Origin of the sequence: Rhodococcus sp. NPDC060176, assembly GCF_042728675.1 — a bacterium.
In the GTDB taxonomy this organism is placed as follows: Bacteria; Actinomycetota; Actinomycetes; order Mycobacteriales; family Mycobacteriaceae; genus Rhodococcus_F.
Window position 1 is genome coordinate 254,498 of sequence record NZ_JBHWYS010000006.1, and the last position, 57,671, is coordinate 312,168.

A 57,671-nucleotide genomic window follows, 5' to 3' on the forward strand; every position below is an offset into this window, starting at 1 on the left:
TGCTGCGGTGAGTTGGAAGGCTATGCGGCTTCTCGCGTTTGCGGCGAAGGCGGTGCGCATCGCTGGTGGCAGCTGGTCGATGAATTGGTGCGCGAGATGGAATGATCCGCCAAGCGACCTGGACATGGCGAGTGCATCCGAGAGGTCCGTGGGGAGTCTCAAGAATTCCTGTGCCTCATCGAGGAAGACGCTCACGGTGGTGCGGTCCTTCGGAGGAATCGCGCCGCGCTCCCGGAGCGCTTGCCAGAGTTCGGCGACAACGACCGCACCGAGGAGTTCGGCGGATTCTGGGCCGATGACACCCTTTTGCAGTGGAACGAGCAGTACCTTGTTCTCCTGAAGTACCTGCCGGATGTTGAAGCGCGGCTGCTGTTGTCCGAGCACACCTCGTAGGTGCGGCGACAGGAGTGGTCTGATCTTGTTGAGCAGCGGTGCACAGATTTGCGCGGCGCTCTCGGGGGAGAGCTGATCGAACCACTGCCAGAACGGCCCGGCCGCAATGGGATCGGCTTTCGAGATGTCGCGTGTGATTCTGCGGCGGAAGGCCGGGTTTGTCAGCAGTAGCGGGAGCATGACGAGGCTGGCGTCGTCACGGGTGGCGAGAGCTTGGAGGCTGTTCCGCAGGATGTCGGAAGACCTCGGGCCGAGACTGTCGCCGTGGATGGCAAGGAAAACGCTGAAGACATGGTCGGCGACGGCTTCCGGGGAGCGGCCGTATGACTGCAATGGATTGATGCCTACTGGTGCATCGTCGAGCGGGTCGAGTACGACGATATCGTCGCGTCGGTGTTTCGGGATTGTCGAGAGCAGTTCGTGGATGAGATCTTTCGGTTCGATGACGACAGCGGGGCGTCCAGCCTGCAGGTCTTGCACGATGAGGGACTGAAGCAGGCTGCTCTTGCCTGTTCCGGTCGGCCCGAGAATCCAAAGATGTTGCCGACTATCCTTTTCGCTGATGCCAAGTTGCCCGTCGGTGCCCGGCGCGGTGGTGTCTCCAATGATCCGATCATCCTCGCCGGCAACGGCTGTAGGGCGGAGCTGTTTTGGATGGGCTGGTGGTTGCCCGGGGTATGGAGTGGATGCGGCATCGGCGACAGGCCAGCCGGTGAGGATCGGTAGTTCCTCGATGGAAAGGCGTTGTCCACGAGTCCACATCGACCACTGGGGTGATGGCGAATTGAGACGCACTGCCTTTTCGGGTGAGAAAGTCGCACGGACGCCAGGCCCCGTGACTGTCGATATTGCCGATGTCGCGGCGAGCAGTAGGATTCGCCTGCGTTCGGGACTATCGGCGTGAACACCGATACGGAGGGTCGCGACGAAGCCGTGTTGCCCTAGCTTCCGCTTAACCTCTGTCGTTGCAGCAGTGCGTTTTTCAGGTAGGACACCTGTCAGCGCTCGAGAGGTGACGGATTGGTCAATCTTCGCGATTTCGCCAGTGGGAAAGCGTGGCGTGAGCCTCGGCCCGAGAACAATCTGAAGCGTGAGCTTCTCGGTTCGTCGAACGCTGGTGAAAGCAGACAGAATGGCGCGGGTCGACGCCTCGGGGTGCCCGGTGGCGAGGGCGACCTGATTGTGGAGCTGCAGGCGTCTTGCCGTCGTGATGGGGGCGCGGACATCCGGGTAGCTGGTGACGATGGTGCCGGGGACGAGCTGTTCGATGTCGCGGCGAAGCGCTTGATGATGACGGAGCTGGGAGCCGACAAGGTACTGAATGCCGTGGCGGTCGGCACGAGCTTCGACGATGATCTGAGGGGCATGGACTTGAGATGCCCAGCTGCGGAGCAGACCGAGAACGGGATCTCGACTCAGCGGCGCGGGCCAGAAGATCTCCTGCCACAACAACGCGCCGAGGGGCAATGCTGTTGAGGGGCTAGTCATCTCGGAGCTCCTTCGCTCGGGAATCGTCATTGGCGGCTTCGCGTTCGGCCTCAGCCAGCGCCAAAGCTATGACGGCGCGGCTGAGACGCTGCAGATCCGGGGTGTCGCGGTGAATGCCGCGCACTGAGATGTTGCGATCCTTTCGCGGTCGTCCGCCCTTTCGGTAGTCGGTCTTTCTCTTTTCTTTGTCATTGTGTCGATAGGTTCGTGACATAGCTGTGCCCTCCCGTGAATTAGAGTTTTTGATAGTGCGAATGAATTCTTTAGGTCGTTGAATTGATTGAACGCCCGGCGTCTTCTATTTAACGTTGAACGTATTCAACGAACAATAGAGTTTGTCGAAATTACAACACCGATTGGACGGGACTGATTCGAGACGTAGGGGTGACCAATTACCAGCGATTTTCGCGGCGTGCGCGGATGATCTGAATTGCTGCCACCACAACAGACGCGACCGCGACAGCAGCCACGAGATACGGCCAGACCGCCTCGATGAGCGCGACGGCGAAGTACAGAGCGATAGCTGCGACGAGGATACTTATGCACCCGCTGATGGCTCGGTCGAACCAGGACTTCGGGTTGGAGTCAGTCACGACGGGTTTCGCAGTTCGTGCAGAACCCCGCGTTCGAGACCCATGACGGCGCAGTTGATGCCGAACGATCGCTGATCCGCGGGAAATCGATTGGCGAGAGCGTTGATCTGTATTTGCCCGATGAGATCAGCGTGGAACAGCTTCCACGGCAGAGAATTTGGAGCGTAACCGCTGCGCTCCAACTGGTCCAAGTGCCAGATCGCCAGTTCTAGCTCGTCAACGAGGTCGAAGCTCAACCCGAGAAGACAGTGGTGAATATCGTGGACGAAGCGGTGGGCGATGTTCACCTCTGGCGAGGTGAACAGCACCGAGCCGCTGTTCTGGTTGGAAATGGGCAGCGGCTCCTTGGTCTGGATGCTGCGCTCGAATGCCGTGCACAGCGCGGAGTACGTGTTGGGAGCATCCCGCGTCGGGACGAAGCGGAACCCGATTGCCTCAGCCGTCTGCTCTGCGTGGAAATCGATGAACGAACTCAGAGTTTCGCGAGCCTCATCAATCTGGATGCGGAGAAGCGGAGGAATCACCTTTGGAATGGGCATACTTAATAGACCTTCCTGTGAGATGGCAAGGTTGAATGGTGAAGCGTTGAGTGGCGAAGAAAGTGTGCGCTGCTGTGGCGTCAGCGCGATGGGACGACGCTCCAACTGTGCGCTGGATTCTGGCGGCTTGGTGGTCCGCTAACGATCGTGGTCTTGATGAGTGGTGGACATAGCGCGGTTCGCCGTCATGGATTCGAAAATTGCGCGAGCTGTCGCGCCGGGCTCGGAATTCTGCGTGATCGTCGAGATGCTCACGTGAGGAGCATCTCTCAAGATCTGCGGTGGGTCTGCGTTCAATGCGACGGCATGAACGTGGCCCTTGAAGGAGATGAGTCGACCCACGACTCCGGGTGGATCGCGGTCCGTCAGAAGAAAGTCCGTCATGACGACGATCCCAATGTCGAAGGCTCGAAACTGTGTTGCCAGACGCTCAGCTTTGTCGAGTGCCGGTGTGAGATCACTCGATCCGCGCGACCCCGTCGAACGGAGCCCGGAGCGAAGTCGCAGCCGGCCGCGCCGGTGGAGCCGTTGGGGCGGCACATCGAGCGGGGAAGGCTGATCGAAGTGGATGATCGCCACGAACTCGTGGCGGCAGTTACACGACTTGCCGATGTGGTCTATGGCTCGCTTGGCCTCCGAATATCGCTGTGCGAGCGGGTCATGCCCGGACTGAGCGGTGATACTTGCCGAGTCGTCGACGATGATTATGGTCAGAGATGGACGGTCGGGGCATGAACCTGCCGCACCGAGTGCGAATGTAGCGGTGCGCTGGTTTCGGTCGGTTGTCGTGCTGATGGAGAGTTCGTGGCCAATGACGCGTGGGTCCAGAAGGCGGACGCGCTGGAGTTTGTGGTCGCTCACTGGTCTGCCTTCCGGACTCGGCGACCGATTGCAGGCGCGGCGGGACCGTGGCCGACGACATCGGGACTGCCGGTCAGCGATTCGTACGACAGCGCGGTGAGATGGGAACTGGCGGCATCCCCACGATGGTGCTGTTCCGCAGTAATTGACCGTGACCGTTCTTTGGCGCGCCCAGCGAACAGGAGCAACGGGCGGGCAGTTAGTCGGCGGTGTGCGCGAAGTTCCTTGCGATACTGACCGTGCGCTTCGTCGATGAGGTCGCTGACCGGGTCTGTGTGGCAATACGAGTTGATGAATGATGCGACTGTGACAGCGAGGGCGAGTGATCCAAACGCGACGCCAGCGGCACTCCCATCGAGAGCGGCCCGGAGGCTAAAAATCGCGCTGGCAACGAGCAACCCGACCGTCAAGCCGCTGGCCAGCGCAATTGTGGCGTACCGACGAGCCCTGAGACCGCTACCGTCGAACAAGTGTTGGTACGGCACCAAATCGCCCGAAACATCCTCGGGTTTCTCCCGCTTCCGTTCGGCTGACAAGTGGAGGTGTTTGAACTCGGCGCCGGTGAGCCCAGCCGTTATCGTTGCCGTACCGGCCGAAACTGCCTGAAGAATCGCGAGCGCTGGGATGTCGCCGAAGATGATCGCGGCGTTCGCCGGTCCCATTACTTCACCGACGAATAGTGCACATGCCCGCAATCTGTAGCCCCAACCGGACCCTTTCCGTCGACGCCATGGTGACAGCGCCGCCGCAGTCAGTACGAAGCGCTTGCGCGCCTCGGACACGACACTTCGGTTCTCAGCAATGAGATGGCCCGATTCGTTGGCATACGGTGAGAGAGCGCTGTGACGTGCTGAATCGACGCGGGATATCCGTTCGGCCTCTGATTTGAACAGATGCTCCTGTGCGACACTTTGGGCGTCCCATGCCAGTTCGCCGTACGTGTCGCCAATTGTCGGCGGGCGAGGTATGGCGGTCGCATTGTCGACCGGGATGAGCCGATTCGAACGGGCGTTTGCAAGATGGTTGAATCCCGCAGACTTTCGCAGATTCAGGTTCGCCATGCTGATCACTGCCCGTTCGCAGGATCAGTGACAACGATGCACTGGGTGGCGCCGGTGCGCTCGCAGACCCGAGTCCACGCGGCCTTGAGTGCATCGACATACGTGGTCTCTGTAATAGCGCCGTTGCTGGTCTTGCCGACGCCTATGAAGGTCACGGTCGCACCCGATAGATCCGGAACGGCCACTTCATCGGCCATTGCTACGGCCTGCTCGCGAGATAGGGCCGGGTCGCTGAAGTGCAACGTGGCGTTGTCTTCGCCGTCAGTGACGAGAAGGACGCTCAGGTTGCTCGTGTTGTCGACGGGATCGAGTTGTCTCTGGAATTCAGCAGATTGACTGAGCTGGCCGAGGATGTCGGTACCGCCTGTCGAGCCGTCGATTGGCTCAATCTGCAACTGGGTCAGGGTCGTTTCGACCGTCTCCATGACAGCGTCGGTGAGTTCGGGCTCACGACGTAGACGCACGTTGTCGGTGGCACCGTCGAGCTGCAGCTTGCCGGAATAGAGCGGCACAGTTGAGGCGACTGAGCCGAAGAATGCGGAGATCTCGACTACCCCACCGCAGATAACGGTGCGACGGACTGTGGCACGCAGCGTCTCGCTCTCAGGAGCCGAAAGGGGCTGTTGGATTCGGCTCGCTGACATGTCGAGCGACGCGCGAGAATCGACACTTCGCCCCGAGGGGCACTTCGCCAAGATTGCCTTAGCCCCGTCATCGCGGGTGGGTGTGTGGAGGGGTGAACAGCTACTGGTCATGAGTACTGCCGTCACAATCAGAGCCTTCGCCGTGCTATTTGAATTCATGTGCGATCTTCCTTCCTAGTCGAATGAGGGTGGGATGGGAGAACATGCGCAGCCAAGTTATCTTTGTGAAGCGGCTTCAAGTCAGTTACTTCCGCAATTCCGGAGAGCGTCTTTGCGATTGCGTACGCGGATGCATAGCTGGGTGCGACGCACTGTCCGCCGCCTATCTGTATTGAATCGCTGTCCGTCAGTGTGAATTTCCACCAGGTTGGCGCCAGTGTGGTCACGTGACTGTCTCCTCAGTTGTGAGCTGTGATGATTGCTGTTCGGATTGGTGACAATTGCGAAAGTAGTGATAGTTCTCGACGTGATAAATATCGGTTCAACGCGTCGATCCCGGATCCATCCCGAAAATCCCTAGACGTATCCTCCAGGACTACGATTCTCCAGGTCGTGGTCCCGAAAACGTCCCCAAAAAAAGTTGCCGCTCATGGGAGCGGCTAGGTGCGTGGCAGCGCGATTGAGGGTAAACGTGCAGATCAGCTACGCCAGAGTCGGTGCATCAGGATCTCGATCCTGGCACCGTCCAGTCGGGTGGCTTCTGCGGGCGTCTGAGCGTTTCGGACATGGGGCTCGATGAGTGGAAGATCCATGCGTGTGTGTGTTCGTGTGACGCTCCCTGGAGCTGGCTTCCAAGATTGGTATCTATGCGGGTAAGATCTATATTCCGAGCAGGCCATTATCAATACGAATGGAGCAAGCGTTGCGTGGTGGTAACTCCACGTAGGCGAAAGATCTAGGTCATTGTCAAGGTTGACTCTAAGATCACTTTCTATCCACGCGATGAAGTATTCATCAAAGTGGAGGAATTCAAAGCTGGTGTCGAATGTGTCGTCTTCGTCACCATTAAAATCGCGCATAAACGCAGAAAATCGATCGCGGAGTTCTATTACCTGCCGAGAAAGATCTCGATACAATAAAACCTGTGAAGTTGGTCCCATTTTCTTTCCTTAGTGGTTTGGGCTGCCACGCCCTGCGTAACATTATGATTGTTTGCAAACTAATTGCAAGCATAAGAATAATGCTGAAGTCAAATGGCGGTCGCTAAACTTATTGGCGACTTGCTAGAATGGCAACCCGGCAGAACTTCAGGAAGAGGACTCGAATTGTCTGACGAACAAGCAGTCGCCCAACTTTCGAGTGTCCTGAGTGCTACGCCGAAGGCGAGCGTTTTCGATGTGACGAAGGCTAAATCATGTTGGGCAGTGAGGACTGTGCTGGGCACTTCAATCGGCATGGACGGCGGCCTCGACCCAGCTGATTTCGTCAGTTTTGTACGACACGTTCGAAATCGCTTAGACAAGGCAAGCCGTTCAACACATCGGTACTCGGATGTCAGCTCCGCGCTCTCAGTGGATGAGTTAAAGGAAGCACATTCATTTAGTTTGGCACTACGTACAGAAGAGGATGACGACGAATCTATTGGTCGTCGGTTCGATTACGCGGCGTCAATCCTAGACCGCTCGCGCGACATATACCGACCAACTGCTGGTGGACGGCGTGAACGGTTGGCGACTACATATCTGCGGGCGCTGATCGTATTCTTTCCAAGTTGGTGGTTTGGGCGAAATTCTGATCCAGCACTGCAACGGCTGGCTGGGCTCGCGGAGAGTTATTGCCAGGAGATCATCTCGGCGGGGGCTCTTGGTAAAACTTCTTCGGAACTCACCAATTACGTTCGTAGAGATCGAGAAAATGGGATCATGCGCGCGTTGACTGTCGATTATGGAAAACCCGTTCTCATCTACGGGGAGGCTGGCTCTGGGAAGTCGTGTCTTGCAGCGTCGATCTACTCACAGCTTGCGCAGGGCGGTCAGTGCTTGCTGATTTCTGCGTCGTGGTTCCTTGGGCGAAATGGACATGGTTCGTTGACATCGGATGCAATAACGACCGTTGCATTGCATCCAGCGCAACTAACAATTCTGATCGACACGGCTGATGTACTGCTTCGGAGTGAGGAGGAATATGACATGCTGCAAGACATAGTCAGATCTTGGAGCGATTGTCACCGTGTTGCCGTCGTGTCACGACCGCGTGAGGCGCATGCATTGCCGTTGGACAAGTACCAGGGTTTTGAATTGACGGACTACTCCGATCGCGAAGTCGACGAGGCGGCTCGTGTGCTATGTAGGAAGTACGCGCCCGATTCGGATCCAAACCATGCGGCGGCGACGCTCCGAACAGCGATGGCGCGCGGGATGCTCGTACCGCCGATCTATCGTCGCCCGCTACTACTGCGAATGCTGTTCGAGCTTTCGGCACCGGACTTCCCCACGCTCGATGTTGATATCAATGACTTGTACGAGCGATTTTGGCAATGCAGGATTGTGAGAGATGCGCGTATTGTCACTTCCAGGCGAGCACATTTCGAGCCTGCAGAACGTGATCGCGATCTAGGCGACACCGCCAGTCGTGTCGCAATTCGTATGTTGGCTAACGGAGAACTCATTCTTCACGTAGGCGCGGTCGCTGCAAGTATCGGAGCCGTTGAGACAGATCGGACTTCGAGAGGCGTTACAGAGTCTGAGCGGGACATCTCTTCACTGATCATGCGCGACGTGTTGCAAGAGTTCGACAACTATCTGCGGTTCTTCCACCAAACGGTCTTTGAGTTCATCGCTGCTCGCGCCCTGCAAGGTCGGTCCGCGAGAGGTGAATTCATCCGTCTTTCCCATTACCTGAGCGAACACCCCAATGACCTTTTCGTGGGCGCTGTCTTCGAACAGCTTGCCACAATGATCGCACGTGACCCGGGGACTCATGTAGAAATCGGCCCAACCATCGCTGCGTTGTTCGGATCAGATGTGAATACGATTAAGGATATTGCTGTGCGAATTCTCGCCAGCAATCCAGACCTGATTGTGGCGAGTGGCATCGATATCCTGCGTGCAGACGCAGCCGCTCTGAAGACTTTCTGCCGCAACGTCATTGCTTATCGCCGACACGATCCAGTTGTCGCTATTCGGTCATTGGTCGCTTTAGTGCATATCAAACATCTTCACCAGCCGTCACTAAGCGCATTGACGCACATGGCGCGCAGGTTTCCAGAAGAAGTCGTTAGTGAGCTTGGAAACGAAGAAGCGATTCGGCGACTCCTGGCTGCGAACCCACACTTTGTCTCGTCCGATGACGGGATTTTGCCCTTGTTGATTCCTCTTGTATCGCACAATTCGGATTTCGTCCGGCGCGCGATCCTTGAGTGTCTCCGAACGATTACGCAAATCGGTTCAGGGAGGTCTGGGGTCCGGGCGTACCTACTTTTCGTGAGCGAGCGCTGGAGGCTGCTGGGTAGCTCGTGGTTCCTTGTCGAGATCGGAAAGATACTCGGTGGTGGGTCGGGCGTAGACGACGACTCTCGGAATGTTCGCCGATGGCTCGGTAACATCTACGCGGCGAACCTGGCTGTCGCATGTGAGGACGATTATCGTGCCTCCACCGTGCGTGCATTCGCAGAAGAAGCATGTCGGCTCCTGGAGATTCGAGACACGGATATTCTAGCAGGTGCTCAAATTTCGGCCGTGTGCGAATTGCTTGCGGCAGAGACTCTTTCATTGAACGACGAAGCTTGGGTAATCAGTCGACTTTTTGCACTTGAAGGTACCCGTTCGCCATATCAACTTGCCCGTGGACCTTTGGCGCTTGTCCTCAGTGCCGATTGCCGTGCTCGCTCGACAATCGTCGAGATCCTTGCCAGACGCCTGAGCAGCGTCGGAATAGGTGAGCGGAACGTACCGGACTGGGGTCATGTTGCGCGAGGTTGTCTGCAATCGGCTGAAATCCCTGCCTCTGTGTTCGTCAGTATCGTTCAGAAGGCGCGGATCAACGAACCGACGCGGTGGCTGAAGCGTGGGGCAGTTTTGATCTTGACGCCAAGGTCGGCTGCACTCCAAGTGCCAGCAGCGCGAGACGCACTCAACTTGATTCTTGACGATTCCGGATTACTCGAAGACGAAGACGCAGATATTTTCATCGATGGTGCAAAATCTGTGATTTCGCATTCTGAGATAGTGATGCGGGTGTTCTTGGTTCTGGCCAGTCGACGCCGACGCGTTGCGACTATATCGGAAGTTGTGGCAACGATGAGGAAAAATGGAACCGGTATAGAGATGCTTCATGTGCATCGAAAACTCTTGAACGACATCATTAAGCAGTCACTGGCAGAGGATCAATCTCAACAGGAGCGTGGAGCTCGGTTGTGGGGTCTTCTCACTGAGGTCGGGGTTACAACGCCGACACCAAACGAACTTATCGTTGCCATTAACAAAACTACGCGCTCGACAGCTCGGGCGCGGCTTGTCGACATTCTGGGAGATGTGGCGCGACACAACGCTGACGGGCGTGCCGCCGTCATCGGATTCTGTTCGGCTCGAATGCAAGTGACTTCACACCCACTGCCTGGATCGGTGGAGACAAAAGTGGTGAAGCCTGCGATGCTGCCTGACGAGGTAGACAGCATCCGACGTGCATGGCTCCTCCAACTCGCTTTTGGGGAGCCCGATCCATGCCTCGTGCCGACAATTGCCACGTTAACTCTAGCGCCATGGCATCGGAATAAGGCCGTCCCATTTACTCCCGAACGAGTTGGAGATGCGAACCGCGCAATTGCGGTGCTGGCTCAATCCGGGTATGTCGAGGAAGCTTGGGATCTTTTCCGAATTATTGCAATTTCCATTGTGGATCCAGTATATAAGCCGAAGCAACAGAAAGCGGCCGCTAACATGCTTGGACACGCGATGCATTCCATTTGTACTGCATCAACGCAGCGGCAGGTGGTGGAAAATTTGGCTATCCTGCCGCGTATTGCCGACGCGATAGCCGCTGAGTTTATTGAAAAATTGGCGAAGTCTCATTGGTCGTTGGTTGAATCGATGGATGAGAGCATCATAATTTCGTTGGGCCCACAAACCAGAGGCGCAATAAATTCCCAGCGACGGCAGAGGAACTTCCAATCGCCTGGCGGTCATCTGCAGTTCCTGCTCCGGGGGGTACATGACGAATGATCTGGTCAGATATATTGGGATCTCGGTCCGGTGTCGCGTTTGATAGTATCGCACCCGTTCGAAGTCGACTCTTTTGCGCTTTTTTCGTCGCGATTTCGGCTAAGTAGTGTTCGATAACTACGAGTGGCTTGTCAACACGAATGAATTGTCAGTGCACGTTTGCAGCCCCGATGATGAGGAGGTTTCAGAAGAAAAATCGAATTCCCGAGAACGCTGAGAGGCTTTGGGTTGAAAGACGATTCCCGGTATGGGTAAGTGGCGTCGTGATCGCGAGCGAGAAGATCAGTTGGGTTAGAGTTCAGGCTGTAAAATCAGTACCGCGATTATATCCGGCCTCGTCCTGGTCTAGTCGGTTAAATCATTTCTAGTTATCTGTGTCGGTCTAGTTACGGGCGCGTAAAATTCGGCAGCTTTTATGTGCATTCTCTCTGTTTTGGCAAATATCGCTTGTCTCTCGTGTCTGAATCATTCAATCAGGTCTAGTCTTTATGAAACTGAGGTGGCGGAATCGATTTTTCGGTCGAGAGTATCCAAACTGCGATTACCCCTGATTTTGGCATGACCCAGCCGTCGAAGCCGATTCCGACTGTTTTCTCGGGCACGGTAGTGGGCATCTGAAAACTCCGTACTTTCTTGCTACTGGAGATGAACGGTATGAGACGCATCTCTGCGATTCCGCAGTCTCCGTATTCGAGTTCGACATCGAGGCCCTTTGACGGTTGCTCAACATCGACGTGGAGCATGTGTCCGTGTTTTCGCAGTATTGTGCGGTAGGTGTAGGCGATGGTGACGAGTTCCCGGCTGTCGACGATGTCTTTGCCGATGCTGGCGGTGTAGGTCTGTCCGCTCGCACGGGAGTTGCGTCGGATGGGGCGATCTTCGCCGTCGACGCTGAACTGGACGAGTTCGAATGCGTCCCGTGTATGTCCGTCGAATCCGCTGGCGGGGTTGATGTACCAGACGGAGGTGTCGCCTGGCTCTTCCATGATTGCGCGATACTCGCGCATATTCGATACCGCTGTGAAGCGTCGATAGTTGGTTGCTGGTCGGACCTGGTATTCGTAGCGAGCGGTCAGCACGAAGGCTGGGGGAGTCTCGTTTCCACTTCCTTGCGGTAGGGGTGAGAGGTTCATGCTGATTTTGGTGTCGTACCACCGCTCGGTGGCGGCGATGGCCATATCTCGTACGTCTTCGTAGATGTCTTCGGCGAAGGTGCGGTCGCCGAGTCTGAGTGTCAACGCATTTCGTGCCAAGCGATCGAGGAACTCGTCGGTGGCGACGACGGTCAGATGATCGATGTTGTCGGCAAATGCTTGGATTACGGAATCGCGCAACGTGGGAGCGAGTTTGCCGAGTGCACGGACCATGACTTTTTCGACGAGCTTCTCGATCACGACGCCTCGGTCGCCGTCTATCCATAGATCCAGCCCGATGCCGACGAGGCCGGCGACGAGCAGCGTTCCTCCCACCTCGCTGATTGGGAGAACGCTGATGAACCCGGACATGCTTTGCGTGCCCAGGTATTTACCGAGAGCCATTAAAGCGATGCCGATGGTTGCGACTATGAAGGCGAAGAATGCCAGTTTGAGGTGTACGAGTCGTTGGTTGGGATCACGCATATTCTGCTTGCAGTATAGCAAGCGTGAGCGGTTTTGAGAAGACGAAAAGCGCAGGGTGCCAAGCATATTCGCACTCGCGTGCAATTCGCTGGAGACCCTGCGCCCATGGTTCTTCGGTCAGCTTCAGTTGCCGCCGCCACTGATGATGTTTCCTCCGCCGCTCATATGCCGCACCCCCTTTCCATGTTTGGTTGCCCACCTCCGCGTGGGTTCGACGTGAACGGATCGGCCAGAACCGTGTCCGTTCCGCATGTTCAATGTAAGGCATATACGCATGGGTGTAAAGCGCATGCGTACGTTTCGCTCTGGCCGTTTGCGCGTGTGCCGTATGAGGTTGGATTCGTGTCGGAACCAGCAAAGCCTCCCCTGAACGAAACAACCCGCGAATTTGGTGCACGTATCCGCGCCCGACGCGAGGAGTTGGGGCTGAGTCAGGAAGCTGCCGCCGTTCAGTGCCGCATTCACTGGACTCAGCTGGGGAAGGTGGAGCGCGGCCAACGCAGTCTGCGATTGGAGAACATCATCAAGATCGCCTTCGGTTTGAATACGACACCAGGCGCTCTGCTGGACGGGTTACCTCTGCCTGCGGGGGAGTAGGTCCAGCCTGGCCGAAGCGGGCTTGTCTGTCGAATCTGTAACAGGTCGAGAGCTTGTCGATTTCGGTTCTCGTCGAATATGACGGGCTCACCGGTCTGACTTCTTGGAACACGAAATCAGAGTGGTGTCCGCCCTCGGTCTCTCTTTACGGCGGTGTGGCACCGTGTCGAGAATCCGGGACGGAAACGATGGGCATCACAACTTGAGGGATGAGTGTCTGACGAAAACAGTAGACCTGATAGTAAAGGCGGATATGAGTATCGGAGCCACTGAAACCGCCCGCACCAATGAGAAGTGCATTCTTGCTGTGGCGTTGGTCTACGGCTACCCAACTGATCTGCGGGAGTTCGCTGCCTCGCAAGCCGTGGTTGCTCCGATGACGAGGGACCCAATTTCATGTCGAGAAGTCAGTCGCGTGTGATGGCACGCGGTGGTGTTCATGCGTACGGTCGGATTCGCGTTGTTCTGAAACACGAACACTAGGACAGTCCGGTGGTGCGGGAAGTGGAAAGCTCAACTTCGAGCTCTCTCACTGGCACCACCGGCGCATTACGCGTCCACGACACGCACCCGAGTGACGAGCGTCCATCGATCCCAAAGCGAAAGTCCCCAGTTTGCCGCCTCGAAGTAGTCTTCGAAGACCAATTGATTGCCTGCCCACCTTTCGGTCTCCCCGGCAGTCTGCACTTCGACGCGATACTTGGCCCGATCGAGCAGCAGAGCACGCAGATCTTGCGGGATGCTCTGAGTCTCGCCCTCGGAGTCAGGCTGCCCAACTATGACCGCGTTTCCGCAAATAACATCGCGATGTCGAAATGTCGGCGTGCTGAGCCACCACAGTAACGTCGCTCGGCGGTTTAAGGGCAACCCCAAGATCTTCGACTCATCGTTTGCGAAGACCGTTGCCGCAGGCATGTCCAGATCTATGGCCTCGATATGACCATCGACAGCTAGTTGGTAGTCACGGAGGCTGGTGAAACGACTTTCGTAGATTGGGGTTGACTGGTTACACGGTATGACGATTCCCGTTGCCATGGTTCGGTACCTTCGTTCGTGGGCGCTATCTCCAGCCGGTCGGCTGGAGAAGTACGACAGCGAACGATGAGGTGGTGACACTCTTCTGGATGGCAAGCCAGTTGCTCCTATGCTCCTACATTTACTCATGGTGGCAAGATTGTGTAAATAGCTGCGAGGCAATCCCTTTCGATCGCTGTGTTGGATCCCTGTTAGGGCGTGTTGCTAGTTACTTGATCAGCGATCGTCGGTGATGCTGGGGAGTCGTGTATGTGCTGTCGGACGGGCCTGGCTTTGCTCGGTCCGCTATTCCCTCCGGCGAGGCAGCGAAGCTTGCCACTGGTAGATCGCGGGCACTTGGTGGAAGCAGTGATCTGGCGGTTTCGAACGGGTGCATATGTAGCCGGTGACGAAATTCCGCTTCCGGATGGGCAGCGACGCCTGGCCAGATTCCAAACGGTGTCATTTAGAATCTGCAGTCCCGCATCTCCTCGATGCTCCTGCGCTTCATCCGGTACGAAAAGACCCAACCCGCGATTCGCGCGCTGGTTTTTCAAGAGAAACCGCATGTTCGACAACGAGCAGTTCTACGTCCGCGGTAGCTGACCTGTCACGAAGAAATCAGCTATTTGACGGCCCTCCGTTGCCACCAGCAGCGGAGGGCCGTCTCCGTAGTATCGACATATCGTCACTCTCTGCAACAGGCACAAAGGAGTACCTCGCTGTGCGTACCGAAGGAATCGCTGAAGAAGTTCCACCCTTTGAAGCCGCAATGAAAGCACTCCAACATGCTGCGATGACTTACGGACTGAACTACCGCGAGCTGCTTCGAGCTGCTCACTCCGACTTCTTCGAGGCAAAGCCCACGCCGACGCAATCACCCTAAGCCGATTTTCAGGTAGGGGCAGTCGCTTCGTGTGAATGGTGAACGATATGCCATACAGTAGCGCCGGATCATCGCTTGAGTGGACAACAGCAACGCCAAACCGCGGCTGGCAATGAATATGTGATCATACCCATCCTGAACTTTCCCCATACTCGGTAGACCGTAGAAGGAGGAGCTCAGCTGACCGTCGAGCGCCATCAATCAGTCATCGACACCGACTACCACCAGTTCATGATCGAGGCAGGCCCACTACGAGAACTGATCCACGGTCAAGATCCTGACTCCCCACTCGCGATGTTCGCAGGCGATCTGCTCCGTGTGAACGTAGGAATCAAAAGTGGGCCAGTGAACGTCATCGTAGAGATACACGAGTCGCCGCCTCCTTACGACGACAGCGCATGGCAAGACTCCGTCGAAGGTGACCTGACTCAAGATGCCGATCACCGCGTTAATATTGTTTCGTTTTGGGACAATTTGAACGCAGACGGGAAGGCCGCTGATATTCACGGCTTGACGCCTCCAGGAGAGCGCCGGTATCGAGTACGGATTTACGGTCGAGGAAAGAACATCAACTTTGATGACCACCACGACGGCGATCCCGTTGAGGACTATCTGATTCAAATGTGGCCCACTACGATGGACGAGCCTCCCAGGCAGATAGAACATGCGTCCGGAAGATAACTCGGCTTACCTATAGTTTGCGATCACAAGATCTCTGCGGGCGTTCGTCAATCGACGTCCTTAACTGGCGCTCAGCATCTTTGTATTTCGGTTTGTCGTACCTATTTACCGGAGGTGTATCCTTCTGCTCGCGGTAGAGCGCCCGTGTCAGCCAAGCACCGAAAACATCGTTGAATCCGGTGGGATGCCTTGGCGTCAGGAAGGGGGTCCACCACCACGCCACGAACACAGCAGCGAAACCGCACAAGAGGACAGGTCCGAGATTCGACCGCTGTGGGGCGGTGAGCCACGCGAAAACGATGGTAAGGACCGACGAACTCCAGTAGATCGCTCTCGCATGACTGCGGTACATCACGTAAGGCGTAGCTACGATCATCGCCACAGCCCCTGCAGTGATTGCACAAATTCCACAAACGGTGGTCATGATGTCGCTTGTAGGGAGATGTGTTGTCGGCATGCAGGACGATTCTGTTGGAACCAAAGACCGAGGAGCGCTACAGCGGGAAACTGTTGGCTCTGGCTGTGTCCAGGTTCTGAATCCCGAGCGGCCGTCGAACAGGATATGTTGCTCACGCTGCCCGACGTTGTTGTCGACGCCGTAGTTGGAAGAGGATCTGCACGCCGCGAGCGGCAATGAAGACAATGGCCGCGATTGACGCTCCGAAAACGAACGCGGACTCGGAGGAGACCATGAACAGCACTGCGGGAACTGCTATTGCGCCGAGTACGGCGAGCGCAATCATGTCCGGATTCTTCATGAGGCCGCTTTCTGCTCGGTGGTGTCTTCTGTGATCACGTGGTGCACGATTTCCTCCGGGAGTGCGCTCGTCTCACCCGTCCATCCTCCGCATTCGAGGCGTAGGTAGCCGTCTTGAAAGGGCGAGGCTTCGGTGATGATTCCCGGTCCTACCCGGTAGAGCGACGATCCGTGCGAGGTGTTCTCGACACGGACACCTGGCTTGAGCACGAGGTCGAGTGCATAGCGCCCGCGGGCGGAGGTTTCGATCTTGTCAATATCGGACCAACGCAGATATCCGCTGTAAGCGCGGCCGAGTTCCATGCGCATGCCATCGCCGTCAATATCGATACGAAACCGTCCGACGTACCTCAGGGGAGAGAGAATGCTGGCACCGATCGATAGAGCGCCGAGCACCAACCACCAATTCGAATTGAACGAGCTACCTCCGGACTTGGTCGCGTAGTTGAGCCCGACGCCGACGAAAGACAGAGCACAGGAGACCAACGCCGACCACAACCACAACGCCGATGCCCATCGGGTTGAGGCGGTCATGGTGAAAGTGCGGCCTTGACCTATTTCTTCTGAGGTCGTCGCGGGTTTAGGAGGAAGGGCCACGAACGTCACTAGCGAAATGCAGCACACAGCGCCGCAGGCCGCAGCAATTGCCCCCAATCCGAAAACCGCATTCGAGGAAGCCTCGTACATCACGATCGCACTGATTGCGAAGACAACGACACTGACAATGAACGCGAGGAAGCCCAGCTCGCCGCGTTTCTGGGTCCATTGAGCATGGAGGGTGCGTGTAAGTTCCGTCCTCGAAGTCATCGAACTACCTTTGCTTCTATCCGAGCTCGTCATCTAGTCCCAGAACTTCGATATCGCCCACGCCGCAGCATAGCCAGCTGCCACACCAACGGCGACCGCGACCACCACGGGGGCGGCACTGACAGCAAGCACTGCGCCACCGACAGCTGCCGCTGCGACGGTTCCTCCCACGTTGGTAGCGACCGATTCGGCGACACTAGGTCCGTTTTCTGATGTGAGATCGGAGGCTATCGCTGCTCCTGTGACGATCCACCCAAGCGCAGGGATCGGTTTCGCGAGGCCCTTCCCACCATTCACTGCCCCTTGCCACACGGCGCGTGTCGTCGACACGTTCGGCGCTCGCGTCGCAGTAGCTCGTTCTGCCATTTGCCCCGGGGTATCAACAATTCCACCGATCACGTTGATAGGACCGAATTGAGTAGTCCAATTCTCGTCGGTCGAGGGCTTGCCCTGCGGTGACGTTCGGGGAGTCATCGAATTCGGTGCCCCATCTCCGGTGGTGCCGGGTTTGATCGGGACATTGCCGGTGAAACCGTCCGGGACGTCGCCGTGCGCTGCAGCGAGTTGGTTGGCCGCTTGCTGCTCCGCGCTGACGGATGGCTTTTGAGGTGTCGTGCGCGCTGTCATCGAATTCGGTGCCGACGTATTCCCGCCAGTGGTGTCGCCCGAATTCGTGTTCCCACTGTTCTGCGGACTCGTGCGCGAAGTCATCGAGTTCGGCGCACCCGAAGTGTCTGTACCCGAAGGGACGTCGCCGTGCGCTGCAGCGAGTTGGTTGGTCGCTTGCTGCTCCGCGCTGACGGGCGGTTTCTTTGCGCTGGTGCGCTGGGTCATCGAATTCGGTGCCGACGTATTCCCGCCAGTGGTGTCGCCCGAATTCGTGTTTCCACTGTTTTGCGGTTTCTGCGCGCTCGTGCGGGAGGTCATCGAATTCGGCTTCGACGTGGTATTTGAGCCTTTGGGTATCTGTTTCGAGGCCACCGAGGTGGGTGCTTTCGCCTTCTTTTCCGGCGGATCAGCCAAAATCGGATAGGCGGTCGCTTCGTCGGCGTACACCTTCTGAATGAGACGGGCGTCGCGAACTTCGTAGTCAGTCGGAACAGGATTGCCGTCGGCGTCGTACGCCCACGGAGCTGCCACGACCGAGACGGGGTTTCCGTCCGCGTCGAAGACGGTGACTGAGCCGTCCGGATTAACGCTCATATGCCCGCCGGGCGGGACGTCGACGGGGATTTCCGCTTCGTGTGAGGACGTCGCGTCGTGGATGAGGAAGAACGTACGACGTCCTCCGCCGGGTTCGGTGACCGTGATCTTCGACTGGCCACCCTTCGCATACGCCATGAGCGGTGAGGCGAGGGTACCGACTGTCTGGGAGAGGATCGATTCCGGCGTACGCCCACGCAACGGTTTGCGTGGGCCGAACGGTGAACGACGCCCACGTACTCCGATCCCGCCGGCTGTGAATGCGGCGGCACCGACCAACACGAGTTCGAGATACCGGTCGCGCCCGTCGTTGTCGCTGAGTCCCGAGGGGGTGACCGTGGGATTTGATTCCGATTGCCCGGGAGCACTATTCGGCGTTCCAGAGGGAACAGGTCCGGGACCACGATCGGGGACCGCTGTGGGTGCGGTCGATCCAGCGGGTTGGGGTGTGGTAGGTCCGCTGGTGGTCGTCGGAACCGGGACTCCTGCAGGGTTGTCGATACTTGGCGCTGTCGGCGTATTCGGCTGTCCAGGCAGCGCGGCGCCGGGGACGGGGACGATGGGGGTGCCGTTGTAGGAAGGGAAGTTCGTCGGCGCGTTCGCGCCGACGTTCGGGCCACCGCCCGGAGCCTGTGCACCCGGTAGTCCGACGGTGGTTGTCGGGGCGACGGTCGCTGTCGTGGACGGCGCGGTCAGGCACGGGTTGATGTACTCAGGCGGGATCGGAGAACCCGGCGGTAGTGACGCGATCAGATTCAGGTAGATCTGATGATCACGTGCCCGCACCGCCGCACAGTCCTCCGCTGGTCCCGCGGTCGCGGGTGCGGCGATCAGTGCGATTCCCGCACCAATGGCTCCAGCTACTCCAGTCATGACTGCTCCGGCAGCGAGTACTCCCGCGATGGACCTGCGCAGCTTCAGCACGGACTTCACCGGCGATCACCGGTGTTCGACTTCTTCCGCGCCTCGGCGATGAGCTTGTCCGCGCCCCACCAGAACACCCGGCCCGCGATCGACATCCACAAAAAGAACGCCAGATACACCAGAATCGTCCCGTAATCAGCCGCCCAACCACCGAGTCGTCCGATCACCGCGAACGCCGCAATAAGTAGCGCTAGCCCGAATACAGTCGCGATCGCGCCCTTCGAGGTTTCGCTCAGTTCACTGTCCGGGTCCCAGTCGTCGACGTCCGCACCGCGGCCACTACGAGCTGTGGCCGGCGGCTCCGTCATCGGGCGGGACCGAGAGTGTTCGGCGTTGTGGATGGTCATGACGGGACTCCAAACGGTGGACGGGTGAAGTGGTGCAACGGATTCGGTGGTGGATCTACATCCCTGCGAGATCGGGAGGGCAGCGATGAACTGGTCTGAAATATGGTTGGAGCACCACGCGGACTACTGCAGTTCGTGATGGCCCTCAGAGTGCTCAGAGAGTGCCGTCACCGAAAATCGCAGGACGGACCGCAAAGCCGAGGTGTCAGTTCCAGTGCTGGTAGGTCTGCACGATGTAGCCCCCGGTGACGGGGTTGTTCGGGTCGGACACGTAGATGTTGACGTAGCCACCCGGATGCGCCGCAGCTTCGGCGATCACGACCCGATCGGGGGCGCTTGCCCTGCCATCGACGTTGGTGATGACCGAACCCGGAGCCCGGCCAACCCAACGTTGCGAGCCGGGAACAATGTTCGCGATTGCATCGGGGATCGGGCTCGCCGCCAGTGCTGCGGTTTCCGCATTCGAGAGCGAAAGCCCGATCCGACCCTGCTCCGGCTGCACGATCGGGGTAGCAGCCGATGCCACGCCCCCGCCGATAACACCGACGAGGGCGATACCTGCGGTAAGCGCTCCGGCTGTGACCAAGGTGCGAATCTTCATGAACTTCTCCTGTGATGCTGATTGATGGGCAAACCCGTGACTCGGGCCTCGTGTGACGGGGTGTGCGAGGGCATGGTGGCCTGCGCAGAGTGGGTTGAGAATGCAGCGCTGACGACGGCTGCTCCGGGTTAGAGCCAGGTCGGATCGGAATACACGAACAGGCTGTTGTCCGAGGTTGCAGTTGAGACGGCGAGTTGTGCGTAGGAGCGGATCGTGACCGGCCCCATGCAAGCGTCAACCTTGATGTGCACGTTCTCTGCCGTGATCGACCCTTTCGCCGCTTCGAGGTCCTTCTTGCCGAGTGGGATGGTGGTGATCGTTCCCGGTGCGATGGTGGTCTGGATGCTCGGGTTCACCGAGGCGTTGACGCCGATGTTCGCCGACGGGACGCCGGAGATGCTGACGCCGACAGACGGGCCGAGCGAAAAACCGAGCCCCAAGCCAAGTCCGGAGGAGACATCGATCTGGCAGCCGATCTGCAACCCCTGCTCCACATAACCGGTCTTCACTGCCGAATCACCCTGACCGCCGATCGTGCCGGTCACCTTCGCCGACACGAACCCCTCACGGGTGAACGCCGTCGTCGCCAAATTCGGCACCGGGTTCGCCGACAGTTTCGTGGCGGCAAGATCCAACGACCAGCCGTCATCGGTGACCGTGCTCGCGAACTTGTCGGGAAGCGCCGTCGGCGTTGCCGAGGCGCTCCCTGCGAAGACCACACCAGACGACAGCGCGGCAACCGCACACGCCGCAAGCCCCACTGCGGCCTTCGAGTGACGCCGAGTCGTACGGGATTTCGGGCTGGTTGCCATGAGTAGCTCCTACGTCGCGGGCCAGCAACCGTTTCGGTAGCTGAACACTAACTGAATTGAAGTTACCGGACAGTACCAAGCGTTCCGTTTGATCACCAGGCTCCAGATCGGCCGCAGTCGGCTTTATCGTGAACTTCCGGTCACGGATACATCTCGGCACGCGCCTGACCAGCACGTGGGACTTTCGTCCCAATATGGCGAGCGTCACGAAAGTCGCCCTGCATGCTGACACAGTGATGAGCGGGCAAACAGAAGAACACGCTCAGTTGAGATCTCTAAGCACAGCGTGAGGACGCCGAACTTGCCGTTACTTCTCGCTAGACGGTAGTTGAATGGTCAATAGTTAATTGCTGGCGCGTGTTTCTGTGCGGCAGGCCAAGCACAGGAGTTTTGCGGGCGGAGCCACGCGGGAGCGAATCACACTCGGCACTATCTGAGGTATTTCGGTCAGAAAGTCATGTCAGGCGCTCGGTAAAGTCCCGAGGGACTCGTAAAAGTTCGGCAACCGCCAACACGTTGCTCGGCACCTAGGCTCGCCGCCGGACTGTGAAAGCAGGCTATTCGCTGCGGAGGCGAAACGGTGAGTGCCACCACCGCTCGGGTAGGCGAATCGACGAAATGCGGCCAGTAAGGCCTCTACATCGAGACGACTGGGCTAAGCATCACCCGGAAAGGGCTATCCCCACTCATCCCACAGCGCCTGTGCGTAACCGTCGGCTATGCAGCCCACCAGATGACACCCAGCGCCGCGATGATGCTCCCGAGCACCAATATCGCTTCCGGCGTCAGCCCGGACGAACCGTCAGATGAAAGATCGACACGCTCCTCCATACGAGCTCGCAGCCGTAGCAGGGCGTTCTTCATGACGTCACCTCCAGTGGCGACGCGGGTTCATGATGCGCCAGACGGTCTTCCAACGCGCCGACGATCGCCAGCAGTCCGAGCAAGGCGGGCTCGGCAACGTCCACACCGCTCTCTGCATGCTGCACCAAGGCATCTCGCAGCATTTTGGTCATCAGAGCACCGTCCGCGATGGGAACGGCACCGAGCCTGGTCACCAGACCGCTACTGGCATCTACGTCGCTCATCGAGGATCCTCATCGGCCAGTCGTACTGCGCGACGGCATATCCGAGGGCAGGAGCCCGCAGCGGACCCGCTCTAGAGAATATCGAGTTACATCGCAGCATGGTGTGTCAGGGTGCAGTGATCGCATTGGGTAGATCGCTAGGCGATCCGATCTCGCGTTCGTGGTCGGAAAACGCCATGATCGGCGTTGCCGATCGTCCGCAGGGGTCTCTCGTCGACGGGGCAGTCGCGCGTCGATGAGCGGAAACTGCCGCCGGACGCGGAAACAGGACGGTCTCGACGGCCACACAACAAGGGGACCGACGAGACCGGTAAACACCGAGAAGCAGGTGTTTACATCTCCACCTTAGATGTCACGCAGTTCTCGTGTCGGTGCACTTTGTCCTGCATATGGAGAGCGTTTGGTCCCGCACCGCGCAAAACCGGTTCGCATGGGTGGGGCAATCAGTGAATCGTGGCAGCGCCCAGTTTCAACGAGAGGCTGAACGCTGCGACGAGCATCGGCACCCTGTTGAGCGAGGCGGCTTGCCGGCCACAGTGTTCGGAGACCGTGATCGGCGAGCCATGCACGCCGGAGAAGATGGAGGAACTTCGGCGCGCAGTCTGTTGGGGCTCACCGACTGGGTCGGTGATCAGTCCTTGTGTGTACCGGCCGGTGAGCCGGGCGTACTGAGAAACCGAGGCGGAAGCGGTACGCCGAACATGGTGCCCCGCCGACGGTGTGGTGACGCCATCAACGGGGCGCGGGTGCCATCTCCTCCATTGGAGGACGGAGATCTCATGATGTCAATTCGATCAATAGAGGACGCGTTGAAAGTGATACCAGTCCTCGTGAAGTTACATCTAATTGAGGATGCTTCAAGTACTGCCGATTAACTCCAGAGGCGGCCATCGAGGAGCACACTGGCGGCAGTGATTAATCCGGTGATGGCACAGAGGCCCACCACGAGTGCCGTGCTCCACCAACGAGTGGGGCTGTAACGCCTGGCCCGACGCCTACGGGACCTGATGACTTGAGCGTTCATTTTCACTCTCGCATCGTTCCATTCGCACCGTTTATCCCAAATAGGTCGGAAGTCCCTAGGTTCCATAACCTTTCGCCCGGAGTAGGCGTAGAACTGCGGGGATGTGTCATGACGCCGCGACTGGACTGCTGGCGGGCAGCGGGCCAGCTACTTTCGCCATGTAGTAGCTAAGTGGATTCTGTGCCGTGACAATACGGACTCGTGCAATCAGGAATGGTTCGATCGCTGGACGGGGTGGCCTGCCGAGTCTTCAGTGCAGAAAGCTCGGCAGGCCCCTGTGCACCGACAGCCATCACGTCTGTCTGGTGCACAGCCGGGGTGGTCCACCGGCGAACATGTGAGTGTCGCCCCGGTGGACCATGCATGCCGCCGACCGCCACGGAAAGCGACATGCAGTCATCGGTAGCCCGCCAGGTCGAGGTTAGGTGTTCAACCCGGCGGGCCGTGCTTGCCACCGACTGTCACGAACAGTGGCACGCAGTTCGAGTGGCCTTAACCTGTTTGCTCGGCGGAACAATCCAAGGCAGGCGGTGTGCGGTGAGCCGACGAACCGCTGACGCACGGTACGAATGATACTTCGCGTGCTCGGAGCCGCGGCCGCAACCCGGACGATGCCGGGCAGGTGACCCTCTCGGGGCCGTCACGGCAGATGGTGGGTGGCTCGCCGGCCAAGGTGTTCGGAGACCGTGACCGGCGAGCCCAGCGCATCGAAGGGACATGGAGGAATCTTCGATACGCAGCTTTTTCTATCGCTCACCGACCCGAGAGTGACCAGCGGGTCGGTGAGCGTGGCGTACCGAGAACCGAGGCGGAAGCGGTACGCCGGTACATGGTGCCCCGCCGACGGTTTGGGGACACCGTCGGCGGGGTGCAGGCGCCATCTCCCTTGTTGGCGGAAACAAGGAAACTGTGACGCCAATCGGAACAATAGGCGACACAAAGACGCTGATACTAGTCTTTGCGAAGTTACAGCTACTTGAAGGCTGCACTACCTCTGCGACTTTCGATAGGATCTGCGAGAAATACGTATTCGGGAGGAGGCGCCGTGCCGTTGTTCGTTTTCAGTCTTGTGACGATCGCTCTGTGGACTTTCTGCCTGGTCGACGTGGTCATCCGAGACGTGAGATACATCCAGCATCTGCCGAAGACACTCTGGATGGTGGTGATCCTGTTCGTCCCGATGCTCGGATCGGTGTTGTGGCTGGTCGCCGGTCGTGGGCAGAGCGCGTCACCGGACTACGCGAGCGTTGCTGCGCACGTCGATGCCGAAGGGAGGCGAACGGTCGCAGCGCATGATCCCGCAGCCGAGGAGGCGTTTCGGCGGGAGTGCCGTGAACGTGCTGAACAACAACGACGCGTCGTTCGGCGACAACGCACCGACGGTGATCCGGGCCAAATCTGAGATTTCGAGCGCAAAAGATGTGAAATACCTTGAAGCGTCAGCTCGACGCATAAGACTTAGAATTGCGTGAAGTGCGTTCTGGGGGAGTACGTTCTGCTTTGCCGCCGCACCCGATCGCATCGGGCGACCGGAAGGCGTTTTGCTCTCACTGCATACTTACCAGCGTTTACGGGAGATGCACGTTCGTGAATTTTGTCGTTCGACCGGTGTCGACCCTGCCGAAAGTCACAGGGGCAGTGGTGGAGTCGAACAATTGGCGACTTCACGAGGGGTATCCCGCTGTCGATTGGTTGACCATCGCAGACTTGAGTGCTGCAGTGGTTCAGGAGCGGGCGACCGGATGGGACTTCGAGACGTGGGTGTTGTACGGCGACGAGTCCGGGCTGTTCGGGCCCGACCTATTTGCGTGGAGCGAGTTCCACTCCCGCCCACTCGACATCGGAAGCGGAGGCACGTGGGTGGACGGTCGTCACCGCGCCGCATTGATCGCCGCATCGGGGAGCGCAGCATATCGCCGTGGCTGATCCTCGATGGCGACCAACCTGGGCAGTACGCATCTGACGACAACCCTTGGCGGTCAATTCCCGCGACTCCAGGTACGACCACCTCCCAAAGACGCACCGAATTGACTGTAGGGTGCTGGCTGCCATCTTTTCCGAAACAAACAGAGGTCCCTCACTATGGCCGAAATCTTCATCCGCACCTTCACCGACGACCTCGACGGAAAGCCGATCGATTCGGGCTTCGAGCAGCGTGTGACGTTCTCGTACCAAGGCGCCGACTACCAGATCGATCTACGGCCAACGAACGCCGATAAACTTGAAGCAGCATTGACACCGTTCATCCAGTCCGCCCAAAAAGTTGGCACGGCCAAGAAGAACAGCGGGACACAAGCTGCTACGAAGACCGCTACCCCGCATCGATCACCAGAACAGCTACAGGCAATCCGGGACTGGGCCAACAGCAACGGGTACGAGGTGTCGAGTCGCGGAAGGATTAAGAAAGAAATTATCGAGGCGTTCGACGCTAGTCACTAGAAACACTTAGCTATCACGCCCTGGCTGTAGTTCAGGGAGTACGCGTTTGGGACAACGAGGCAAACTGACGGTCGCGCGCAGCAACCGGGAGACAGGCTATGGAGCCTCTCTGGGCCTACGCGGTCGTTTCGGTACCTTGCGAACCTCATCCGCGACTCGTCGGAGTCTTCCGTGAGGAGCCAGCGCAGGCTTGCTGCCCGCGATATTCTCGGCTTGCTGAAAGAAGGCCGCAACCGCTTCGCGCTCCGTATCATTGAGCTCGTTCGCCCTGCCTTCGATCATTCGTGTGAGGGATTTCTCCAGTTCCGGCGAGAGATCTTCATCTACAACATCAGCGTGCGAAATGAGCCATTGTTGCTTGGCGGCGTAGTCCTTCGCGAGTTTCAACTGCAACTGGGCGAGCATGAGGGCGCTTCGGGTGATCGGGATCGAAGGCTCCGCGACTTCCAGATCGGCGACGGGAGCCAAACTTCCCTCGTCCACAACGTCGACCTGCGCAGCGTCAGCGTCGGATGATTTCGTTTTAGCTTCAGCTCGTTCCAGCGCCCGAATACGCTGACGCGCCGCGAACTCACCCAGTTTCGCCTTGGCCGCGGGAGCTGCGACGTCTCTGATCAGCGGGACCAGGAACTCGCGTATCACAATGCTCCCGGCGTCGGCTATGACGTCGGCGAGTGCTTGTTGGCTCGGTGTCAGTTCACGTGGAGAGGAGACTGAAGACGCCACGAAGATAGGATCGCCCCGGTATCTCTCACGAAGTTCCTGTTCGTTGACCCGTCGAGACTCGGTTGGACCGGCAACATTCTTTGAGGTCTTGCTGCGAAGGAGATCGCTCTCGAAATCCTTGGACTTCGATGATTTCGACCTGTAGGTGTCCTTCTTCCGCCGAACGACGCGGATCTCTTCTATGTACTCGTCATCGTTCCTCACAAGCACACCAAGCTCGACCAGGGTCGCCTACTAATATCTACGAAAACGGCAACAGAAGTCATGGCCCGGATCCTACTGGCGCTTCGACAGTATCGAGGGTTGTTTCCGAACACAGCACTCCTGTTCAAAGACAGCCATTTCTATGTAAGCACTCTTCCGCTCCGGTCGCGTGGCGATCGCAAAGAGTCTGCAACGCGGATCCTCCGAGTTTTTCTTTCAACGAGGATTCGGCGTCCGCCACAACTCAAACGCGTCGTCGCTGTCGTCGTTCGCAATGGCACGGATCCCGTCAGCGTCAACGCTGAGGATCTCAGCGAACTGCGCGCGCCCTGATTCCGCAAGCCCTTCCGGCAAGTTCGCACCGTCCTTGACGGAGGTACCTGCCATGTCCAGAAACCGGGCGATTCGAAGTAGAAGCGGACGAGGGACGGGCACGAGAAACGCACTGGCCTCTGCGGTGATCATCCCCAACGTCGAGAGATGACTCAACCCTTCGCTGACGGCGATGTCCTTGAGGTTGGCGTGCGCTACCTTCAGCGCTTCCGCCAAAGCTGCGGTTGTCAGCCCCACCGCCGGGATAGACATCGAGATCGTTCGCTCGAACTCGACAAGGTTCGCACCCGGAGCTTCGTCCGAAATGGAGAGTGCTAGCGACCGGGCAAACCGGGCCAGGTGTTCATCACCAAAACTGCGCTGAGCTGTTTGACGGCTGACGCGCATCAGCGTCGCGTACTCAGTGACTTCGTCATCGAGAATTGTTTGCGCTTCGGTATCGGTGATCGTCAGACCGAGGTCGAGGAGGATAGCGCGCAGTTCTGTGGACCGGGTCGACAACCAGGTATTTCGCGGACTCATTGTTGACTCTTTCTGCGCGTACATTCTCTGCGGCCGTGCTCTCAGGCCGATGTGTCCGACGTCATTATCGCATCAGTATTGGAATGGCGAGAGGTGGCGCTGGAGCTGAGGCCGACACCCGCCTCAGTGAGTCCTATCAAGTTTTCTACCAAACCGGATCGATATCGACCTTGTAGCGTGCGTGCTTAAGGACGGACAGAACGGTGAACGTCTTCGTCCGGCCAGGCTTCATGCTGACTACCGCAGCTCCGCCGGTGTCGGCAATCGAGCCGTCTTCTGCGTAGCGGCTGAAGCGTCGACAGATCCAACCGCGCCCCTGGACGATGTGGGTTCAGTGCCTTTCGGGGGCTTTGTTACGGATGACGTTGTTGATCAATTCGACCCAGCCGTCATCGATGTCGGGGCCCGCTGCTTGAGCGGCGCGGGCTCGGATCGCCTCGCGCATTTGCTCTTCTGTCATGCGGCTGTCGGTTGGTCTTGCTGGCAAAGGACTTGAATCGGCGTGGGGTACCCATTGACGAGGGCGGCGGCGATGAGGAGCCTCTGGTGCGGGTTTGCTGTGGCAATGCCGTGAGTGTTCACGGGCCATTATTACCAGATCTAAGCATTTCGCTAGATTTCAGGTTCGGTCGCAGGCTCGTCGGCTTGAGCGGCGGCGAAGAGTCGGTCGACGAGAAGGTCTCGGAGTTCGTCGCGTTCATTGAGGGCGGCCTGGAGGGCGTCGAGGACATCGACCATCGCTTCGTCGCCGAAGGTCTGCGCGTTCTTGCGCAGGTGGGCACGTCCTTGTGGGCTGAGGTCCGTCACGTGGGTTCTCCCGGGGATCGATTTCTTTACCATCCTATTACTTAACCTGCCCATGTGGGCACACATCGAGAGCTACGCGCCGAAACGCGCATGCGGGCGGTCGACGTCGACACTGCCCGCACAACGCGCTCAGCGCTCCGAACCGTTGTGATCTCTTATTAGTTCCAATCGATTGGTTGCCCCTTTGGGTTGTTTCGACTTCGGTTTCCACGCCGCTCGAAGGTGCGTCTCCCCAGGATCGTTGTGCCGAAGCCGAAGTGCTCGATTATCTCGGCGGTCGGCTGGCAGTCAGCTTCTGCATCGACATTGCCGTGTCCGGCCCCGCACGCAAGTCTGGTAACCGATGGGGCCGCAGCTGTGAGTTCTGCGGTGAGAACTCTCGGTGTCGCGACTCGTGAAATAGGACATACCTGCGACGCTTCCCGATTGGGACATGACGGCATCCGAGGTCGCCATCGGTGGCCACGGCTTAGCATTCATCGCGATCGCAACGACCTGCCCCTCGCCACCATCCCCCCGGTCGCGTCCAGCGGTGGGGTCGGGGGACATTTTTCGTCCGTGGAATGACTGACAAGTAAGCGTGCGAGCGCGCGGTCGGTGAGCCGTGCGCACTGAACCGTCGCTTTGACATGGCGGAGTTGTCGGAGGCTCGCCGCTCTGGAATGCGCCGGAGCGGCGAGCCTGTGCTTGCCGAATTCCTATCTCCGGGAGGTTCGGCAAGACGGTTGTCCGTCGACATGTTCCACCGTGTCGACGGACGGTGCGCGCCTCAAGATCCGACCAAGGATGAGGCACGCAGTTCGGGTGACCCGCAACGTCGGAATAGGGGTCCAACGCGGCGGGTCTGTGCGCGACGAAGCCGCCACCTCGCGGTACCCAGCACGCAGTCGGGGTGGCCCACCGAAGTGAAGGTGAGTGTCAGCATCCGGTGGGCCGTGCGCGCAAACGAGCCCTTGATTTCCCGTCGACGCGCAGTATTCGGTGCCTCACAGGAAGGAACGCGTGACTTGCGTGTCCGGAGAGGCACTGCTCCGCCGCAGCTCGGCTTAGTCCGGCGTCGCCTCCGCAGATTATGTGCACTCGGTGCCGGATACCAGTCTTCATGGAGTCACAGATACTTGAGTATTGAACTATCCCCAATTCATGCACAGCACATGGGGATAACTGATCCGGCCGCGCAACTGTCGAACTGTTTCGCTGTGCGAGCATTCAGAAATTGCATGGGAAAATGGCGCCTATGCCTTCAGGATTTGCGCGTTGGGTTCGAGATCAGATTGCCGCTCGTGGTCACCAGAGTGCCGAGGAGGCAGCCCGCGCGATGGGAGTGTACCCATCGCTGATGCGTCAGTGGACGACGATCGCACGGTCCCCGACTCCGCCGGTATTGCGGCGGGTCGCAGCGTTGTTCGATACGCCGGTGCCAGAGGTGCTGGTCGCTGCCGGGTACATGACCGAAGAAGAGAACGTGCCTTTGCCTGCAACGAGGACGGCGCTACAGCAGATGTCGAATAAGCAGATTCTCGACGAGATTCGACGCCGGACTGCCGGAGATTCGGGCGGGCCGCCGATCCCGGTCCGTGTCAATGGCGTGCTGCACACCCCGCACGGTCTGCCCACAGTGCTCGTCAGTAGCACCGTGGGCAGGCCGTGCGCGTCGAACGGCCATCAGGTCCACCCACCGCGCAGCCCGGGAGGCCCACCCGGGAGCTCGTCGGTAACTGCCAGGTGAGCCGTGCGTGCTACCCAAGCCCAACCCGGTTGCACGCAGATCAGATGACCTACTAGGTGGGGGATGTATGTCCAACCTAGAAGGTCGATACGTGCCACCGACTGTCAAGGAACAGCGGAACGCAGTGAAGGTGGCCCACCCGCAGTCACCCGGTCGGGTGGGCCGTGCGTGTCGAATATTCGTCGCGGCACCAGGTACGCAGTCCAGGTGGCCTACCGAACCTTGCGGACTAGTGCAGTAGGCCACACGTGCCGGAACCGACAAGGAAACGTCACGAACTGAGGGGCCCGCCGAAAAGTGTGTGACGACAGTGCCGGCGAGCTGAGAACCAAGCGTATCGCTACCGCTCGGCATTTGACGTCTTGGCTGGTGACTCTGGGTCAAATCAGGGCCAGTGCTACGGCGAGAGCTACGCACGCAAAGGTCAGGACTGCCCATGCCCACTGCTTCTGCTGGGGCTTGGTCGGCAGGTTGCGATCGTAGTTCATTAGGCTTCGCTTTCGTGAGCAACGAGGGGGTGGCCCGCCCCGCCCCCCAGATAGGGCGGGCCAATGTGTGTACGCCGACAAGGGCGCCGCACAGATCGAGGGCTCGTCGGAATGGCATGTGACCGCGTCACCGACGAGCCGCGCGCCCGGACCTGGCAAGGAAAGGGCGCCCACACATATTACTATCTCATTACTCAGTCGGAGTAGGTGGAGTCGGAAGGCTCGCTCGTCCGGCGTTCATGCGACAGATGGCTGTGTCAGCTCGGCAATCGCATCGGTCTTCTGATGGTCTGCGACCGGCGTGAAGATCTGAGTTGCTTGCAGGGAGGCGTGGCAAATCAAATGCTGCACGGTCCGTAAATCCGCTCCGCTTCAGACCAGGTTCGTGCTGAACCAATACCGAAGGCTATGCGCAGACCCCGGAACCCCGGCGCGTTCCATCGATGTACCCAAGGCATAGCCACCGATTTTGGTCGAATGTGGGGGGGTTGTTACCCCCTCTGGAGGGAACCACCACGCGGTGCCGAGGCATCGAGCCTGTGCAAGCTCCAGCAGCACCTCATGCATTGGGACTGCGGCCTTCACTCCTCCCTTTCCTATCACGTTGATCGTGGCGCCCGATGAGATCGACGTCCTTTCCCTGATGCGGGCAATCTCGTGAACAGGGAGACTGGCCAGCGCCACGAGATGCACCATGACGCGCGTCTTGTGATGCATATTGGTTGCCAAAAGGAGGGGCATATGTTCGTTGGAAACCGGACGAGGCTCCCCACACGGCCTACGGTGCGCCGACTTTGTCGAATGGGGTTGTGATCTTGGTATCCCCATTAGCTTCAGTCAAGTGAAGGATTTGCGGAGGCTCCAGCGATGTTGCCTCCGCAAATGTTTCACGGTAGATGCGCACGACAGTCGAGTAGCGCTCAGTGACGGTTCGAAGCGAGAACGAGCTCGCGAGTTGCCAGACCTTCATTCTTCGAGGAGTTTATTCCAATGGGCTGTGTCGTTTGATCCATATGAAGATCCCACTGGAGGAGTCTTCCAAGCTGCATGACCGGATAAGCATCCGGTCACGACAAGTAACGCGGAATGTCCGAGGAAAAGGAAGCCGCATATCCCCGGCACCAATCCCACCTCACGAAGGTTCCTGCAGTTTGATTGTGGTTCGACTTCGAGGTGCCGTCACGAAGGAGGGCAATGAGGTTGTCAGTCACTGCCGACCAGGTGAATTGATGATCGGATTTGCATTACTCGCACGTGATGACAAGTCCGTCGATCCCTTTCTACTGGAGCAGGGCTTCGAAAAGGACGAAATCGGTGAGGTCTGCGCGAACTAGACGCTCTTCGTCGGCAGTCAACGGCTGGGGAGCGGGTGTCGTCGTCGATTTCTTCACGAAGTTCTCCGCTTGAAGATCGCCATGTAATTGCGCCCCTTGACGTTTCCCGTGAAGTTCCCTGTCATCAGGACTTCTTGGTAGCTGATGAGTTCCCATCCTTGTGAGCCGAGGTGATTGAGATACTCGTTGAACTTCGCCATCGCCTCGACTTGTTTCTTCGCGTTCCATCGCTCGGTGATGTTGATTGATTCGGTCCAGTACTGCCATGTCTCCATGGCCAGGCAGCCTAACGAGTGCAGATCTTGAACACTTCAGAATCGCTGGAACCTGTGAGGTCACGGAGAACAAGGAAATCTGCACTTCTAGAATTACCTCATGACGACACGCGAAGAATCACCGACACCGGACGTCGACCAGATCACGAGTTGGTTCGCTGCACTCGACAGCCAGGCTCGCCGTGTCCTCTTCGCCGGCCCGCGCGCTGAGATTCCGAACGAGTCCGTCGACGAGATACTTACCAAGGGCACCAAACTCGCAGGGCCGTGGTTCACCGGCCTTGCGGATGTCGAGCACTTCCATCTTCCCGACGACGTGGCCGACTATGTCGACGGTGTACTGATCGAACTCCAGAGTTGGTGGGTTGGATTGTCGAACGAACAAAGGTTGCGATGGGCAGACGTCGAATCGAATCTCGTGCCAGAGGATCTCCAGACGTCTTATCCGGGGCTCTTTGCGTTCGTGATCGGCGACGAGGGGGCCTACGCCGACCCGCAGGTGGTCGACTTCATCGCCTTCGCCTTCGCCGTCGCCGGCGGTGGATGGCTTGGCGTTCGATGATGCCGAACCAGACTTCGACGAGGCTCATCCACGATGCCCACGTCGGAGTGAAATGGACGTGGATTCGCGGGTTCCCCGCCCACCACTGGCGGACCTCGGACCTCTTGTGGGCGGCGTAGTTGTTAATCACCAGATACAGTTCCTCGTCTGGATATGCCCGAGCCGCGTGCTTGACGAACACCAGAATTCGATGGTGACGGTATCGGGGCCGGCAAATCCCGGTCAGCTTTCCGGCTGCGATCTCCAATGCCGCGAACAAGGTGGTCGTGCCGTTGCGGACGTAGTCGTGGGTTTGGCGTTCGGGGAGCCCAATCTGCATAGGCAACGTCGGCGCCGTCCGATCCGGTGCCTGAATCTCCGATTTTTCGTCTACGCACACAACGATCTCGTTTTCCGGCGGATCGAGATACACCCCGACGATGTCGGTGACCTTCGCGACGAGTTTTGGATCGGTGCAAAACTTGAATATTTCACTGTGCCAGGGCTGCACACTGTACCCATGTCACGCCTCCGCGACAGTCCTGTTGCTGATTCCCAGTCGATCGGATAGCAATCGGGCGCTTCAATGGGGGACGCCGCGTTTCTTCGGGGGGGGGGGGGGGGCGACACCAGGGTTTCCGAAATGATCTGGCGGTGATCGATCGTGCGTGGACGTCCCGAACGGGGCTGGTTGACCAACCCGCACTGTGTCACGTCGAGGAAGCCGGTGGCGGTGTCGCCGCCAGAGCCGCTACTACGGCGTCAGCCGGCGCTGCTGCTACGTGCGGCGACTACGTGCGGCGACGACGTTTCGAAGAAGGGTGAATCGAGGGTCTCAGTGATCAGTCGAGCTTTGCCGCACCATCAGCCGATGAAGACCGATCCGGAGGGGACAGAGAAGATCTCCTGCGTCCGCCAGCAATACCAACTCCGGCCACAAAGGATCTCGATGTACCTCGCCCGGTACCAGACGTCGCCATCAGTCCGTCCAGTGTCTGGCGAATCCTTCACAAGCTCGGCTTCAATCGGCTACCCACCTCACAGCGCTACAAACGTACGCCGACCCGGGAAGTGCTACGAAAACAACGCTCCGGCCATCAATTGCAAGTGGATGTGAAATTCGTTAAGTCACTTGGCCACATCGGAAAGAAGAATCGTTATTACCAGCACGCCGCAATCGGTGACTGCACGCAACAACTAGTGCATACGAAGTTTATGCCCGTCGAATTCGTTGTGGAATTTCATGTCTATGTGACCTCCCGTTGAGCAAGTACTCTGCATGGCTCCCAATCACAGAGTTGGATTCAGATCGCCCGCTCCTAATTTCGTCTGCAGTGACCATTTCAAGAGAGAGTTCTGGGCCGGAATTACTACGTATCGACGTGATTAATTCTGAATCAAAATCGGGATCCAAGGTGTATTCGAAAACGCGCATCATTCTCCATTGCCAAATTTCCGTTCCTTTGATGTATTTGGGTCCTTCGGAGACGGTTCGAACATATCGAAAGTGTCTAAAGCGTGGTATTTCATCGGCAGGGGTTCCCGCTGCGGTTAGTTCCTCCGTGAGTTCGCGCTCGATGCACTCTCGGAAGCTTTCCCGCCCCATGTCACCCAAGAGCCACAATCCAAATCTCGTGACTTGCCTCGCCGGAAGAAAACCGCGTAGTGCGGTCCGTGCGATTCCCCATTTTGATTCCAGTGGGCTTTCGACTTTAAATCCGAGATCGTCGAGGCTCCTAAGCCCGGCTGGGAAGATATCGACCGCACCGCCGATTGGTCCGATCTGGTCGGGTCGGCGTGATTGTCGAACCAGAACGTACTTCGAATCGATACAAAAGATGCAGATTGATGCAACCGAGACCCGGACAGAGGAACGCCAGTGTGTGACACTCCAGAACACAAGTTTGCTTGCTCGTCGATGTCGCCACAAGTATTGGGCGATGGTGAAAAGAATCGCTGCGACAAGGCTCGTCAAAATTGATATCGCGATAGTCAACTCCGGCTCCCTTCTTTCGGGCGTGTTTCGATTCGTTCGATTGTGTCCAAACACACGCCCGCATCACCCATTCTGGATAGTCTTATGGAAATAACCGTTGCGCGGATTGGGAAATAATTATCGGCAAGTCCGGTAGGGGTGTTTATTTTTTTCTTTCCTTTTTTTGCGATTGTCAGGTGGAGTTCATTTTCGATTCTCGTGCCTACGTTCCCTATGGTGTTCGTAAGTTCATGTAACGAGCTTATGGCTGAGCCTGTCGCGATAACGTTCGATACGGTATAGTCGTTTGAGTTATCCGGGTTACGAGGTGAAAGTATATCAACATGGAACTCGCCCTCTTTAGTGACTTTATTCATTAAATTTCTAAGTTGGGGCAAGTTGTTCGAGCGAATCACTGTAATGTGAGGTTTGGGCTTATCTTCTGATTCGGACAAAGAAATAATTTCCCAACCGTTTCGTTGGTAGATTGAGTTTACCGCTATGATTCTTCTTGTGGATTCGTTATCAATTTCCAAATTTATTGTATAGTTGTAGGCCATTGACATGATTATATCATTTCTTCAATTGTTGAACTGAGAATCCTGCGGTATACTTCTTCCGATGATTCCAGCAGTTCTTGATGATTCGATGGAACTTCGACGATTGTGTACCGAACTGACCGGATATTCAGAATCTTCTCAATTTCGTTGTAACGATTATTCAAGGCTAATTTGAGTTCCAGATTTCCTGGGTGTTTTCCACGATTAGGGCCGACTGAATATTTCCATCGATTTTGTATAACGTCGCTATGGGCAGACAAGACTACTATGTGGTCCATCTTGCGCCATACTGGCGGTTGATCTATGAAGTTCACGATGGCGTCACGTTCTGTGCGTGAAATTATGTCACAGTCGAGCTGCGCTTCCGTGAAAATTAGCGCGTCAACTACCCCACGATCCATTATGGTTACTGTATTGTCCGGTTTGGGTGCAGTCAGTAGATAGTATAGATTTCGGGCGACGGCTGCCAGGTTGAACTCAGGAGAGTTCTTTCCGTCCATCGGGATGAATCGACCTCCGCCGTGATAGTGCCGGATGCGGAATCCATCGTGTTTGGCGTGTTCTTCGATATAAGTGGCCATCTGTGTCTTGCCCGATTTTGGAGCTCCGCAGATCTCGATAATCATAGGTGGTATCCAATCCTCTCGCTGTGCGTTGGGATACAATTCCAACGGGCAGATAAGCAAGTGTCGCAGGCTGCCGTCGCACGGTCAATATCGGATTTTCCCCACCGAATAACGAGGTCTGCGCGTTTCAGGGGATGGTTGCCCATGCGCGATCGGTCGGCGATGCCTGAAACATTGTCGCTGAGTTGTGTTGGTCTTGGCCCAGAAGCCTTCACGGAACGCGTACGGCGAGGAACACAGGAGTTGGGGGAATCTGCACGCGCGGCGGCGATGCTCCATTGGGGCCTTCGAGGGCATCGACCGCTTGGTCATTGATTTGCTGCCTCGGCGTAGAGAGACACTCGGTGCAAACGCAAATCACATTTGATATATAGACCGATGTATCACGGAAAGAGTGCTGCCGAGGGTTCTTGAACATGTTCTGGCCCACTTCCGTGACTGGTTCAAAACTGACGATCGAGAAGGCCTAAGGAGTAGGGGCCAACGCCAACGCTGACCTGTGGGCGTAAAGCACCGCCCTCAAAGGCCGATATCCAGTTCAGGTGCGCTCGATGCCGGAGAATCCCTATCCAGGATTTCTTCCGCGCGCGTGATGGGGTCGTGGGGGTGCTGCCGATGCCTTCGGTGGTGGGTTCAACTGTCACTACGGAGGGTGTCGCGGGCGAAGGTGTTTCCGACGATCTGCTCATTGGTGGCCCATGGCTCTGCCCGGCCGACGATGTCCCGTACATCTCGGTGCCGTGCACAGCGCGCGTGCCGGGGACGAGGCCGACTGCCAGCAAGGGTGCGTTCCCGCCGGCTGCGGCGTGAGCGAGTGCGCCTCGTTCGTCGGGGAGGGTGAAGAAGAAGTCGGTAAACAAAAGCTCCACGGGTCTCGACCACTCCGATAGTGAGGCTGGTTGTGCTGGTGCTTTCAGATTTCTCGGCGGTCAGTAGCGGAGACGAGAGAATGCTCGTGCCGGGTGCTCCCAGTGTTCCTGATCTTAACTCCGATCGACGATAGCTGTTGCCGCTCTGCTCTCATCGCCCTTTAAAGTACGCCGCGCGGTCGCCAATTCGAGATGGTCATTCGACTGGAGCCGACGATTAACCGAGTCGCGAACGGATTCGAGATGTCCTCGGGGCAATTCGAATCTAGAGGGATTTCATCGGCGACGGACTTGTTCGATCAGCTCGCGGACGAGGTTCCGTGCGACTTCACTAGATCCTGAGTCCAGCGCAGCGAGGGTGGTCGACTCGTCTGGATTGACTCGGACGGGTGTACTTGAGTGAAATCCGAAGTTGGCGCTCCTCCTCGGCATTTCATTGACAGAACCGATTGATATAGAGCTCATCGGATCGACGCTAACGGCGATCGCCAACTCAGGCCCAACGACAACTCTAAGCTCGCCGATCAGTCGAAGCGCCGAGGCTATCTGGCTGGTCAGCGCTTCGTCGTCCAGAACTGCGCCAAGGCCGTCGGACGGCAGCTCTGACCAGACGGATACCTGGCCTGAACTCAATACTCGAACCCCTGTGACACGTGACTGTCGCACAGTGTTCCAAGTTGAAGGCACTGATCCGGCGATTGCGACGGCGACTGAACCATCGTTTCGTTCCACCGAAAGTCCCTGCTCGTGACCGACGACACCGCTATTTCGGAGTCGAGTCAGCAGTGTGTCAGCAAGTTCCTTAAGCTCACGGGCAGAAAATCGTCTCGTGTCGACGTTCTGAACGTGAACTTCCAATGTGGGTCGTTCACTGGAAAGTGTGTGAGAAGGGTCTGTGCGTCGCCATACGATTGGTACGTGGGTGTCGAGGGGTGTGTAGCGGAGGCCGACCGGTGCTGACGCTGCGTTCCTGACTGCTTCAGCGGCTTTCGTCAGAAGGTCGGCGGTGGATGAGAACGTGTCATAGAAGACGCCCGAGGTGTAGTTGCCAATTGCTTGGATGAACTCTTCCTGATCCTTCTCGAACTGCACACCGTCTTTCCGATAAACGAGTCGGGGGATTCCGGCGGCTGTCGCAGAAGCCCACTCGTCGTGAGTAGGCGATTGATGAGTGTCTAGGAACCGGTGCCCGTAGTTAGGGCCGAGTATTAGCAGATACAGTTCGGCATTCCCGACGCCGGCCAGGCATGCTTCGCGGCTCGGAAGGTCGGTTGCCCCGAAGTCTTCAAATCGGATGGGTGTATGTCCGATCGCGGTGATCAGCCCCGGCAATGCGTCGCGTTCTTCCTCCAAGCCGCGACGAACACTGCTGATAAAGACTCGCATGTGACCTCCTCTGGTGATGGCTTTGCCCAGGCTATGCGAGAGGTCTGACATTTCGAGGCGGATCCGGCTCTAACAGGGACGACTGAGCACCGTCGAGTGCCAGGTTCTGCTACTTCTTCTCAATCACCGCATATTTGGATCGATCGTGTTACGAGTCGACTACTTTTTCTGGCCAGCCCGGTTCGTCGGCGGTGTCCCATTTGGTAAGGATGTGAGCATGTCGGTGAGCAAGGATATATTGCAGCTAGATACCTTTTCGATCAATGGAGGAACACATGGCAACGGGTGACATAGAGACATACTTCGAGGATGGGGTTTGGAAGAACCGCCCTCAAGGTAATTCGCGTGCCTCGAATACGGCGCCCACCAAGGCTGAAGCGCAGGCCAAAGGTCGCGAGATGGCAGTAGACCGGGAAGTCGAGCATGTCATCAAGAAGAAAAATGGAACGATCGGGGAGAAGAATACTTACCCCCGCAGCAGGGACAACAACCCACCCAAAGGATAGTTTCTGCAGTTCAGAGGCCATCGAACGGGTCCGCTCGCGGTCGCTTGTAGACAGGTTTCGTCTTACTCTGAGACTTGACGGTCGGCTGAACGAATTGGATCGTTGGAGAGCATCGACGTGGGTTCTTTCCTACACCGTGTTGAAATTTCCATCATGAGCTCATTGACGAAGAACCTCACGGATCGGCAGAAGGAGATTCTGCATTGGATCGGCGATGGTTGTCCGGAGATGGACTGGAGTGGGTCAAGCCACAAAACGACTGCACGAGCACTTGCAGGTCGTCAGCTCGTAAGGATTTCCCGCTCGAATGGAATCTGGTCGCCGTCGCTCACCGATGCAGGGCTATACTACCTCGACCACGGCACTTTCCCTGCCGGACACGGCTTGTCGAAACGACAGCGAGATCGGTTGGGGAAAGGGCAGCCAATCGACGGATCGACACCAGTTGCGGAGCGAAAGCGAGAGGCCGTTTCGGCACCGAAGACTGAAGCAGTTGGCACAGAGAATGCTCTGTCCGATGCGGATCACGGAGCAACTCGAACGCCTCCGGCGGTGGCACCGTCTGGAGCGAAGCGCTCTGCCAAACTGTCACTGGCGAAGCGGGCAGAAGCGTTGATAGATGCTCTCCAACTTGACCCGGCATCGGGGCTAGGTCGAACATCGCGCAGTTACGACGACGGCCACGATCCTTCGGAAGACGAACGGATCATGCGGAAGATTCGCGACCTTGACCTCCTGCCCTCCGGACGTCGAATCCGATCCGATTACTGGCATGCACGGCACTCTTGGGTGATCGAAGTTGTTGGTCCACCGCCGTGGCATTCATCAGCTCTATCGACGTCCACACGGAAGCGTCTTCAGCTTCCACCTCATCCGGTGGTCACGGAAGTCCTTGAAAAGAAGACTCTTTCAGATGTGGATGCCACGGAACGGGCCTGCTACCTGCTCAGTGCTCTCGCGGCTGAGTCCGAGATCCGCGGACGCCATGTGAGCGCAATCGAACCGAGGACTTGGCAGGGTAGGCCGGAGGGAACCGATCGCGGTCAGTTATCAATCAAGATCAGGCACAGTTTGTTCTCCATCGAATTGATCCAGACGATTGACCGTCGTGAGTACACGCCGACCGAAGCTGATATACGCCACGAGATCCGTACGGGATACAAGAGATGGCAGAAGTGGGTTGACGTCCCATTGGATAAGTTCACGTTGCGCCTGCATTTCGGGCGTGATCGACGCGATCACCTGGACTGGGTTGACGACGGGCAGACGGTGCTCGAAGACTTGCTCCCGTTCGTCATGGAGCAGATAGAAGAGCGAACTGTCGCAGCAGATTTGGCGCGGGAGGCGGAGCTTCGACGACTGGAGGAGCAGCAACGCCGAGATGAGATTGCGGAGGTTAAGGCACTTGAGCAATGGGCCGAAGATGTGCGTGCCGAGGTATTGAGCGAGCAAGTTCGGAATTGGCAGGCGGTTCGTGAATTGGACCAATACCTGGAAGCGCTTACCGATCACGTCAACGGCATCGAGGATTTGACGGCGAGGGCATCTGCTCGCGAATGGTTGGACTGGGCCCGGAATCGACGTGTCGAGTTGGATCCCTTCAACCGGGCCATTTCTATGCCTCGAATTCCCGCGCCTGGATACAGCGATTTGTCCGAACTGAAGCGAAGGTTTGGAGGTTCCTGATCCGTAGTTCTCTCCGTGAGGACTTCCGCTTGTCGCGCGTACGCGTTCGGTGGTGTGTCAGTTCCACCAGCGACCTCGACGTCGCTCGACATACCGAACTGGTATCTCGGAAAGATCGAGCGGACGGTCGATGTCGGGTCGGACATTGAACGGTGTTATCCGGTTCTTCTCGTACTCTTCCTCCATCGCGGCCGCGAAATGGACTATCTCGTTCTGCTTCAAGGAGTCGATCAGCCTGCCGACCAGCTCGTCGAGGCGATGAACTTCGGCTTCAGCAGCAGTGAGTCTGACATAGAAGCCAATCGCTTGGTGGCTGATTCGGAGTCGGGGTAGATCGGGGCAGGTGGCATTTCAAGCGTGGCCAGATCTGTGTCCACCATCTTGGCGATATCGCCCAAAGATGTTCGTTCTCGTGGTAAGTCGATCGTCGATTTAGTCAAGCATGAGTTGCTCTTCGATTGAGCATCCGACCCGGGACCTTCCTCCGATGGCGACTGCTCAACCTCCATCACAGGGTGTCTGCGCGCCCAACAATCAAACCCAGACGGCACCCGTGCGGAGTGAGCGCCTCATCGGTGTGTCCCGGAGCGACGCACGCAACACCTCCTACCCCGGACCTTCAATCCCGAAATCTGTCGGCAGACCGTAGTACAGTTCAGCAACCCGGCACGCAGGCGAGGAGAGGCTCAATGGTTGGTATGTCCGCCCCACGCGCCGCCCTGGTGGGTGAACGCTGAATGCACTCTGACCCTCGCAGATACAGCAAGGTGCTACGTGACCCAGTCCATGGGTACGTCCGGATACCTCACGCGGTCATGCCGATAGTCCAATCGTTACCAGTTCAACGCTTAAGGAATATCTCCCAAAACTCAAGAACTGTTGCAGCGTATCCGTCATTGAATGGTTCGCGGTTCGAGCACGCGCTAGGAACGATGCACCTGGCGTCGGTTGCGTGGCAATCAGCATTCATCAACACGTGGGGAAGTCAAGGTTCGTCCTCAGCAGATATACAGCGAATGTTTTTGGATGAGGTTGCCAACTTCTTGAAGCTCAAGTTTCAAGCAGACGGCGATTCCGATCCAATTCTGAGGGATTATTTTGGCGATGCAACAGATCCTCAAAGAGTTGAAAGTTCTAGGATCAGGTTATATAGCGAGCTCCCAAGGTTGATTGAGCACGCGGTAGGCGTGGTTGGATTGCTGCACGATCTTGGGCACCCCCCATTCTCTCATTTATTGGAAGAGCCCTACGAAGAGTTCTCGAAAATTCTCATTAGGCCGGAAATCAGTGAAGAATTCGAAGCCTATAAAGATGGCATAGATGGTCAGCATGGTCAGTTTCATGAGTTTGCGGGAAAGCTGATCCTGGAACAGTTGAAGCTCGATAAGGGTGTATTCAAGAGTGTATCCATCACTCTGGTAGATGCAATCTTCTCTGCGCGCTCGGGCGGAGGGTGGGCCACTTGCCTTCACGAGCTAATCGACGGTCAGATGGACGTGGACAGACTGGACTATATTCGACGCGACTCATTAAGGGCCGGGACAGAGTACCACTCGATTGATGTTGACAGGCTCATTGATAGCACTGAGTTGCATAGGCGAGCTGATCAAACTTGGGCCATTGGGATAGGCGCGCGAGGACTATCAGCTGTTGAATCGCTCCTTTTGCAGCGAGCGCAATCTTACAGGTGGGTTATACACAATTCGAGGGCTATCATCTCAGACGCATGCCTGCAGAGGGCGTTCTCTTTGGCGCTCTCGGAGGCTGAATCTAAAGATGCGTCTCTCTGTCCGGAGATGGCGAGTCGACCTGATTTGGATTACGTCAGCAACTGGAAAGCTGATGGTTCTAAAATTGCGGATTCGTACTATGTTGATGACTCCACGGTTACCAACTGGCTTCGCTCTTCTCGTCGGGGTGTCAATCGAGTCAAAGGGCCGCGAGCGGATCAGTTCGAGGCATACATGGCGGTTGCGGACGAGTCATCCACTAACTATCGGTCCGCATGGCGTACCTATGGAGAATTGCATGTAGCAATCGACAGATATCTCCATAGTGGTACACCTGAGTCTTTAGCGCTTCAAGGTGCTATTACGTCGAAGGATGAAAACGATGAGAAGAAACTCGGTTTTAGTTCGGGCGCGGAAGGTGCTACTGAAGTTTCCAACGGAACAAGCGTTGAATTGTTCAATCAGCTCGTGCACCGGTACTTTAGAGCGCTGAACCGTTCATCACGTGCGCTTGAGAACTCGCTCAACAGTAGCTTGCCGGCAGTTGACGGTAAGCACGGCGTTTGGGTTGTGTCTTATGTATACAGCCTGAAGGCATACAATAAAGAGAAGACGAAGCTGTGGATTGGGGACATCGAATACTATCTGGAGGAGCTATCGCCCATACCTGCCGCGCTCATTGCCGCAGAAAAGCTGCGTCCTGTAGTCTGGCCCTACTTCGTTACTTTTAGCGACGAAATGCCAACCCGAAGTGCCGTGGCAAATGCTTTTATTGGCCATGTTGTAGAATTGTATAAACTAATTGAAAAGCCCACCGAAAGGAGTTAGAATGTCAACCAGTGTTATGGAATATGCAACAAACTCCAATCCGAACGAAAACCTCTCCCGCTTAGCGCGTGAAGGTGAAGCTTGGACAAGTCTCATCGTCGACACCTTGCTGCAGGTCGTTACCGACTCCGCAGACGGAGGTGGAATTACCTATGATGATGCGATTTCTGAAGCGCGGCGAAAGCTAACTGATGTCTACACGCACCTGACTCATGATTGGCAGCTGTTTGATGAGATTCTGAACCAACTAAGTATCGATCGAAAGATCGATTCACATGCGGGCAATCGGTTGTTCATCTATCAAGGTTCTGATTGGAGAAACTCTCTCGGCGGTACGGCAATCAATTCGTCTCGTGCCACGACAATCTGATTCATTTCATGCCGATTGAAGGATCCGGACCGCAAGTCGTCTAGCGTCAGTCTGCTTTTGAACTGCGCACTGGCGCTAGACGTGCAAACTGTCGAGTTCTCTTGCGCTCGGCCGATAGACGCAGATCTCCGACCGTAACCGGACCTTTGTGACAAGAATTTGGTCTGAGCGCACTGCGCGGCGGACGAGCTGCCGATTGAACGCGACGGCGCCTCAATCGAGACTGGGGTTGCGCATTTGACTCCAGTTATTTCCTCACCTGCGACCCTCCGATCTCTCTTCGGTGTCGGTGCTCACCGCGGTAAACGAAACCGACAAACCGGTTCCACCTAGTCGGTGATTTCCCATTCGACGGTCTCCTTCTTCTCTGGATGTGGCATTCGCTCAACTCTTCATGTCGGCCTCCAGAACATGATGTGACGGGTTTCCAAAGGCCGTCGCAACGCGATGTTCTCAGGCTGTCGTCAACGCTGACCCGGCGTCGTGCGGTTGGTGCGGTGGTAAATCAGTTCCACCAGCGACCTCGACGCCGCTCGACATACCGAACTGGTATCTCGGAAAGATCGAGCGGGCGGTCGATGTCGGGTCGGACATTGAACGGTGTTATCCGGTTCTTCTCGTACTCTTCCTCCATCGCGGCCGCGAAATGGACTATCTCGTTCTGCTTCAAGGAGTCGAGCAGTCGGCCGACCAACTCGTCGAGGCGATGAACTTCGGCTTCAGCAGCAGCGAGTCTGTCGTAGAAGGCGATCGCTCGGTGGCCGGCCCACTGGCGGAGTAGTTCATGGACCGGGCGCGTGTGTTCCAGGTAGTACTGGTATTCCCATTCCGGTGACGAACGGTGATTAGGGTCGTCACGGCGTGGATAGGGCTTTCCGTGCTTGCAGGCTTCCCGAGCTGACTTCTCTTCGTCGCGCAACCAGTCGAGAATCGGTGTTGGGTTTTTCCTGCAGACGTGTTCCGCGATCGTGACAGCGGCGGCGGGGGAGAGGATCAGTTCGTCGTCGAGTTCGAAGTGCGTGACGGCGTTGGCGATGCTCTGCGTGGGGTGGCCCGTCATCCGGTCGAGCGCCTCGATGTCGCTGATCGACACTGCACATGAAACGGGTCGCCACGTTAGAGTGGCGATCTCGGTGGGGACAAGCACGTCGAACACGTGGGAAGCGGCGTAGTCCTCCGCTTCCGTGAGCTCGTAGCGGCTTATCGCGGCCCACCCGTCCTGAACTCGGCGGAATTCCTGGGCGTTGTGCCATGGGCCGTGCAGTCGGTTGCGGGGAACATTCTCGACTTTCGAAGGTTCCGCGCGGTCAAGAAAGCTCACCTCGTAGCGTGGAGTCTTCTTTCGTTCGTCGACACCAACGATCCGAACGCGTTCGATCGGGGTTCCGTCGCGTAACTGGTAGATGCACTCGTCGCCGATGTTCATTTGCCGATCCTTCCAATGATGCCGGACCTCACTCAATATGGACCGAAGGTACACACGTTGGATCAGTCGAAGATGTCGCGACCGCAAAACTTGGTGCATTTTTGCGCCCGGATAGTTTCCATATTTACGAATGGACGGCTCGTGATGTTCGGGAAGCGGTAAACCACATCATTCACATCAGTGAGGGGCCGGTTCTCGCAATCCGAGCATGGTCACCGAGGGCCGCGATTTAGCGCCCCCATGAAAGCCATAGTCAACGGCGGATCCTGAGGTTGTCGGTATCTTTTGGTAGAACAACTGAGGGTCGGGAATTCAAAGGAAATGAGGAAGAACCATGGCAGTTCGGGTCACTCACCGTCGGATGTCGCCCGGTGGCACACGGAACGAGCACATCACTAACGTCAAATGGCTCAACGAATCAACCGGCAATATCGGGGAGAACACCAAGGCACAGATGGTGGACTACATCGACAATCAGAAGGGCAGCGCTTATGTGACTGGTCCGCAATCGCGATCAGAGGTGGGAACTGTGCATAGCCCCGGAGCCGTTCCGTACCTGCGCACGTTCGCGAATGGCGTACCTAACGACAACTTGCTTTCGTTGCCGACCTACTGACCTTCCAAGACAGTGCCCCGACGTTTAGTTGGTCGTCGGGGCACTGGTTAGGCGGGTTCAGATTATGAGGGCTCCTCGCAACGCGTAGTCTGGCCCGGGGCAGTCATGTCTACGACCTGACTGTCGTCGGTATTGGTGAGAATCTCAAGATCTGCGAGGAAGTGCTAGGTGGAACAGCTAGTCTGTGTCAAATATGGCCTCGAGACGAGAGAGTAGCGTCGTCCATTCACGCGCCAGCGTCATCCGAAGTTCGCCTTCAAGGTCCACACGGTCCTTCTCCGCGAACCAGTCGCGATTGCGCTCAACGACCCGATTTCGGTAGCCGGACCCCTGGCCCCATGCTTGCAGACAGTCAGTCCACATTGCAGTGTCCTCCTGCAGTTGCTTTCGGTACAGGGTTTTTCCGGATAGCTGCATCTTTTTGAGCAGATCGTCGTAGGTCTGCGACATCAGTCGTGCCGCCTGCGACAGGAGCTCGTTGGCCTCAGGCATCGAGTCCGAGAGTGTCTCGCATAGAGAGGTGAAGCTCTTCACCGAATCACGCAGGGTAAGGACTGCGAGTCGGCGCGCGCCGAATCCAAGTTGATGTGAGTAGCTGAGCGACCGCCACTCACCTCCACGCCTGGCCGCGGCATGGACGGAACTTGCATGAGCAGAGGAGATCTCGGTAAACAATGTGTCGTGGATTTGGCTGCGTACTGTGGCTGGTTCGCGGTTGTTCTTTGCCCAGCTACTTACGAGACGGCTAGCGTCGCGTTGAACCTCAAGAACTTGTTCTTGCTCGGCATTTGCGATCAGGTTCTCAGCGTTTGCCAGGATGTCGCGAAGCTGTCGACGAAACTCCTGCCGAGTATGTGCCACACGGTTAGCGAGGAAATCTCGAAGCCGATTCGGATCGTCGTCGAGAGCGTTGAAGAACTCGACGGGCATCGAATCGAGTTGGTAGGGTCCGAGGGCGACGCTGACCTGTTCAGACTTGAGCTCGTACCCTTCCTCGATCGATTCCGCCCGGAGCCCAGTTTCGTCTTTGACCGCAAGTGCTTCCTCCGGTCGAGCAAGGACGAGAATTGCGCAGTTGGAGTCGATTTGAGGGTTTCCGATGTCTCGGGCCCGTTTGAGAAGGTGTTGTACAGACTGCTCCGGTGCTGCGTTGAAGCTTGAGCACAGTACCGCGACGGTGTGCGGGTCTTCCAGATGTGATTCCAGGTCCGCCCGGCCTGTTGGCTGATCGATACCTCTTGTATCAACGATGTTGATCGTCAACCCAGGTATGTTCGCCATCAGCTCCGGGAGGACCAGTTCGATACGCGTTGGAAGCGAAAATTCGGGGTGTCGACCATTGTTGATGCGTTCGAAAGTGCTCTTCAACCAGTCCAACGGGCTTGAGGCAATGCTGGGGTCAAACCACTCGTCTCGGCGGTCTCGTCGATGGAGTCCCATCCGTGTCAATAGTTCGACGACGAGTTCGCGCTTTGACGGGATAGCCGTGGCGAGGTCCTTAGCGGGGTCAGATCGGACGGTTTTTCCGTCGGCGCCCTTTGTCCGCGTTGGGTTCAAGCCCGCCATGTTGCGTATGGCCCGCTCGATCTCGCGTGGAACGGCTCGGAAACCCTCAGCCGCGTGCTCGTCTTTCGTGTCGGGTTGTCCCGCGCGGAGTAGTTGGTCGACAAAGTCTTCGACGTCAACGCGGATATCGTCATGCGTGCGCGGTTCTACGACGACACCGTAGCCAGGGCCGACTCGGAGATGGACCTCGCACAGCGTAATTCCTCCGCCGCCTGTCTCGAGCACGGGCGATGGACGCCCCTGTTGGCCCTCAACCTCAAGGCCTGTGGCGCGGCAAATTGCCGTCGACTTTCCGGCCCCAATACTGCCGATGAACGCTATCCCGTGCTCTCGGCGCAAGAGGAGCTTGGCGGCCTCACGGATCTCTTCGATGTATTCCTGCAGTCGTCGTTCGAAGGCAGGACGGATGCTCGGCGTGACAGCGAGCTGCAGGAGCGAGTTGGCCAGCTGTTCGGCGTCCCAGAGTAGGTCCTGGTCAGAATGATCGAGTGCCGGGCGGGGGAGGATAGACCAATCGCGAGCCATCGCTTCGGCTAGCTCTGTGGCTTCGCGGGTCCCGATGGCAGCCAGGAGCAGGCTGAGTTCTTCGTCTGAAATCTGGCGATCGCCGGCTTCAATGCGCGACAGCATGGCAGGGCTCCACGTGACCTGTTTAGCGAGCTCGCCCTGCTTGCGGCCCGTCTGTTCGCGTAGTTGAGTAAGGCGATGCCCCAGTTGAACGGCACCGATTGAGTTGATCGTCGACATTGACCCACCTTCGATTGAATGACTCATGCAAGCATGCAGCATCAACCAGGTCGAGTCAATGATTGATTTCAGAGGATCCGTGAAACGATGTTGAAACCCTCACTGTTCATCGTCTGGTGGTGACGCGAAGTCGATCGAGAACACTCGTGCAATTTCATCGGGTGTGAGGGGTTGGCGGAAGTTCAAAACCTGCCCTGCAATTGTGGTGAGGTCGCGGATGCTTGCTCCCGACCTCGCATGAACAGTGCTGCCGCCAAAATCAACGAGCAGATCTGACAAGCCATTGGTGGTGGTAGTGGACGACACTCGGATTGTGGCTTCGGTGACGTAATAGCGGTCATCGAGCGAAGTGGCCACGTCTTCTACATCACTGCGTACGTCGGGGCTCTGCTCTGCATCTATCGTGATTGAGCGCCGAATTCCGTGCAGTGCGACCCGTGCGAGTCGGTAATTTGCTAGAGGTCCGCGTAAGTTCTCCCACGAGGCCGCAGAGATATTGTCGCGAGCCTTGATGAGTCTGCCGTTCTTGGCCACAAGGATTCGCTGCGTACCCACGTCGATGCCGAGTCGGCCGGATTCAAATGACCAACGATAGTTGTGACTACTCGGCATCATGGTCGCTGGCTCATCGGTGACCGGTCTCCGAGACACTCCGAGGTATGCCCAGTTGGCCTCCCAATGGTCTGCATTGGCATTGATAAGCGGTGAAATGTCAAGTTCGGTGATATCGTCTCGAATCCTCTCAATGTCGTCGAAAGACATCATTGTTCCGATGTAACGCCAGAAAGCAGTGTTTTCGATCGCTTGTGGTTGTGTTAGCAGCCAGGGGAGGAGGTGGCGAAGCTCCGCCAGTGATAGCGCGCCACCAGCAAGTGAAATTCGTGCCTGCAAGTCCTCCGAAGTGGCGTGCGTTGCGAGCTCAATCAGCTGTGCCGTGCGATTGATGCGCGCCGCGGCGTCTTCGACGAAACTATCGGAGATCAGCGTCGCGAGACCATCCGGATCGAGGCGGGTATCGATGTCCGACGAACCATCGACGAGGAGTTCAGCTTTGTGGTGGTCAATATTCCCCCGTGCACCGCGGATGAAGTTGGCTCGCACCAATCCAGAGAGAGGAGAAGTCTCGGTTCCGTTTACGCCTGCGATGACCTCGACGGCGCTCACATCTGTCACGAGCGTTCGACTCAAAGGCGTAAGTGGCCCGGTGTTGTGGATTTCCGGGGATGGGGTTTCGCGATCTTCGATACCTTCTAGCGAAAGTAGAACAGGCTCTGCCTTGGATAAGTAGTGAGTGTCGTCGCCGGCAGCGATCGACGAGTACGAGTCGCGCAGGTAAATCCGCCGTTCCCCGCGCTCGCCAGGCCATCTCACCACGAAATCAGGAACTGCGCTGTGGTTGAAATAGTGAGTGTCATCGATATGCGCAGTGTTATCGAGCTCCTCTAGCTGTTGGCGAACGACAGCTTTGACCCGATCGATGTATTCCAAGCCGTCCGCGGTGTCCATTGCCGCGCGAATTGATGCCGTGAAGGTCATAGGGTGGACTTCTTTCGTGGCAGCGCGGTTAGTACCTTCGCCAGCTCGTCTGCGTCAAGACTTAAACTCTCCTGCTTGGGATTGAATGTCAATACCCAAGTGCGTTCGGAAACAGTACGAAGAATCTGTTGATCTACTTCATGGTCCCCCAAAAGTTCCTTATGCGAGGACAATGCGGTTTGAATCTCGTCGGGGGACTCAAGATGTGCCCAACGGTTCATGGGACCGAATGGATGCCACGATACCCACATGAAATTTCGTTTATCATCGGCGCGGGATTTCGATAGCCGTCGTGCAGTTGAACTATATGCCACGGCCAAAAATTCATGGTATTTCTCGCGGAGATGTGAATCAGTCGTGACGTTCTTGACCTCGACAGAAACGGGTGTCCGTTCCTCTTTGAGGAAGTAGCCCGCAAGATCGAATACTTTGACTGAGTCGTTTAAGCATTCGACCTCGCACAATGCCTCATTCTTGTACGAGTTCCAAGGAAGTTCCACAAAAGTGGTGGCCTCAAGCCATCTTTGAGCAGTGCGTGCCCCAATCCGTCCTTGCTCTTGTGTTGCTTCCCTAGGCATGTTGAGTAACTTACACTGTGTGGCTCTGTAGAGCGGTGTGTAGGCCCAGTTCCGGGATGCAGAGTTTTGATGATCGGATCTGGTTCCAAGCCGGTCATCACCCGAGGGATTGCGATCGGTCGGGATTCCCATCGGCGGCGAATCGTCGATAACTCATGACAGCGACCTTGACGCAGACATCGTGGAGTTCGAACGGAAAGACGGATGGGTCCGACTGGGTTGGCTAAGCGTCGAATCTCACGTGAGTCGACTAGCTCGCAACGGTCTCCGATCGGCTTGAACTGAACATGATTACGAGTCTATGGGTGCTCTGCTCTCATTGGAGAAGGCCGTAAGAGTCCAGCCTCGATCCGCACTCCAGTCGTATGAAGGGAGAAAACATGTGCGATGCCAGCAGTCGTGCCAATTCACTTCCCTCCGAAGTCTGTTGTTGAAGATGTTGTAGTCCATCGCTCACTGGTATGCCATGCCGTCGCTCATGAACAGTGCTTCCATTAAATTCTGGTTCGTAGCATTCGAGATTCGGTCCTCGATGCCCGAGGTAGTCAGATCAAGTGCTCTCAGCGCGCCGCTGATCTTGATGACAGCTATGCACCTTCGAACTCGATCAGAATGCTCCCGTGCATACCGAGCAAGAGCGGCCCATTTAGCGGAAGTGTCGGACAGGTCCGGACGGTGCGGATCCACAATATCCATGGTAAAAATCCCCCCATCGTTATGCCAGAACAGGAAGTCTGGGTGCATCAACTGATGCTTGTCGCCGAACATGTAGGGCACGGCGAGGGCATGCCGGCCCGAGGACGGATTGCGATACCAGGCAACGAGCGACTCGGACGAGAGCTCTGACTGCAGAACCTCGGATTCCCACGACGAACCGGAGGTATCGACGGGAAACCCACCGGCATTCGGTTTACCGTCGGGGATCACATACAGGTGTTTCGGGTATGTGGTGATGCCCTCGGTCGCGTCACCTCGCACCCTCTCAGTCGCGGCCGGGTACGCGTCGCGAATCTCTACCGTCGTGGGGAGCATCGGTGATCCGCCGAGGTACCAGAGCGGCTCTATCTGATCCCGGATATGACGCGGCCGACGTGACACCTCCGATTGGTGCCGCTCACGCCATGCGCTGATTAGCTCGGCTGCCTGTTCTTCAATGACATCCTTGAAACCTAGCGATGCCATCGCCGACAGGCGTGCGGCAGCGTCGACATCGTCGTCGCCATCATCACAAAGCGCATTGAAGTACCAATTAGCTGACCCATCCGGGAGGACCCGTTGAGCGCGGCGGAAGTATCCGTCGAGATCCCGCTCGTTTGTTCGGGCATCGCTCTTCCCAACGCTCTGCATGATCGCCTCGCCGTACGCGACCATCGTCGTCCCGACGGTCAGAGACAAAATATCTTTGACCTTGGCATCGAGCTCGTCACGGTGCTGGCCATCTGCGGCCCTCATCTGGTCAACAATCCATTGCTTCGCCTTCGTTGATCCCCGAGCCTCAACACCGTGCTCGGTGAGCCCGGCAGCAAGCCGCATCAGTTGCGCGGTACGAGTACTGAAGGTCGCCTTCTGTCGTGTGTATGAGGGCAGAGTGTCAAGAAGCTCGAATACCGCGGCGGGCACATTTGGCGAACGTCCACAGACGACAGGCGAGACCACGATCTCGACCTGCACCGTCTCGTCCTCGGTCAGAGCATTCACGACGCGCATAACGTGCTCAGTACGAAAACCTGGGAGGTAGGCGGCTACTTCGTTTAGGCGGTCATCGCCGGCGTCGACGCGTTTCGCCAACGGCGTGCGCACCAGTCGGCCAATCAATTGCGCGATCTCGGTATAGGACTCCTTACCCTGAAACGACACCAGAACTTCAGCGCGAGGGCAGTCCCATCCCGTCGTGAGAGCCGACTTGAACAGCACCACGCGAGCGCGATCGTCGCCGGAGATCGCTTCTGGTGGCAGATAGCGAATGCTGCGATCTCCAACCCTGAGCGGTCCGTGTGGGTCACCAAAAGCGTGTGCGACCGCATAGTCGGTCAAGTCTGGCCATGCGGATTCGATCACAGACAAGATCTCCACGAGCCGCGGTTCGGTGACCTTCGGTTCGACCTGTACAACGAGCAACGGCTCGACCAGCCGATCGCCGGTAATCTCGTGATGTGTCCGCCACGCCTTGTCGGCGGCTTTGAGGTCGTTGACTGCAAGTTCGAGCATCGTGTTATCTGCGGACTGCGACTCACCGACGCTGCGCAGCAGGATTCGGTCTTTGAGCAGACCGGACTCGCGTACCTCTCCCGGTGCGATCTCGACTAGACGCACCGTTCTGTCCGCGGCACGCATCGCTGCGTCGAACCGGTCGGGTGTCGCCGAGATCCCGAGCACCATCGGCGCTGCCGGTTGGACGGTACCGATGTTGGTCTGTCCTCCGCCGACAATAGTCCCGGCGATCGATTTCCGATCTGTCTTGCTGGTACCCGATCCACGGTGTGCCTCGTCCCAGATCACGAGGAAGTCCTCGCCGCGCTCGCGCACTGTGTTGGCGATCATTTCCCAGCCACCGTGCGTGCGCTTGTCATTGCGAGAACCGTCGGCGCGGATCGCGTGTAGGGTCGAATTCTTCTGGAGGGCTTGGATATGCGCGAAGTAGATCAATCCAGGTTCAAGAGTTCGCTGATCTGCCTCCCCGAGATACCGGATCCGGTTCATGGCAATCCCCCCGCCAGACGCCTGGTGAATCTTGCCGATCGTCTGAGCATTCAGTGCACGATCATCGGTGATCCACAACACTGTGGTTCTCGGGTTCGGGGGGCGGGAAGGAGTGCCCAGATACAAACCTTCAAGTACCGCCGTGGCAATAACCGTCTTGCCTGCGCCGGTCGGGGCTGTGAGACCGACCGCAGTGCGCTCACCGTCCTCCAGATATCCCGCGCGTGCCTTGACTAGATTCGTCATCACCGACTCCACCGCGTTGCTCTGATACGGCTCCAGCGCGAATCTCACCGGATACCCCCGGCTGTGTTGATCGTGTAGTTCGACAAGTAGTCCTCATATAGCTGGACAGTCTCGACCCCGACCGGGAGTCGCTCGACTGCTTGACTGTATTCCGCAGGGGAGTCCGTGATGATAAATAGAACCTGAGGTGTTCGACCGGCAGTCACTGCTTCAACCACCGCACCGGTGAACGTGGTAAGAGCATCGATCTCGAACAACGCTCCATACGCTTCGGACAATGACCATCCGGCTTCTGGAATTTCTTCGATCCGTTCGCCGCGCGCGCCACCTTCGAGCCACAACAGCGGTGCGACCGCGGCGAACTCACGTCCGCGACGGACCATTCCGGGATCGAGATACGTGAGGTCGAACATCTCGACATTGGCTGACAATCCGTCGGAGAGGCCGGATCCGTCAGGACGCACGCCCGTGACAACAGTTGAGAGTCTCGGGCGGCATACGTACTCGAACACGCCGCGGCATTCCCACTCTGAATCACCCGGGTGCACGCCACGCGCGCGCAGTTTCTTTGCTTCTTGTGCACCGACTTCATTGTTGGTGATCAGAATCGACTGACGTGAACCGCCATCTTGCGCATTCAAGCGCATCACTGCTTCGGTCGTCGTACCTGAGCCGCCGAAGAAGTCCAGGATCACTGCGTCGGAATCAGATGCAAGGCTGATCCACCGCATCAAGACGTCCAAGTCCTTCGGATTGGGGAATCGCCTCTCGCCGAGTATCGACTCTAGATGCTTGCCAGAAGGGTTCCGGTCTCTCACGAAGACTGATTCAGCGACCTGGGTGTCCATTTCGTCCAAGAATGTCTTCCCGCTAGGAATACGCGACTCGTCGGCGCCAAAGACAATCCGACCGGACTTAATGCGGCGTTGCATTTCGGCGCGCGAGTAACGCCAGCCGTTCTTGGGGGGAGGTATTTCACCGCCCGTTTCAGGATGAACCAACGGATAAGTAAGGTTGGGCCGAGGATTTGGGCTCGCGATACTTCCGTCTGTACGGATCGGTCGACCATCGACATCCAATGTGGTGAAGCGTGTGACTGCGTCTGAGGCGGCCCCGGTGGCTTTGAACTCCTTCAACCACTTTCTCCACGCTTTAGTGGCCTTCGTATGGTCCCCGTCGGTAGTGAGCCAGATCTCGCGGGCGGCACCTAATGCGTCATGGAGTCCCGGTTTCTGCTCACGCCACCGGATCTGATTCGCTGCAATCGTCGATTCGTCTTTGGCGTAGATCAACATGTAGTCAGAGCCGTTTGAGACGTACCGTGAATCGTTCTTGCGGCCGCCCTGCCAGACAACATCAGAGATGAAGTTTTGATCGCCAAAGACCTGGTCGAGGAGCATTCGTAACCGATGATGCTCCTCGTCTCCAATCGCGACGATGATCGCGCCGGTTGACTTTAGTAAGTCGCGGGCAATGATCAGTCGACGCTCCATGAATGAAAGCCACTTCGAGGACTTGGCTCGATCGTTCTGGTCTACATATCGGTCATTGTAGATCCATCCATCGTTACCGGTGTTGTACGGCGGATCTATGTAGATCAGATCTACTTTCTCGTGGTGCGTCGACCGCAGCGCTTGCAACGCGTGAAAGTTTTCGCCGTTGATCACGATGTGCCAGGGCGCATCGTTCGAGCCGTTGGCGATCTGCTCAATTGACTGCAAGCCGGGATAGATTGGCTCCCCGAACTCTCGCACCACAACGAGATCGGCAGCCAGCTGCTCCCCTCCATCTCCAACGAGAACGGCGACTTCGCGGGTCTTGTCTGTGAACCGAAGGACTGTCCACGTTTCGATCATCGACTCGTCACGAAGCGTCACACGGACGCCCTTGCGGATCGGGTGATCAACCAAACGAACTGACTCAGGCAGGTGCCGATCGAAGACCATGCCGAACCGCCGCGAACCGCGGAGAAGATCGACCTCCCGAGCGAGGCGACTGCGCAGAGACTCGTCCTGAATCTGGCTGATCAGCTGATCAAGGACGTTGGTCTCATCTGCCATTTGGCCCTCTTCCCGGTGCAATCCCTCGAACATTTCGTGATGCCAAGAAGCCTATGGGCAGCCGCTAGTTGATCCGACAGCGGGCCCGGATATACCTGTCTATGTAGTCCACTGACCGCCTCGGCCAGATGGCGCGATCGTGCATGTCGTTGGCTGACACAACTGAAACCATATGTGCGAGGAATCGCCCAGGTATCTACTTCATGAAGGACACACGGCCGGGTCGACGCGGGGTTCTTCATCACGTGGATTGTTCGAACTGCGTTGAACCAGTGTCCGGTAGCTCGCTGTCAGTTGGTGTCGACAGCCGAAGGGCGCGTCCGAGAGTGCCACCGAGTATGGCCTTTTCGCCCGTTGTCGGCGATGTCAGCGTCTTCGCGTGCGGAGCGGTATTCGTTGACAGCAGCGAGGAGTCCGTGAGTGAGTTGGCCGACGGGTATGGCGTCGACGTTTCTGGCGGCGCTGACGAACGTGACTTTGTGTGCGGTCAGTTCGGTGACGATATGGACATTGTCGGCCTGGTTGCGTGCGAATCGGGACAGGTGTTTATGACAGGTCGTAAATGTTGGGTACTGATGTTTCTGTCGGACCACACGTCTTCGGGGAGTTCTTGAAGTACTGGTCGTTGGGTGATCGTGCGGCCGGAGCAGCCTGGTCCGATGTGCGGGCGTAGCCACTGTCGAGCGCTGACTCGTAGGTACAGCAGGGCGTGGGAGGATGGCGTGGCTAGGTGGGTGGCCTTCTTGGCTACTTTTTGTGCGTACCCGTTCAATTTTCTATGAGTCAGTGGCTTGAAGATGCGTTGATCTTTCGCAGCGGTGAGTGTCGCGCATAACCTTCCCCCGTCAGCAGCTGGGCTTGTTGCCGAACCGTTCCGCGCGGTCGACGCCGAGCTTTCCTCCCATTTCGTGCCAATGACAAGCCAGGGTAGTGATATGTACGGCATCTTCGGTTTGCGTTCATGCTCGTGACGGCCGCGCCACTGGAGACGATGCGGGCGGGGTACAGCCGAACCTTGCTAAGTGAGTACTTCGAGTTGCGTGTCGAAATCGCTGTGGCCTCTGCTGATAGGAGAGGAGTAACATTCAGCTCGCCGCCTAATCTGCTGTGCTTCTGGCTGCCTTCCGATCTCAGCCGGCCGTACTAACAGATCGAGCAGAAAACAACGCAGGCAATGTCGTGAAAGTGAAATATTTGGCCCTGAAGGATGCCGAGTGACAGCCGTGGCCCGTAGTGCGCTAATTCGTCATGCCATCAGTACGGATGCCGCGTTCGCGGGCCGTTTCATCAGGAGTCTCCCGCAGGCTGGTGCGGTGGCTCCGACGGCCCTGTCCTGTATGTTCAGTTATTTGTCACTCATTATGTACGAGTCACACAAACAACTGCAGCGTTTAGATCCAGCTGCTGCCTCCAGCGCTACTTTCACTGTCGGCGCAGCTGACTTGTTGACTCGCTCAAGGCACAGCTTGAAGCTGTTTGAGGACACGCATCGAGGCGTACAGGGGCAGTTAGACTTTTTTGCCAACGAGGTCGCCCCGGCACACCATCGAGCATTCATCGAGCCGGTACGGTTACCGTTCGCCTCGGCGTGGAAGGCTGATCTCGGGCTAACGTGGCACCGTGATGCACTTGTGACATCGACGTTCGCCACGACATTTGCGCTCGGATATCCGCCGGCGGATCTGCTCCTGAGCGAGTCGTCAGAGAAGACGCTCAATGAGATCGCGCAGGAGTTCGGTCAATACTTCAGCAGTAAGGAAGATATCTCGGTTCTTTCGGATCACTCGTTTGCCACATCCATCAGTATTGCTGATCTGGTCAGTCGGGATGTTCGTTCTGCAGCGTGGTTTCGCCAAGGGTTCAACGGTGACGGCACGCCGGAGATCAATATGCTCCTCAGCGTATTCCAGGGCCTTATGAATACCTGTGTCGAGCTGTTTAGCCTTGATGTCACCATGGCGTCGCGACAGACGATCTTTAAATTGCGATATCTGACGGTATATCAAATCCTGCGTAGTCTCGAAATTCTAAGGAGTCAGTATAAAACTAGTTTGCTAGCAGTTTCGCGTGCGCACGCAGCCAATATCTTGACAGATTCGGACGCGTTGCTTATCGCCGACCCGACGAAGAAATATCTGCGCAATACCCTGATGCACTACGGTCCCGATAGTCGAATTGATCTCAGTAAACTCACGCTTGATCAGCCGCTTTACGGCGTGATTGAGTAGGTCTTTGGTCTGGATTTCGAGGATATGGAGCATCGCATTGAGTATCTCGCTATTCGTGTCTCCGAAGAGTTGAACAAGTGGTCGAAGAATTGTTCGAACAAACGATCTAAATGATAGGTTTCGCAACCGACCAAATGATGTAGCGCTAAATTTGGTTTATCGGTTTGGTTTCAATTCATGTATCTTGCTGGTTGTCTGAGTTTCGAACGATGGTGAGTTTCAAACTGTTGGCTTACCGGGCAAATCTCAATTTTTCAGACCTGGATCTCGTGCAGCGTCGGTTCTACCGCAGAATAGTTGTCACTCAATGAACTTGCGCAACTTTTGGATTGTAAAGGGTATGAGGATGATGTGGTTTCGGGTACTTCTATTAGAAGAATCGTCAGATGAAGAGGGAGAGTCGCCAGTATGCGACTCTAGTTATGGGTCTTTGTAATCATCGCAGCATTCGAAGAAAATTCCGATGGGGTCGATCTTGCGCGGCGTTCATGGTGTTGGCAGTGGCAGGATAATCTAGGATTGATTGACTGGTTCTGCCGAGTGCTCTCATCATTTGCTGGAGCACTCGGCGAGATCCGTCACGCAATTCGGTAACCGAGGAAGTCGACGGCCACATAACTGATGTGCGGTGCCATCATCTGGAGTGCAGGTTCGTGCCTGGCGATCTTCGTACCGAGTTCTCTCGCTTCGTCGCTCGCTTCGTCTGTCGAGGACGGTTGCCCTGCGCGCGGCGCGCCGAGTTTTCGGTACCCAAACTCATCAACGATGAGCTTTCCGATTTGCGGACCGAAGTGTCCGATTCCAGGCCATTGGGCCTGTAGACCAATTGCCAGCTCGAGCGCCTCGGCACTTGCGTTCGTTGCCACTTTGTTTTCGATCACGGCGTGACCCTTTCCGTAGTGGGGAGTATTCTCCCTCGGTCCGTTGCGGGTACAA

The 57,671-nt window shown here is 57.2% G+C and carries 52 protein-coding genes and 1 pseudogene (1 of these 53 cut by a window edge); 17 read left to right on the forward strand and 36 right to left on the reverse strand.

Annotation, left to right across the window (positions count from 1 at the left end; genetic code table 11):
* The 7 genes from ACFWEM_RS25740 to ACFWEM_RS25770 all read right to left on the reverse strand — a co-directional run.
* A protein-coding gene (locus ACFWEM_RS25740) for a type IV secretory system conjugative DNA transfer family protein (RefSeq protein ID WP_378538330.1) crosses the window boundary here: on the reverse strand, window positions 1–1,881 show its 5' portion. 303 nt of this gene lie to the left of the window's left edge; only the first 1,881 of its 2,184 coding nucleotides appear in the window; its start codon is at window positions 1,879–1,881; its stop codon lies off the left edge, out of view.
* The gene (locus ACFWEM_RS25745; protein ID WP_378538333.1) at window positions 1,874–2,095 is read right to left on the reverse strand and encodes a hypothetical protein; all 222 of its coding nucleotides are present in this window, start codon (window positions 2,093–2,095) and stop codon (window positions 1,874–1,876) included. The genes ACFWEM_RS25740 and ACFWEM_RS25745 overlap by 8 nt, the downstream gene beginning before the upstream one ends.
* Before the next feature lie 178 nt (window positions 2,096–2,273).
* The gene (locus tag ACFWEM_RS25750) at window positions 2,274–2,474 is read right to left on the reverse strand and encodes a hypothetical protein (protein ID WP_378538335.1); all 201 of its coding nucleotides are present in this window, start codon (window positions 2,472–2,474) and stop codon (window positions 2,274–2,276) included.
* Complete coding sequence (locus ACFWEM_RS25755; RefSeq protein WP_378538338.1) at window positions 2,471–3,013, reverse strand: hypothetical protein; 543 nt, start codon at window positions 3,011–3,013, stop codon at window positions 2,471–2,473. The genes ACFWEM_RS25750 and ACFWEM_RS25755 overlap by 4 nt, the downstream gene beginning before the upstream one ends.
* A gap of 138 nt (window positions 3,014–3,151) precedes the next feature.
* Window positions 3,152–3,874 (reverse strand): VWA domain-containing protein, encoded by a 723-nt coding sequence (locus ACFWEM_RS25760; protein ID WP_378538342.1) that lies wholly within the window; start codon window positions 3,872–3,874, stop codon window positions 3,152–3,154.
* Window positions 3,871–4,935, reverse strand: a complete 1,065-nt coding sequence (locus ACFWEM_RS25765; RefSeq protein ID WP_378538345.1) for a hypothetical protein — start codon at window positions 4,933–4,935, stop codon at window positions 3,871–3,873. Before ACFWEM_RS25765 ends, ACFWEM_RS25760 begins: the two co-directional genes overlap by 4 nt.
* A 5-nt stretch (window positions 4,936–4,940) precedes the next feature.
* Complete coding sequence (locus ACFWEM_RS25770; RefSeq protein ID WP_378538348.1) at window positions 4,941–5,738, reverse strand: hypothetical protein; 798 nt, start codon at window positions 5,736–5,738, stop codon at window positions 4,941–4,943.
* A gap of 1,106 nt (window positions 5,739–6,844) precedes the next feature.
* On the opposite strand from ACFWEM_RS25770, the gene ACFWEM_RS25775 reads away from it, so the two are divergent.
* The gene (locus ACFWEM_RS25775; protein ID WP_378538351.1) at window positions 6,845–10,738 is read left to right on the forward strand and encodes an NACHT domain-containing protein; all 3,894 of its coding nucleotides are present in this window, start codon (window positions 6,845–6,847) and stop codon (window positions 10,736–10,738) included.
* 479 nt (window positions 10,739–11,217) lie between these two features.
* Here ACFWEM_RS25775 and ACFWEM_RS25780 read toward each other — a convergent pair whose 3' ends face one another.
* On the reverse strand, window positions 11,218–12,357 hold the full coding sequence (locus tag ACFWEM_RS25780; protein ID WP_378538353.1) for a hypothetical protein: 1,140 nt from the start codon (window positions 12,355–12,357) through the stop codon (window positions 11,218–11,220).
* Between the two features lie 342 nt (window positions 12,358–12,699).
* On the opposite strand from ACFWEM_RS25780, the gene ACFWEM_RS25785 reads away from it, so the two are divergent.
* A complete protein-coding gene (locus ACFWEM_RS25785) occupies window positions 12,700–12,954 on the forward strand; it encodes a helix-turn-helix domain-containing protein (RefSeq protein ID WP_065352907.1) in 255 nt (84 codons plus the stop codon).
* A 549-nt stretch (window positions 12,955–13,503) separates the two neighbouring features.
* Here ACFWEM_RS25785 and ACFWEM_RS25790 read toward each other — a convergent pair.
* Window positions 13,504–13,989: a DUF3846 domain-containing protein gene (locus ACFWEM_RS25790; protein WP_378538359.1), complete on the reverse strand. Its 486-nt coding sequence runs from the start codon at window positions 13,987–13,989 to the stop codon at window positions 13,504–13,506.
* Window positions 13,990–15,199: 1,210 nt separating this feature from the next.
* Here ACFWEM_RS25790 and ACFWEM_RS25795 point away from each other — a divergent pair.
* Window positions 15,200–15,535: a hypothetical protein gene (locus ACFWEM_RS25795; RefSeq protein WP_378538362.1), complete on the forward strand. Its 336-nt coding sequence runs from the start codon at window positions 15,200–15,202 to the stop codon at window positions 15,533–15,535.
* Between the two features lie 569 nt (window positions 15,536–16,104).
* Here ACFWEM_RS25795 and ACFWEM_RS25800 read toward each other — a convergent pair.
* The 8 genes from ACFWEM_RS25800 to ACFWEM_RS25835 all read right to left on the reverse strand — a co-directional run bounded on the left by ACFWEM_RS25800 (window position 16,105) and on the right by ACFWEM_RS25835 (window position 22,074).
* The gene (locus tag ACFWEM_RS25800; protein WP_378538364.1) at window positions 16,105–16,293 is read right to left on the reverse strand and encodes a hypothetical protein; all 189 of its coding nucleotides are present in this window, start codon (window positions 16,291–16,293) and stop codon (window positions 16,105–16,107) included.
* Window positions 16,290–16,826 carry a hypothetical protein gene (locus ACFWEM_RS25805; protein ID WP_378538367.1) on the reverse strand — a complete coding sequence of 179 codons (537 nt, stop codon included), beginning with the start codon at window positions 16,824–16,826 and terminating at the stop codon, window positions 16,290–16,292. The genes ACFWEM_RS25800 and ACFWEM_RS25805 overlap by 4 nt, the downstream gene beginning before the upstream one ends.
* Before the next feature lie 306 nt (window positions 16,827–17,132).
* The gene (locus ACFWEM_RS25810; protein ID WP_378538370.1) at window positions 17,133–19,175 is read right to left on the reverse strand and encodes a hypothetical protein; all 2,043 of its coding nucleotides are present in this window, start codon (window positions 19,173–19,175) and stop codon (window positions 17,133–17,135) included.
* Between the two features lie 56 nt (window positions 19,176–19,231).
* Window positions 19,232–19,573 carry a hypothetical protein gene (locus ACFWEM_RS25815; protein ID WP_378538373.1) on the reverse strand — a complete coding sequence of 114 codons (342 nt, stop codon included), beginning with the start codon at window positions 19,571–19,573 and terminating at the stop codon, window positions 19,232–19,234.
* A 205-nt stretch (window positions 19,574–19,778) separates the two neighbouring features.
* Window positions 19,779–20,174, reverse strand: a complete 396-nt coding sequence (locus ACFWEM_RS25820) for a hypothetical protein (RefSeq protein ID WP_378538375.1) — start codon at window positions 20,172–20,174, stop codon at window positions 19,779–19,781.
* 128 nt (window positions 20,175–20,302) lie between these two features.
* The gene (locus tag ACFWEM_RS25825; RefSeq protein WP_378538378.1) at window positions 20,303–20,986 is read right to left on the reverse strand and encodes an MspA family porin; all 684 of its coding nucleotides are present in this window, start codon (window positions 20,984–20,986) and stop codon (window positions 20,303–20,305) included.
* A gap of 717 nt (window positions 20,987–21,703) precedes the next feature.
* Entirely contained in the window at window positions 21,704–21,850 is a 147-nt protein-coding gene (locus tag ACFWEM_RS25830) for a hypothetical protein (RefSeq protein WP_378538381.1), read from the reverse strand.
* The gene (locus tag ACFWEM_RS25835) at window positions 21,847–22,074 is read right to left on the reverse strand and encodes a hypothetical protein (RefSeq protein ID WP_151097833.1); all 228 of its coding nucleotides are present in this window, start codon (window positions 22,072–22,074) and stop codon (window positions 21,847–21,849) included. Before ACFWEM_RS25835 ends, ACFWEM_RS25830 begins: the two co-directional genes overlap by 4 nt.
* Window positions 22,075–24,143: 2,069 nt before the next feature.
* Between ACFWEM_RS25835 and ACFWEM_RS25840 the strand changes: the two genes are divergently transcribed.
* The 3 genes from ACFWEM_RS25840 (at window position 24,144) to ACFWEM_RS25850 (ending at window position 25,537) form a co-directional block, all read left to right on the forward strand.
* Complete coding sequence (locus tag ACFWEM_RS25840) at window positions 24,144–24,500, forward strand: PLD nuclease N-terminal domain-containing protein (RefSeq protein WP_378538385.1); 357 nt, start codon at window positions 24,144–24,146, stop codon at window positions 24,498–24,500.
* Window positions 24,501–24,685: 185 nt separating this feature from the next.
* On the forward strand, window positions 24,686–25,024 hold the full coding sequence (locus ACFWEM_RS25845) for a hypothetical protein (protein ID WP_378538387.1): 339 nt from the start codon (window positions 24,686–24,688) through the stop codon (window positions 25,022–25,024).
* 156 nt (window positions 25,025–25,180) lie between these two features.
* Window positions 25,181–25,537, forward strand: coding sequence for an Lsr2 family protein (locus ACFWEM_RS25850; protein WP_378538390.1), 357 nt, complete (start codon window positions 25,181–25,183; stop codon window positions 25,535–25,537).
* Window positions 25,538–25,633: 96 nt separating this feature from the next.
* Here ACFWEM_RS25850 and ACFWEM_RS25855 read toward each other — a convergent pair whose 3' ends face one another.
* From ACFWEM_RS25855 to ACFWEM_RS25870, 4 genes are all read right to left on the reverse strand, one after another.
* The gene (locus tag ACFWEM_RS25855; RefSeq protein ID WP_378538392.1) at window positions 25,634–26,263 is read right to left on the reverse strand and encodes a hypothetical protein; all 630 of its coding nucleotides are present in this window, start codon (window positions 26,261–26,263) and stop codon (window positions 25,634–25,636) included.
* A gap of 420 nt (window positions 26,264–26,683) precedes the next feature.
* Window positions 26,684–27,322: a hypothetical protein gene (locus tag ACFWEM_RS25860; RefSeq protein ID WP_378538395.1), complete on the reverse strand. Its 639-nt coding sequence runs from the start codon at window positions 27,320–27,322 to the stop codon at window positions 26,684–26,686.
* A 331-nt stretch (window positions 27,323–27,653) separates the two neighbouring features.
* Window positions 27,654–27,782, reverse strand: coding sequence for a hypothetical protein (locus tag ACFWEM_RS25865; protein ID WP_378538398.1), 129 nt, complete (start codon window positions 27,780–27,782; stop codon window positions 27,654–27,656).
* 152 nt (window positions 27,783–27,934) lie between these two features.
* Window positions 27,935–28,129: a hypothetical protein gene (locus ACFWEM_RS25870; RefSeq protein WP_378538400.1), complete on the reverse strand. Its 195-nt coding sequence runs from the start codon at window positions 28,127–28,129 to the stop codon at window positions 27,935–27,937.
* A 1,237-nt stretch (window positions 28,130–29,366) separates the two neighbouring features.
* On the opposite strand from ACFWEM_RS25870, the gene ACFWEM_RS25875 reads away from it, so the two are divergent.
* A complete protein-coding gene (locus ACFWEM_RS25875) occupies window positions 29,367–29,858 on the forward strand; it encodes an XRE family transcriptional regulator (RefSeq protein ID WP_238592707.1) in 492 nt (163 codons plus the stop codon).
* A gap of 1,875 nt (window positions 29,859–31,733) precedes the next feature.
* Here the strand turns inward: ACFWEM_RS25875 and ACFWEM_RS25880 are convergent.
* Window positions 31,734–31,955 (reverse strand): DUF4177 domain-containing protein, encoded by a 222-nt coding sequence (locus tag ACFWEM_RS25880; protein WP_064444356.1) that lies wholly within the window; start codon window positions 31,953–31,955, stop codon window positions 31,734–31,736.
* A 100-nt stretch (window positions 31,956–32,055) separates the two neighbouring features.
* Between ACFWEM_RS25880 and ACFWEM_RS25885 the strand changes: the two genes are divergently transcribed.
* Entirely contained in the window at window positions 32,056–32,517 is a 462-nt protein-coding gene (locus ACFWEM_RS25885) for a hypothetical protein (protein WP_378538404.1), read from the forward strand.
* Here the strand turns inward: ACFWEM_RS25885 and ACFWEM_RS25890 are convergent.
* On the reverse strand, window positions 32,465–33,007 hold the full coding sequence (locus ACFWEM_RS25890; protein WP_378538406.1) for an IS630 family transposase: 543 nt from the start codon (window positions 33,005–33,007) through the stop codon (window positions 32,465–32,467). The genes ACFWEM_RS25885 and ACFWEM_RS25890 overlap by 53 nt on opposite strands.
* Before the next feature lie 143 nt (window positions 33,008–33,150).
* On the opposite strand from ACFWEM_RS25890, the gene ACFWEM_RS25895 reads away from it, so the two are divergent.
* Window positions 33,151–33,321 carry a hypothetical protein gene (locus tag ACFWEM_RS25895; protein WP_178377336.1) on the forward strand — a complete coding sequence of 57 codons (171 nt, stop codon included), beginning with the start codon at window positions 33,151–33,153 and terminating at the stop codon, window positions 33,319–33,321.
* Window positions 33,322–33,709: 388 nt separating this feature from the next.
* Here ACFWEM_RS25895 and ACFWEM_RS25900 read toward each other — a convergent pair whose 3' ends face one another.
* The 3 genes from ACFWEM_RS25900 to ACFWEM_RS25910 are packed head-to-tail and all read right to left on the reverse strand — an operon-like array spanning window position 33,710 to window position 35,657.
* Window positions 33,710–34,546, reverse strand: a complete 837-nt coding sequence (locus tag ACFWEM_RS25900) for a hypothetical protein (RefSeq protein WP_378538410.1) — start codon at window positions 34,544–34,546, stop codon at window positions 33,710–33,712.
* Window positions 34,489–35,031: a hypothetical protein gene (locus tag ACFWEM_RS25905; protein ID WP_154100350.1), complete on the reverse strand. Its 543-nt coding sequence runs from the start codon at window positions 35,029–35,031 to the stop codon at window positions 34,489–34,491. Before ACFWEM_RS25905 ends, ACFWEM_RS25900 begins: the two co-directional genes overlap by 58 nt.
* Window positions 35,032–35,039: 8 nt before the next feature.
* Window positions 35,040–35,657 (reverse strand): hypothetical protein, encoded by a 618-nt coding sequence (locus ACFWEM_RS25910; protein WP_154100351.1) that lies wholly within the window; start codon window positions 35,655–35,657, stop codon window positions 35,040–35,042.
* A 615-nt stretch (window positions 35,658–36,272) separates the two neighbouring features.
* On the opposite strand from ACFWEM_RS25910, the gene ACFWEM_RS25915 reads away from it, so the two are divergent.
* A complete protein-coding gene (locus tag ACFWEM_RS25915) occupies window positions 36,273–36,467 on the forward strand; it encodes a hypothetical protein (RefSeq protein ID WP_193777200.1) in 195 nt (64 codons plus the stop codon).
* Window positions 36,468–36,802: 335 nt separating this feature from the next.
* On the opposite strand, the gene ACFWEM_RS25920 is transcribed toward ACFWEM_RS25915, so the two are convergent.
* Window positions 36,803–37,912: a DUF4062 domain-containing protein gene (locus tag ACFWEM_RS25920; protein WP_378538416.1), complete on the reverse strand. Its 1,110-nt coding sequence runs from the start codon at window positions 37,910–37,912 to the stop codon at window positions 36,803–36,805.
* Window positions 37,913–38,187: 275 nt separating this feature from the next.
* On the opposite strand from ACFWEM_RS25920, the gene ACFWEM_RS25925 reads away from it, so the two are divergent.
* From ACFWEM_RS25925 to ACFWEM_RS25945, 5 genes are all read left to right on the forward strand, one after another.
* Window positions 38,188–38,418, forward strand: a complete 231-nt coding sequence (locus ACFWEM_RS25925; protein WP_064444654.1) for a DUF2188 domain-containing protein — start codon at window positions 38,188–38,190, stop codon at window positions 38,416–38,418.
* A 117-nt stretch (window positions 38,419–38,535) separates the two neighbouring features.
* On the forward strand, window positions 38,536–40,104 hold the full coding sequence (locus ACFWEM_RS25930; protein ID WP_378538419.1) for a hypothetical protein: 1,569 nt from the start codon (window positions 38,536–38,538) through the stop codon (window positions 40,102–40,104).
* A 54-nt stretch (window positions 40,105–40,158) separates the two neighbouring features.
* Window positions 40,159–40,437 carry a hypothetical protein gene (locus ACFWEM_RS25935; RefSeq protein WP_378538421.1) on the forward strand — a complete coding sequence of 93 codons (279 nt, stop codon included), beginning with the start codon at window positions 40,159–40,161 and terminating at the stop codon, window positions 40,435–40,437.
* 599 nt (window positions 40,438–41,036) lie between these two features.
* Entirely contained in the window at window positions 41,037–42,662 is a 1,626-nt protein-coding gene (locus ACFWEM_RS25940) for a hypothetical protein (protein WP_378538424.1), read from the forward strand.
* A gap of 1 nt (window position 42,663) precedes the next feature.
* A complete protein-coding gene (locus tag ACFWEM_RS25945) occupies window positions 42,664–43,032 on the forward strand; it encodes a hypothetical protein (RefSeq protein ID WP_378538426.1) in 369 nt (122 codons plus the stop codon).
* A 505-nt stretch (window positions 43,033–43,537) separates the two neighbouring features.
* On the opposite strand, the gene ACFWEM_RS25950 is transcribed toward ACFWEM_RS25945, so the two are convergent.
* Entirely contained in the window at window positions 43,538–44,458 is a 921-nt protein-coding gene (locus ACFWEM_RS25950; protein WP_378538429.1) for a hypothetical protein, read from the reverse strand.
* Window positions 44,459–44,792: 334 nt separating this feature from the next.
* Here ACFWEM_RS25950 and ACFWEM_RS25955 point away from each other — a divergent pair, with 334 nt between their 5' ends.
* A complete protein-coding gene (locus ACFWEM_RS25955) occupies window positions 44,793–45,074 on the forward strand; it encodes a DUF3892 domain-containing protein (protein WP_378538431.1) in 282 nt (93 codons plus the stop codon).
* 177 nt (window positions 45,075–45,251) lie between these two features.
* Here ACFWEM_RS25955 and ACFWEM_RS25960 read toward each other — a convergent pair whose 3' ends face one another.
* The 7 genes and pseudogenes from ACFWEM_RS25960 to ACFWEM_RS25990 all read right to left on the reverse strand — a co-directional run bounded on the left by ACFWEM_RS25960 (window position 45,252) and on the right by ACFWEM_RS25990 (window position 55,184).
* A complete protein-coding gene (locus ACFWEM_RS25960; RefSeq protein ID WP_378538433.1) occupies window positions 45,252–47,387 on the reverse strand; it encodes a helix-turn-helix domain-containing protein in 2,136 nt (711 codons plus the stop codon).
* Between the two features lie 99 nt (window positions 47,388–47,486).
* The gene (locus tag ACFWEM_RS25965) at window positions 47,487–48,923 is read right to left on the reverse strand and encodes a hypothetical protein (RefSeq protein ID WP_378538436.1); all 1,437 of its coding nucleotides are present in this window, start codon (window positions 48,921–48,923) and stop codon (window positions 47,487–47,489) included.
* Window positions 48,920–49,501, reverse strand: coding sequence for a hypothetical protein (locus ACFWEM_RS25970; RefSeq protein ID WP_378538438.1), 582 nt, complete (start codon window positions 49,499–49,501; stop codon window positions 48,920–48,922). The genes ACFWEM_RS25965 and ACFWEM_RS25970 overlap by 4 nt, the downstream gene beginning before the upstream one ends.
* Window positions 49,502–49,954: 453 nt before the next feature.
* Window positions 49,955–51,835, reverse strand: coding sequence for a phosphate ABC transporter permease (locus ACFWEM_RS25975; protein WP_378538554.1), 1,881 nt, complete (start codon window positions 51,833–51,835; stop codon window positions 49,955–49,957).
* Window positions 51,836–51,859: 24 nt separating this feature from the next.
* A pseudogene (locus ACFWEM_RS25980) lies at window positions 51,860–52,495 on the reverse strand (DEAD/DEAH box helicase family protein); the annotation flags it as partial.
* Window positions 52,492–54,393, reverse strand: a complete 1,902-nt coding sequence (locus ACFWEM_RS25985) for a site-specific DNA-methyltransferase (protein WP_378538441.1) — start codon at window positions 54,391–54,393, stop codon at window positions 52,492–52,494. The pseudogene ACFWEM_RS25980 and the gene ACFWEM_RS25985, both read right to left, overlap by 4 nt.
* 404 nt (window positions 54,394–54,797) lie before the next feature.
* Window positions 54,798–55,184: a recombinase family protein gene (locus tag ACFWEM_RS25990; RefSeq protein ID WP_378538444.1), complete on the reverse strand. Its 387-nt coding sequence runs from the start codon at window positions 55,182–55,184 to the stop codon at window positions 54,798–54,800.
* A 537-nt stretch (window positions 55,185–55,721) separates the two neighbouring features.
* On the opposite strand from ACFWEM_RS25990, the gene ACFWEM_RS25995 reads away from it, so the two are divergent.
* Window positions 55,722–56,735, forward strand: coding sequence for a hypothetical protein (locus ACFWEM_RS25995; protein ID WP_378538446.1), 1,014 nt, complete (start codon window positions 55,722–55,724; stop codon window positions 56,733–56,735).
* 578 nt (window positions 56,736–57,313) lie between these two features.
* Here the strand turns inward: ACFWEM_RS25995 and ACFWEM_RS26000 are convergent.
* Window positions 57,314–57,616 carry a hypothetical protein gene (locus ACFWEM_RS26000; protein ID WP_378538449.1) on the reverse strand — a complete coding sequence of 101 codons (303 nt, stop codon included), beginning with the start codon at window positions 57,614–57,616 and terminating at the stop codon, window positions 57,314–57,316.
* Window positions 57,617–57,671 lie beyond the last annotated feature (55 nt).

Coding starts and splice junctions, on each gene's coding strand:
- ACFWEM_RS25815 (WP_378538373.1), bottom strand. CDS start 19,573: ATGACCATCCACAACGCCGAACACTCTCGGTCCCGCCCGATGACGGAG.
- ACFWEM_RS25790 (WP_378538359.1), bottom strand. CDS start 13,989: ATGGCAACGGGAATCGTCATACCGTGTAACCAGTCAACCCCAATCTAC.
- ACFWEM_RS25860 (WP_378538395.1), bottom strand. CDS start 27,322: ATGAGTCCGCGAAATACCTGGTTGTCGACCCGGTCCACAGAACTGCGC.
- ACFWEM_RS25825 (WP_378538378.1), bottom strand. CDS start 20,986: ATGGCAACCAGCCCGAAATCCCGTACGACTCGGCGTCACTCGAAGGCC.
- ACFWEM_RS25910 (WP_154100351.1), bottom strand. CDS start 35,657: ATGATTATCGAGATCTGCGGAGCTCCAAAATCGGGCAAGACACAGATG.
- ACFWEM_RS25950 (WP_378538429.1), bottom strand. CDS start 44,458: ATGAACATCGGCGACGAGTGCATCTACCAGTTACGCGACGGAACCCCG.
- ACFWEM_RS25940 (WP_378538424.1), top strand. CDS start 41,037: ATGCACCTGGCGTCGGTTGCGTGGCAATCAGCATTCATCAACACGTGG.
- ACFWEM_RS25920 (WP_378538416.1), bottom strand. CDS start 37,912: ATGCGAGTCTTTATCAGCAGTGTTCGTCGCGGCTTGGAGGAAGAACGC.
- ACFWEM_RS25830 (WP_378538381.1), bottom strand. CDS start 21,850: ATGAAGAACGCCCTGCTACGGCTGCGAGCTCGTATGGAGGAGCGTGTC.
- ACFWEM_RS25880 (WP_064444356.1), bottom strand. CDS start 31,955: ATGGAGACATGGCAGTACTGGACCGAATCAATCAACATCACCGAGCGA.
- ACFWEM_RS25765 (WP_378538345.1), bottom strand. CDS start 4,935: ATGGCGAACCTGAATCTGCGAAAGTCTGCGGGATTCAACCATCTTGCA.
- ACFWEM_RS25975 (WP_378538554.1), bottom strand. CDS start 51,835: ATGCGTGCCGCGGACAGAACGGTGCGTCTAGTCGAGATCGCACCGGGA.
- ACFWEM_RS25745 (WP_378538333.1), bottom strand. CDS start 2,095: ATGTCACGAACCTATCGACACAATGACAAAGAAAAGAGAAAGACCGAC.
- ACFWEM_RS25925 (WP_064444654.1), top strand. CDS start 38,188: ATGGCAACGGGTGACATAGAGACATACTTCGAGGATGGGGTTTGGAAG.
- ACFWEM_RS25810 (WP_378538370.1), bottom strand. CDS start 19,175: ATGACTGGAGTAGCTGGAGCCATTGGTGCGGGAATCGCACTGATCGCC.
- ACFWEM_RS25945 (WP_378538426.1), top strand. CDS start 42,664: ATGTCAACCAGTGTTATGGAATATGCAACAAACTCCAATCCGAACGAA.
- ACFWEM_RS25955 (WP_378538431.1), top strand. CDS start 44,793: ATGGCAGTTCGGGTCACTCACCGTCGGATGTCGCCCGGTGGCACACGG.
- ACFWEM_RS25915 (WP_193777200.1), top strand. CDS start 36,273: ATGCCTTCGGTGGTGGGTTCAACTGTCACTACGGAGGGTGTCGCGGGC.
- ACFWEM_RS25905 (WP_154100350.1), bottom strand. CDS start 35,031: ATGGCCTACAACTATACAATAAATTTGGAAATTGATAACGAATCCACA.
- ACFWEM_RS25755 (WP_378538338.1), bottom strand. CDS start 3,013: ATGCCCATTCCAAAGGTGATTCCTCCGCTTCTCCGCATCCAGATTGAT.
- ACFWEM_RS25770 (WP_378538348.1), bottom strand. CDS start 5,738: ATGAATTCAAATAGCACGGCGAAGGCTCTGATTGTGACGGCAGTACTC.
- ACFWEM_RS25805 (WP_378538367.1), bottom strand. CDS start 16,826: ATGACCGCCTCAACCCGATGGGCATCGGCGTTGTGGTTGTGGTCGGCG.
- ACFWEM_RS25965 (WP_378538436.1), bottom strand. CDS start 48,923: ATGACCTTCACGGCATCAATTCGCGCGGCAATGGACACCGCGGACGGC.
- ACFWEM_RS25835 (WP_151097833.1), bottom strand. CDS start 22,074: ATGAGCGACGTAGATGCCAGTAGCGGTCTGGTGACCAGGCTCGGTGCC.
- ACFWEM_RS25865 (WP_378538398.1), bottom strand. CDS start 27,782: ATGACAGAAGAGCAAATGCGCGAGGCGATCCGAGCCCGCGCCGCTCAA.
- ACFWEM_RS25985 (WP_378538441.1), bottom strand. CDS start 54,393: ATGGTCTTCGATCGGCACCTGCCTGAGTCAGTTCGTTTGGTTGATCAC.
- ACFWEM_RS25850 (WP_378538390.1), top strand. CDS start 25,181: ATGGCCGAAATCTTCATCCGCACCTTCACCGACGACCTCGACGGAAAG.
- ACFWEM_RS25820 (WP_378538375.1), bottom strand. CDS start 20,174: ATGAAGATTCGCACCTTGGTCACAGCCGGAGCGCTTACCGCAGGTATC.
- ACFWEM_RS25875 (WP_238592707.1), top strand. CDS start 29,367: ATGCCTTCAGGATTTGCGCGTTGGGTTCGAGATCAGATTGCCGCTCGT.
- ACFWEM_RS25780 (WP_378538353.1), bottom strand. CDS start 12,357: ATGCGTGATCCCAACCAACGACTCGTACACCTCAAACTGGCATTCTTC.
- ACFWEM_RS25960 (WP_378538433.1), bottom strand. CDS start 47,387: ATGTCGACGATCAACTCAATCGGTGCCGTTCAACTGGGGCATCGCCTT.
- ACFWEM_RS25970 (WP_378538438.1), bottom strand. CDS start 49,501: ATGCCTAGGGAAGCAACACAAGAGCAAGGACGGATTGGGGCACGCACT.
- ACFWEM_RS25800 (WP_378538364.1), bottom strand. CDS start 16,293: ATGAAGAATCCGGACATGATTGCGCTCGCCGTACTCGGCGCAATAGCA.
- ACFWEM_RS25885 (WP_378538404.1), top strand. CDS start 32,056: ATGACGACACGCGAAGAATCACCGACACCGGACGTCGACCAGATCACG.